Genomic DNA, 42,334 nt, shown 5'->3' with positions numbered 1-42,334 from the left:
AAACGAAAAGGCCCAGCCGCACGGTCGTGTAGCTGGGCCTTTTCAAGGCGCTCGCGACTCAGAACGGAATGTCGTCGTCGAAGCTGTCGTAGTCCGGGGCCGGCTGCTGGGCGGCCGGTTGCGGCGCCGGACGCGGCGCGGCCTGCTGCGGAGCCGGGCGCGACTGCTGCTGGCGCGGGGCGTAGTCGCCGCCGCCTTCGTTGTTGCCGCCGCGGCTGCCGAGCAGCTGCAGAGTGCCGTTCATGTCGACCACGATCTCGGTGGTGTAGCGCTTGACGCCGTCCTTCTCCCACTCGCGGGTCTGCAGGCGGCCTTCCACATAGCACTGCGAGCCCTTGCGCAGGTACTCGCCGGCGATCTCGGCCAGCTTGCCGAAGAACACCACGCGGTGCCATTCGGTGCGGTCCTGCTGCTGGCCGGTCTGCTTGTCCTTCCAGCTGTCGGTGGTGGCCAGGGTGATGTTGGTCACCGCGTTGCCGTTGGGCAGATAACGGGTTTCCGGGTCGCCGCCGACGTTGCCGATCAGAATGACTTTGTTAACCCCACGGGCCATTTCGTTCTCCTAAGCTGAATGCGTCCCCGCGGCCTCTTCGAGCACTCGCTCGAGCAACGCGCGGTCCAGTTGTTGGGTATCCACTTTGATGTACAACGCGGCCTCCTCGGCCACCACGACGGCGTCGCTGACACCGGGTATCGCAAGGAGGCGCCCCACCAGCGCGCCATCGGCGACGGCTTCGGCCGCGAGGGGCCGGCGCAGGCTGGTCACATAAGGCGGCTCGCGCATAGTAGCAGCTGCCAGCAACCAGAAAACCCCCAGCACCGCACAGCCGACGAACACCAGGGCGAGCCCGCCGTGCTGGTACAGCCAGCCGCCGAGGATGCCGCCCACGGCGGCGCCGAGGAACTGGCTGGTGGAGTAAACGCCCATCGCCGTGCCCTTGCCACCGGCCGGCGCCACCTTGCTCACCAGCGAGGGCAGCGAGGCCTCCAGCAGGTTGAAGGCGGTGAAGAACAGGATGAAGCCCAGCACCAGCGCCGTGAGGCTATGGCCGAAGCCCCAGAAGTACAGTTCGCAGAGCACCAGCGCCGCCACCGCGCCGCACAGCACCCGCTTCATCCGGCGTTTCTTCTCGCCATAGATGATGAACGGCACCATGCCGAAGAAGCCGACCAGCAGGGCGCTGAGGTAGACCCACCAGTGCTCTTCCTTGGGCAGGCCGCCCTGGTCCACCAGCGCCAGCGGCAGCACCACGAAGCTGGCCATGAGGATCGCGTGCAGCACGCCGATGCCCAGGTTCAGGCGCAGCAGCTCGCCGTTGCGCAGGGTCGGCAGCAGCGCCTGGCGCGCCACCCCGGATTCGCGGTGCTGCAGGGCGCTGGAGGCGCGCGGCACGAAGACGGCGATGATCAGCATGCCCACCAGTGCCATACCGGCGGTGGCCCAGAACAGCCCGGACAGGCCGAAAGCACGGGTCAGCAGCGGCCCGATCACCATGGCCACGGCGAACGACAGGCCGATGCTCATGCCGATCATGGCCATGGCCTTGGTCCGGTGCTGCTCGCGGGTCAGGTCCGACAGCAGCGCCATCACCGCCGCCGAGATGGCCCCGGCGCCCTGCAGCACGCGGCCGGCGATCACGCCCCAGATGGAGTCGGCGTTGGCCGCCACCACGGCACCGGCGGCGAACACCAGCAGGCCGAGGTAGATCACCGGCAGGCGGCCGATGCGGTCGGAGATCACGCCGAAGGGAATCTGCAACACAGCCTGGGTCAGACCGTAGGCGCCGATGGCCAGGCCGATCAGCGCCGGGGTCGCGCCGGCCAGATCGGTGCCGTAGGTGGCCAGCACCGGCAGGACCATGAACATGCCCAGCATGCGGAAGGCGAACACCAGCGCCAGGCCACCGGCGGCGCGCGTTTCCCTGGCGCTCATGCGTTCGCTGTGCGGATCGTGCATGGAAAAACCCTGAACAAAGAGGCCGGCGATTCTATCAGTCATGACAGGGCCTGTAGACGTTTTGTCGGCATGCGGAGTCCGTACAGAACGCCGCACCGGGGGCCGCATTTTCGACACCTCGGCGCTTTGCCGCGTGGCAGGGCGCGGCCGTATACTGCTTCGTTTCCGCCCGCCACCTGCGAGGCTGCAGTAGGGAGCCTCTAAAAGCGTTGGCGAGGCCGCCAGCGCAAGGCAAAAGCAGGCGAAACGTAGCGCAGCGGAGTAACAGCCATAGGCTGGCCCGCAGGGCGAACGTAGTGAGTCAGAAGCGCAGTTTACGAGTAGTAAATGAGCATTCTGAGCGTGCTTTTAACGCAGCGATGGCAACGCAGGTAGCTTTTAGAGGTTCCCTAAGTGGACAAGATTCTGATTCGTGGCGCCCGTACCCATAACCTGAAAAACATCGACCTGACCCTGCCGCGCGACAAGCTGATCGTGATCACCGGTTTGTCCGGCTCGGGCAAGTCGTCGCTGGCCTTCGACACCCTCTACGCCGAGGGCCAGCGCCGCTACGTCGAATCCCTGTCGGCCTACGCCCGGCAGTTCCTGTCGATGATGGAGAAGCCCGACGTCGACACCATCGAAGGCCTGTCGCCGGCCATCTCCATCGAGCAGAAGTCGACCTCGCACAACCCGCGCTCGACCGTCGGCACCATCACCGAGATCTACGACTACCTGCGCCTGCTCTACGCCCGCGTCGGCATCCCGCGCTGCCCGGACCACGACGTGCCACTGGAGGCGCAGACCGTCAGCCAGATGGTCGACCAGGTGCTGGCCCTGCCCGAGGGCCGCAAGCTGATGCTGCTGGCCCCGGTGATCCGCGAGCGCAAGGGCGAGCACCTGGCGGTGTTCGACGAGCTGCGCGCCCAGGGCTTCGTCCGCGCCCGGGTCAACGGCAAGCTCTACGAACTGGATGAGCTGCCCAAGCTGGACAAGCAGAAGAAGCACTCCATCGACGTGGTGGTGGACCGCTTCAAGGTACGCGAGGACCTGCAGCAGCGCCTGGCCGAATCCTTCGAGACCGCCATCAACCTGGCCGACGGCATCGCCCTGGTCGCGCCCATGGACGATGAAGTCGGCGACGAGATCATCTTCTCCGCGCGCTTCGCCTGCCCGCATTGCGGCCACTCGATCAGCGAGCTGGAACCCAAGCTGTTCTCCTTCAACAACCCGGCCGGCGCCTGCCCGACCTGCGATGGCCTGGGCGTGAAGCAGTTCTTCGACGCCAAGCGCCTGGTCAACGGCGAGCTGACCCTGGCCGAGGGCGCCATCCGTGGCTGGGACCGGCGCAACGTCTACTACTTCCAGATGCTCGGCTCGCTGGCCGCGCACTACGGTTTCAGCCTGGAAGAGCCGTTCGACGACCTGGCCGCCGAACACCAAAAGGTCATCCTGTTCGGCAGCGGCAAGGAAAACGTCGACTTCAAATACCTCAACGACCGCGGCGACATCGTCAAGCGCTCGCACCCGTTCGAGGGCATCATCCCCAACCTGGAACGACGCTACCGCGAGACCGAATCGGCCACCGTGCGCGAGGAGCTGGCCAAGTTCCTCAGCACCCAGCCCTGCCCGGACTGCCGCGGCACCCGCCTGCGCCGCGAGTCGCGCCACGTGTGGGTGGGCGACCGTACCCTGCCGGCCGTGACCGGGCTGCCGGTCGGCGATGCCTGCGACTACTTCGGCGGCATGCACCTGACCGGCCGCCGTGGCGAGATCGCCGAGAAGATCCTCAAGGAAATCCGCGAGCGCCTGCAGTTCCTGGTCAATGTCGGCCTCGACTACCTGACCCTGGACCGCAGCGCCGACACCCTGTCCGGTGGCGAGGCCCAGCGCATCCGCCTGGCCAGCCAGATCGGCGCCGGCCTGGTGGGCGTCATGTACATCCTCGACGAGCCGAGCATCGGCCTGCACCAGCGCGACAACGAGCGCCTGCTCGGCACCCTCACCCACCTGCGCAACCTGGGCAACACGGTGATCGTGGTCGAGCACGACGAGGACGCCATCCGCCTGGCCGACTACGTGGTCGACATCGGCCCCGGCGCCGGCGTGCACGGTGGCCGCGTGGTCGCCGAGGGCACCCCGGACGAGGTGATGAACCACCCCGACTCGCTCACCGGCAAGTACCTCTCCGGCCGCGAGAAGATCCGCTATCCGGCGAAGCGCACCGCCCGCGACAAGAAGAAGTCGCTGAAGCTCAAGGGCGCCCGCGGCAACAACCTGCGCAACGTCGATCTGGAGATTCCGGTCGGCCTGCTCACCTGCGTCACCGGCGTGTCCGGCTCGGGCAAGTCGACGCTGATCAACAACACCCTGTTCCCGCTGGCCGCCACCGCGCTGAACGGCGCCACCACCCTGGAGGCCGCCGCCCACGACTCGTTCGACGGCCTGCAGCACCTGGACAAGGTGGTCGACATCGACCAGAGCCCGATCGGCCGCACGCCACGCTCGAATCCCGCGACCTACACCGGCCTGTTCACCCCGATCCGCGAACTGTTCGCCGGCGTGCCGGAGTCGCGCTCGCGCGGCTATGGCCCGGGGCGCTTCAGCTTCAACGTCAAGGGCGGCCGCTGCGAAGCCTGCCAGGGCGACGGCGTCATCAAGGTGGAAATGCACTTCCTGCCGGACATCTACGTGCCGTGCGACGTGTGCAAGGGCAAGCGCTACAACCGCGAGACCCTGGAGGTGAAGTACAAGGGCAAGAGCATCACCGAGGTGCTCGACATGACCATCGAGGAGGCCCGCGAGTTCTTCGATGCCGTGCCGGCCCTGGCGCGCAAGCTGCAGACCCTGGTCGACGTGGGCCTGTCCTACATCAAGCTGGGCCAGAGTGCGACCACGCTGTCGGGCGGCGAGGCCCAGCGGGTCAAGCTCTCCCGCGAGCTGTCCAAGCGCGACACCGGCAAGACCCTGTACATCCTCGACGAGCCGACCACCGGCCTGCACTTCGCCGATATCCAGCAACTGCTCGACGTGCTGCACCGCCTGCGCGACCACGGCAACACCGTGGTGGTGATCGAGCACAACCTGGACGTGATCAAGACCGCCGACTGGCTGGTCGATCTCGGCCCCGAGGGCGGCTCCAAGGGCGGCATGATCATCGCCACCGGCACGCCCGAGGAGGTCGCGGCGAACAAGGCGTCGCACACGGGCCACTTCCTCAAGCCGCTGCTGGAACGCGATCACGCCTGAAACGAAAAAGCCCCGCGATTGCGGGGCTTTTTCTGGCTACGGGCCTCAGGCCGCCAGATCGAAACGATCCAGGTTCATCACCTTGGTCCAGGCGGCGATGAAGTCCTCGAGGAACTTCGCTTCGCCAGCCGGGCCGGCATACACCTCGGCCACCGCGCGCAGCACCGAGTTGGAGCCGAACACCAGATCGACGCGCGATCCGATCCACTTCACTTCGCCGGTCTGCCGATCACGACCTTCGAACACCTGGCGATCCTCCGACACCGGCTTCCACGCCGTGCCCATGTCGAGCAGGTGGGTGAGGAAGTCGTTGCTCAGGCTACCGGGACGCGAGGTGAACACCCCGGTCTGCTCGCCACCGACGTTGATGTTGATCGCCCGCAGGCCGCCGAGCAGTACCGTCAGCTCCGGTGCGGTCAGGGTCAGCAGTTGCGCCTTGTCGATCAGCAGCGCTTCGGCCGGTATCCGGTAACGGCCCTTGAGGAAGTTGCGGAAGCCGTCGGCGATGGGTTCGAGCACGGCCATGGCCTCGACGTCGGTCTGCTCCTGGGAAGCATCCATCCGCCCCGGGGCGAAGGGCACGCTCAGCTCATGGCCTGCGCTCTTCGCCGCCTGCTCGATGCCCGCCGAACCGGCCAGCACGATCAGGTCGGCCAGCGAGATTTTCTTGCCACCCGCCTGCGCCACGTTGAACTCGCCCTGGATGCCTTCCAGCACCTGCAGCACCCTGGCCAGCTGCTCCGGCTGGTTGGCGGCCCAGTCCTTCTGCGGTGCCAGGCGGATGCGCGCACCGTTGGCGCCACCGCGCTTGTCCGAGCCGCGGAAGGTCGAGGCCGAAGCCCAGGCGGTGCCTACCAGTTCGGACACCGACAGGCCGGAGGCCAGCACCTTGGTCTTGAGCGCCGCGACGTCCTGCTCGTCGACCAGGGCATGATCGACCACCGGGATCGGGTCCTGCCAGATCAGCTCCTCGGCCGGGACTTCCGGGCCCAGGTAGCGGGAGCGCGGGCCCATGTCGCGGTGGGTGAGCTTGAACCAAGCGCGGGCGAAGGCGTCGGCGAACTGGTCGGGGTTCTCCATGAAGCGACGGGAGATCTTCTCGTAGGCCGGGTCGAAGCGCAGCGACAGGTCGGTGGTCAGCATGGCCGGGGCGTGGCGCTTCGCGCCGTCGTGCGCATCCGGAACCGTGCCCTCGCCCATGCCGTGCTTGGGCTTCCACTGGTGCGCGCCGGCCGGGCTCTTGGTCAACTCCCACTCGTAGCCGAACAGGTTCCAGAAGAAGTTGTTGCTCCACTTGGTCGGCGTGGTGGTCCAGGTCACTTCCAGGCCGCTGGTGATGGTGTCGCCACCCTTACCGCTGCCGAACGCGTTGCTCCAGCCCAGGCCCTGCTGTTCCAGGTCGGCAGCTTCCGGCTCGGCGCCCACATTGTCGGCCGGGCCGGCACCGTGGGTCTTGCCAAAGGTGTGGCCGCCGGCGATCAGGGCCACGGTTTCCTCGTCGTTCATCGCCATGCGCGCGAAGGTCTCGCGGATGTCGTGCGCAGCGGCGATGGGGTCGGGATTGCCCTCCGGGCCTTCTGGGTTCACGTAGATCAGGCCCATCTGCACGGCGGCCAGCGGGTCTTCGAGGTTACGGCCCTGGCTGTCGGTACGATCCTGTTCGTTGCCGTGCAACGCGGGCTCGGCCACCAGGGTGCCTTCGCCGCCCTTGCCGTAGCGTGCGTCGCCACCCAGCCAGGTGGTCTCGGTGCCCCAGTAGAGGTCCTGATCCGGCTCCCAGGTGTCTTCGCGGCCGCCAGCGAAGCCGAAGGTCTTGAAGCCCATCGACTCCAGGGCGACGTTACCGGTGAGGATCAGCAGGTCGGCCCAGGAGATGCTCTGGCCGTACTTCTGCTTGATCGGCCACAGCAGGCGGCGCGCCTTGTCCAGGCTGACGTTGTCCGGCCAGCTGTTGAGCGGGGCGAAGCGCTGCTGGCCACGGCCGGCGCCACCACGGCCGTCACCGGTACGGTAGGTGCCGGCGCTATGCCAGGCCATGCGGATGAACAGCGGGCCGTAGTGGCCGAAGTCGGCGGGCCACCAGTCCTGGGAGTCGGTCATCAGGGCCTTGAGGTCCTGCTTCAGCGCATCCAGGTCGAGGCTGCCGAAGGCCTTGGCGTAATCGAATGTTTCCCCCAGCGGGTTGGACTTCGACGAATGCTGGCTCAGCAGGTCCACGCGCAGCTGGTTCGGCCACCAGTCGCGATTCGCCGTACCGCCACCGGCGGTGTGTTTGGGGGTGGTGTCGCCCGAGAACGGGCACTTGCCTTCGCTCTTCTGCTCCATTTTTTCTTCTCCTCATCAGCCTTCGATCGGCTGGCCTCGTGGCCAGTGATGGGAAAAGTCTAGAAGAGAGCAGTCGATCCAACCAATTTATTGGGTCGAACAGATCGATAGCTGAAAACTTTCATGTAGCAACAAAAAACCGGGCGCCAGGCCCGGTTTCTTGTACAGCAGAAACAGCTTATTCAGCAGCTTCTACGGCTTCGCCAGCGACCTGACGGTCAACCAGCTCGACGTACGCCATAGGGGCGTTGTCGCCAGCGCGGAAGCCGCACTTCAGGATGCGCAGGTAGCCGCCCTGACGGGTGGCGTAGCGCTTGCCCAGATCGTTGAACAGCTTGCCGACGATGGCTTTCGAACGGGTACGGTCGAAGGCCAGACGACGGTTGGCGACGCTGTCTACCTTGGCCAGGGTGATCAGCGGCTCGGCAACGCGGCGCAGTTCCTTGGCTTTCGGCAGGGTGGTCTTGATCAGTTCGTGTTCGAACAGCGACACCGCCATGTTCTGGAACATGGCCTTGCGGTGGGCGCTGGTGCGGCTCAGGTGACGGCCACTTTTACGATGACGCATGATTGAAATTCCTTACCAAACTTTCGGTTCGGTGATTACGGACGATCAGGCAGTAGCCTTGTCGTCCTTCTTCAGACTTGCCGGCGGCCAGTTGTCGAGGCGCATACCGAGGGACAGACCACGGGAGGCCAGAACGTCCTTGATCTCGGTCAGGGACTTCTTGCCCAGGTTCGGCGTCTTGAGCAGCTCTACTTCGGTGCGCTGGATCAGATCACCGATGTAGTAGATGTTCTCCGCCTTCAGGCAGTTGGCCGAACGTACGGTCAGCTCGAGGTCGTCGACCGGACGCAGGAGGATCGGATCGATCTCGTCTTCCTGCTCGACCACTACCGGCTCACTGTCGCCCTTCAGATCAACGAAGGCCGCCAGCTGGTGCTGGAGGATGGTCGCGGCACGACGGATGGCCTCTTCAGGGTCCAGGGTGCCGTTGGTTTCCAGGTCGATGACCAGCTTGTCCAGGTTGGTACGCTGCTCGACACGGGCGTTTTCCACCACGTAGGCAACACGACGGACCGGGCTGAACGAGGAGTCCAGTTGCAGACGACCGATGCTACGGCTTTCGTCTTCATCGCTCTGACGGGCGTCAGCCGGCTCGTAGCCACGGCCACGACGCACGGTGAGTTTCATGTTCAGAGCGCCGTTGTCCGCCAGGTTGGCGATTACGTGATCGCCATTGACGATCTCGACGTCGTGATCCAGCTGGATATCGGCAGCAGTGACCACACCCGAGCCCTTCTTGGCCAGAGTCAGGGTGACTTCGTCACGACCGTGCAGCTTGATGGCCAGGCCTTTCAGGTTGAGCAGGATCTCGATCACATCTTCCTGCACACCTTCGATGGCGGAGTACTCGTGGAGTACGCCGTCGATCTCGGCCTCGACTACTGCACAGCCAGGCATGGAGGACAACAGGATGCGACGCAGCGCGTTGCCCAGGGTATGGCCAAAACCACGCTCGAGGGGCTCGAGGGTGATCTTGGCGCGGGTCGAACTGACCGCCTGAACGTCGATATGACGGGGGGTCAGGAACTCATTTACCGAAATCTGCATGGATGCACCTATTTTCTAGCCCTTACTTGGAGTAGAGCTCGACAATCAGGCTTTCGTTGATGTCGGAGGACAGATCGCCGCGAACCGGAACGCTTTTGAACACGCCGGATTTCTTCTCAGCATCTACTTCAACCCACTCAACGCGACCACGCTGGGCGCACAGGTCGAGAGCCTGAGCAACGCGCAGCTGGTTCTTGGCCTTTTCGCGAACCGCAACCACGTCACCAGCCTTGATCTGGTAGGACGGGACGTTCACGGTCGAACCGTTCACGGTGATGGCTTTGTGCGATACCAGCTGGCGGGATTCGGCGCGAGTGGCACCAAAGCCCATGCGGTAAACCACGTTGTCCAGGCGGCACTCCAGCAGTTGCAGCAGGTTCTCGCCGGTAGCGCCCTTGCGACGGGCAGCTTCCTTGTAGTAACCACTGAACTGACGCTCCAGCACGCCGTAGATGCGGCGGACTTTCTGCTTCTCGCGCAGCTGGGTACCGTAATCGGACTGACGGCCACGGCGAGCGCCGTGCTGGCCGGGAGCCGCTTCGATGTTGCACTTGGATTCGAGCGCGCGCGCACCACTCTTCAGGAAGAGATCGGTGCCTTCACGACGAGACAGTTTGCACTTGGGACCAATGTAACGAGCCATTCTTCACTGTCTCCTATTACACGCGACGCTTCTTCGGCGGACGGCACCCGTTGTGCGGGATAGGCGTCACGTCGGTGATGCTGGCGATTTTGTAGCCGCAGGCGTTCAGAGCACGCACAGCGGATTCGCGACCCGGACCCGGGCCCTTGACGTTCACGTCGAGGTTCTTCAGGCCGTATTCCAGAGCAGCCTGACCGGCACGCTCGGCAGCCACCTGGGCAGCGAACGGGGTGCTCTTACGGGAACCGCGGAAACCGGAACCACCGGAGGTAGCCCAGGACAGGGCGTTGCCCTGACGGTCGGTGATGGTCACGATGGTGTTATTGAAAGACGCGTGGATATGGGCGATCCCATCAACCACTGTCTTTTTGACTTTCTTACGAGTACGAGCAGCTGGCTTAGCCATGACTTATATCCTGTCGATTCGCGGGCGCAATTACTTGCGGATCGGCTTACGCGGGCCCTTGCGGGTGCGCGCGTTGGTCTTGGTGCGCTGACCGCGGACCGGCAGGCCACGGCGATGACGCAGACCGCGGTAGCAGCCCAGGTCCATCAGACGCTTGATCTTCATGTTGACTTCACGACGCAGGTCACCTTCAGTGGTGAGCTTCGCGACTTCGCCACGCAGTTGCTCGATCTGCTCGTCAGAGAGATCCTTGATCTTTGCCGCCGGATTGACACCGGTGGTCGCGCAGATTTTCTGCGCAGTGGTGCGACCAACACCGTAGATGTAGGTCAGCGAGATAACAGTGTGCTTGTTATCCGGAATGTTGACGCCTGCAATACGGGCCATTCAGTGGAACTCCAATTGACAGCTACCCACGCCCTGGAAGCCAAGAAATAGGGCGCGCGATATTAGCGCTGTAATAACAAAGAATCAACCCGGCAGCGCACTAGCTGCCGGGCTCATTACGCGTGACTCACACTCAGCCTTGGCGCTGCTTGTGACGCGGCTCCGCGCTGCAGATCACGCGCACGACGCCGTCGCGACGGATGACCTTGCAGTTGCGGCACAGCTTCTTGACCGATGCACGAACTTTCATCAGTAACTCCTAGAACCTTACGGAAACCATGTCAGCGGAGCATTCCGCCGCCATAGCCCTTCAGGTTGGCTTTCTTCATCAGGGACTCGTACTGGTGAGACACGAGGTGGGATTGCACTTGGGCCATAAAGTCCATGACAACCACGACCACGATCAGCAACGAGGTCCCGCCAAGGTAGAACGGTACGTTGGCTGCCACCTGCAGGAACTGCGGGAGGAGGCAAACGGCCGTCATGTACAGAGCACCGAACATGGTCAAGCGGGTCAGCACGCCATCGATATAGCGCGCGGATTGCTCGCCCGGACGGATGCCCGGAATAAAGGCACCGGACTTCTTCAGGTTTTCCGCTACGTCTTTCGGGTTGAACATCAGCGCCGTGTAGAAGAAGCAGAAGAAGATGATCCCTGCACTAAACAGCAGAATGTTCAACGGCTGGCCGGGAGCGATCGCCTGCGAGATGTCCTGCAGCCAGCCCAGACCGTCGGACTGGCCGAACCAGGTTCCCAGCGAGGCCGGGAACAGCAGGATGCTGCTGGCGAAGATGGCCGGGATCACGCCCGCCATGTTCACCTTCAGCGGCAGGTGGCTGGTCTGCGCAGCGAAGACCTTGCGGCCCTGCTGACGCTTGGCGTAGTGCACCGCGATGCGACGCTGGCCACGCTCGATGAACACCACGAAACCGATGATCGCTACCGCCAGCAGACCGATGGCGATCAGGGCGAAGATGTTGATATCGCCCTGACGAGCAGACTCGAAGGACTGCCCGATCGCCGACGGCAAGCCGGCCACGATGCCCGCAAAGATCAGCATCGAGATACCGTTGCCGACACCCCGCTCGGTGATCTGTTCGCCCAGCCACATCATGAACATGGCGCCGGCCACGAAGGTCGTCACCGCCACGAAGTGGAAGCCGAAATCACCCGAGAATGCGACGCCCTGGCTGGCCAGGCCGACGGACATGCCGACAGCCTGGACGATCGCCAGGACGAGAGTGCCGTAGCGGGTGTACTGGCTGATCTTGCGACGGCCAGCTTCCCCTTCCTTCTTCAACTGCTCCAGCTGCGGGCTGACGGCGGTCATCAGCTGCATGATGATCGATGCCGAGATGTACGGCATGATCCCCAGCGCAAAGATGCTCATCCGCTCCAGCGCGCCGCCGGAAAACATGTTGAACAGGCTAAGAATGGTCCCCTCGTTCTGTCGGAACAGGTCGGCCAGCCGGTCAGGGTTGATTCCGGGCACCGGAATGTGCGCGCCGATCCGATAGACGATGATCGCCAGGAACAGGAAACGCAGTCGAGCCCAGAGCTCGGACAACCCGCCATTGCTTAGCGCGGAGAGAGCACCTTGCTTAGCCATTTAGTCCTCGAACTTACCGCCAGCTGCTTCGATGGCCGCACGCGCACCCTTGGTGGCGGCGATACCTTTCAGGGTGACCGCGCGACCAACCTCGCCGGACAGCATGACTTTCACACGCTGCACGTTCTGGTTGATGACGTTGGCATCCTTCAGCGACTGCAGGGATACGACGTCGCCTTCCACCTTGGCCAGCTCGGAGGTACGCACTTCGGCGCGATCCATGGCTTTCAGGGAAACGAAGCCGAACTTCGGCAGACGACGGTGCAGCGGCTGCTGGCCACCCTCGAAGCCCGGAGCGATGGAGCCACCGGTACGGGAGGTCTGACCTTTGTGGCCGCGGCCACCGGTCTTGCCCAGGCCGCTACCGATGCCACGGCCCGGACGGTGCTTCTCGCGACGGGCACCCGGCGCGGAACGCAGATCGTTCAGTTGCATGGATTAACCCTCTACACGCAGCAGGTAGTAAGCCTTGTTGATCATGCCGCGGTTTTCAGGAGTGTCCTGAACTTCCACGGAGTGACCAATGCGGCGCAGGCCCAGGCCCTTGACGCAAGCTTTGTGGTTGGCCAGACGGCCGTTGGTGCTCTTGATCAGAGTGACTTTGACGGTAGCCATGATCAGAGGATCTCCTCGACGCTCTTGCCACGCTTGGCAGCCACGGATTCCGGCGACTGCATGGCCTTCAGACCCTTGAAGGTGGCGTACACCACGTTCACCGGGTTGGTGGAGCCATAGCACTTGGCCAGAACGTTCTGCACGCCAGCCACTTCCAGCACGGCACGCATGGCGCCGCCGGCGATGATGCCGGTACCTTCGGAAGCCGGCTGCATGAACACGTGGGACGCGCCATGGACGGACTTCATCGGGTATTGCAGGGTGGTGCCGTTCAGGTCGACCTGAATCATGTTGCGGCGTGCAGCTTCCATCGCCTTCTGGATGGCGGCCGGCACTTCGCGGGACTTGCCGCGGCCGAAACCGACGCGACCTTTACCATCACCCACCACGGTCAGCGCGGTGAAGGTGAAGATACGGCCACCCTTTACGGTCTTGGCAACGCGGTTAACCTGGACCAGCTTCTCGATGTAGCCTTCGCCCTGGGCATCGTCGCCGCGATTGTCGCGATCGCGCTTTTGCTCGTGATTTGCCATAACTTAGAACTCCAGCCCGCCTTCACGAGCAGCATCAGCCAGCGCTTTCACACGGCCGTGGTACTTGAAGCCAGAACGGTCGAACGCCACCTGGGTGACGCCAGCGGCTTTCGCGCGCTCGGCAACCAGCTGACCGACTTTCTTGGCCGCGTCGACGTTGCCGGTGGCGCCGTCACGCAGTTCTTTGTCCAGGGTCGAGGCGCTGGCCAGAACCTTGGCGCCGTCGGCCGAAATGACCTGGGCGTAGATGTGCTGGGAAGAGCGGTACACGCTGAGGCGTACGGTTTCCAGCTCGCGCATTTTCAGGCGTGCCTTGCGAGCGCGACGCAGACGAGTTTCTTTCTTTTCGCTCATTTGCTATGCCCTACTTCTTCTTAGCTTCTTTGCGACGTACGACTTCGTCGGAGTAACGCACACCTTTGCCTTTGTACGGCTCAGGACGACGGAAGTCGCGGATCTCCGCAGCCACCTGACCGACCAACTGCTTGTCGATGCCCTTGATCAGGATATCGGTCTGGCTGGGGGTTTCGGCGGTAACGCCCTGCGGCAGTTCGTAGTCGATCGGATGGGAGAAGCCCAGCGCGAGGTTCAGCACCTGGCCCTTGGCCTGGGCCTTGTAGCCCACACCGACCAGCTGCAGCTTGCGCTCGAAGCCTTGGCTCACGCCAATGACCATGTTGTTGACCAGTGCACGGGTGGTACCGGCCATGGCACGGTTCTGCTGATCGCCATTGCGGGCGGCAAAACGCAGCTCACCGGCGTCCTGGATGACTTCCACGGACGAGTGCACGTTCAGTTCGAGGGAGCCCTTGGCACCCTTGATCGAAAGCTGTTGGCCTGCGAGTTTGACCTCGACACCAGCCGGCAGCTTGACGGGGTTCTTAGCAACGCGAGACATGCTTATCCCCCCTTAGAACACGGTGCAGAGCACTTCACCGCCGACACCGGCAGCGCGTGCAGCGCGATCAGTCATCACACCTTTGTTGGTGGAGACGATGGAAACGCCCAGACCGCCGCGAACTTTCGGCAGCTGATCAACAGGCTTGTACTGGCGCAGGCCAGGACGGCTGATGCGTTTCACTTCCTCGATGACCGGACGGCCTTCGAAGTACTTCAGCTCGATGGACAGCTGCGGCTTGGCGTCGCTGCTGACCTGGTATCCCGCGATGTAACCTTCATTCTTCAGAACGTTGGCTACTGCCACCTTCAGCTTGGAAGACGGCATGCTTACTACCGACTTTTCAGCCATCTGGGCATTACGGATACGAGTTAGCATGTCCGCTAACGGGTCCTGCATACTCATGGGCTAGATGCTCCTGATACAAAAAGAACAGCCTTTCGGCTGGAACCATCCTCGAGCTCGGCAAATGCCAGGCTCAGGAGAGCCGGACATTCTAGAGATCGATCAAAAATGAATCAAGCCCCAAAAGGGGCTTGAGCGATAAAACAAAGCCGGCGCTAGGCCGGCTTCGCTTTTTCTTACCAGCTGGCTTTCACCAGACCCGGTACATCACCACGCATCGCAGCTTCGCGCAGCTTGTTACGGCCGAGGCCGAACTTGCGGTACACGCCGTGCGGACGGCCGGTGATGCGGCAACGGTTACGCAGGCGGCTGGCGCTGGCGTCACGCGGTTGCTTTTGCAGGGCGATCTGGGCTTCCCAACGCTGCTCCGGAGTGGAGTTCGGGTTGGCGATGACAGCTTTCAGCTCGGCACGCTTCTTGGCGTACTTGGCTACCGTTTGCTGACGCTTCAGCTCACGGTTCTTCATGCTCATTTTGGCCATGATCCAAACTCCAATCAGTTGCGGAACGGGAAGTTGAAGGCGCGCAGCAGAGCGCGACCTTCATCGTCCGTACGGGCAGTGGTGGTCAGGGTGATGTCCAGACCACGCAGCGCATCGATCTTGTCGTAATCGATTTCCGGGAAGATGATCTGCTCTTTGACACCCATGCTGTAGTTGCCACGACCATCGAAGGACTTGGCATTCAGGCCGCGGAAGTCACGCACGCGCGGCAGGGAGATGGAGAGCAGGCGATCCAGGAACTCGTACATACGATCGCGACGCAGAGTCACCTTGACACCGATCGGCCAGCCTTCACGAACCTTGAAGCCAGCAATGGACTTGCGGGCGAAGGTCACGACGGGCTTTTGACCAGTGATCTTTTCCAGGTCGGCAACGGCGTTCTCGATGATCTTCTTGTCACCGATCGCTTCGCCAAGACCCATGTTCAGGGTGATTTTGGTAACGCGCGGAACTTCCATCACGTTGGCCAGCTGCAGTTCTTCCTTCAGCTTGGGCGCGATTTCCTTCCGGTAAATCTCTTTCAGTCGTGCCATGGTGTTTTACCTATGATTCTCAAGCGCCAACCGGCTTTTGGGTGGACTTGAAGACACGAATTTTCTTGCCGTCTTCGACTTTGAAGCCAACGCGGTCAGCCTTGTTGGTTTCACCGTTGAAGATGGCGACGTTGGAAACGTGCAGCGGCGCCTCTTTCTCGACGATACCGCCCTGAACACCAGCCATCGGGTTCGGTTTGGTATGACGCTTGACGAGGTTGATGCCGCCGACGATCAGACGATCGTCAGCCAGCACTTTCAGCACCTTGCCACGCTTGCCCTTGTCTTTGCCGGCGATGACGATGATCTCGTCGTCACGACGAATCTTTTGCATGACGGCTTCTCCTTACAGCACTTCGGGGGCGAGCGAGACGATCTTCATGAACTTCTCGGAACGCAGTTCACGAGTCACCGGCCCGAAGATACGGGTGCCGATCGGCTCTTGCTTGTTGTTCAGCAGAACAGCAGCGTTGCCGTCGAAGCGGATGATCGAGCCATCGGCACGGCGAACGCCGTGACGGGTACGGACCACGACAGCGGTCATTACCTGGCCTTTCTTCACCTTGCCGCGCGGAATCGCTTCCTTCACGGTGACCTTGATGATGTCGCCGATACCGGCGTAACGACGGTGCGAACCACCAAGGACCTTGATGCACATAACGCGACGAGCACCGCTGTTGTCAGCGACGTCGAGCATGGATTGAGTCTGAATCATATCTTTCTCCGACCCTTAGTCCTTAGACTTCCACGGCACGTTCGACGACTTCCACCAGGGCCCAGGACTTGGTCTTGGCCAGCGGACGGGTCTCACGGATGGTGACCTTGTCGCCGATCTTGCACTGGTTGGTTTCGTCGTGGGCGTGCAGCTTGGTCGAACGCTTCACGTACTTACCGTAGATCGGGTGCTTGACGCGGCGCTCGATCAGAACGGTGATGGTCTTGTCCATTTTGTCGCTGACGACGCGGCCAGTCAGCGTGCGGACGGTTTTCTCAGCTTCAGCCATGATCACTTACCTGCCTGCTGGTTGAGCACAGTCTTCACGCGAGCGATGTCGCGCTTCACTTGCGAGAGCAGGTGAGACTGCCCCAACTGACCAGTTGCCTTCTGCATGCGCAGATTGAACTGGTCGCGCAGCAGACCGAGCAGTTGCTCGTTCAGCTGCTGAACCGATTTTTCACGGAGTTCTTTCGCTTTCATCACATCACCGTCCGCTTAACAAAGGAGGTGGCGAGGGGCAGCTTTGCAGCAGCCAGGGCGAAAGCCTCACGCGCCAGCTCTTCCGGAACACCTTCGATCTCGTACAGCACCTTGCCCGGCTGGATCTGAGCTACCCAGTACTCGACGCCACCCTTACCTTTACCCATCCGCACTTCGAGGGGCTTTTTGGTAACTGGCTTGTCCGGGAACACACGGATCCAGATCTTGCCGCCACGCTTCACGTGACGAGTCAGGGCACGACGGGCCGATTCGATCTGACGAGCAGTCAGGCGACCACGGGAAACAGCTTTCAGGGCGAATTCGCCGAAGCTGACCTTGCTACCGCGATGAGCCAGACCACGGTTGTGGCCGGTCATCTGCTTGCGGAATTTTGTACGCTTGGGTTGCAACATGTTGCGTACTCCTTACTTAGCAGCTTTCTTGCGAGGCGCCGGGGCGACAGGCTTCAGCTCTTCTTGGCGGCCACCGATGACCTCGCCCTTGAAGATCCAAACCTTCACACCGATCACACCGTAGGTGGTGTGCGCTTCGTAGGTGGCGTAATCGATATCGGCACGCAGGGTGTGCAGGGGCACACGACCTTCGCGGTACCACTCGGTACGGGCGATTTCCGCGCCACCGAGACGACCACTCACCTGGATCTTGATGCCCTTGGCACCAATACGCATGGCGTTCTGTACGGCGCGCTTCATGGCGCGACGGAACATGACGCGGCGTTCCAGCTGCTGAGCAACGCTCTGAGCTACCAGCATACCGTCGAGCTCCGGCTTGCGGATCTCTTCGATGTTGATGTGCACCGGCACACCCATTTGCTTGGTCAGGTCCTGACGCAGCTTCTCAACATCTTCACCTTTCTTGCCGATCACGATGCCGGGACGAGCGGTGTGGATGGTGATGCGTGCGGTTTGAGCCGGGCGAGCGATGTCGATACGGCTTACGGACGCGCTTTTTAGTTTGTCTTGGAGGTACTCACGCACCTTCAGGTCGGCAAACAGATAATCAGCGTATTGACGCTTGTCTGCGTACCAGACGGAGGTGTGCTCCTTGACGATTCCCAGGCGGATGCCAACGGGATGTACTTTCTGACCCATCTGATCGACTCCGTTACTTGTCCGCAACCTTGACAGTGATATGGCAAGACCGCTTGACGATGCGATCAGCACGGCCTTTGGCACGCGGCATGATGCGCTTAAGCGAACGCCCCTCGTTGACGAAAACGGTGCTGACCTTCAGGTCATCAACGTCTGCGCCTTCGTTGTGCTCGGCGTTGGCAACGGCCGACTCCAGCACTTTCTTGATGATCTCGGCGGCTTTCTTCGAGCTGAAAGCCAGCAGGTTGAGCGCTTCGCCCACCTTCTTCCCGCGGATCTGGTCGGCGACCAAGCGGGCTTTCTGGGCGGAGATTCGAGCGCCCGACAGCTTAGCGGCTACTTCCATCGTTCCTTACCCCTTAACGCTTGGCTTTCTTGTCCGCAGCGTGCCCACGATAAGTGCGGGTACCAGCGAACTCGCCGAGTTTGTGGCCGACCATGTCTTCGTTCACGAGGACCGGGACATGTTGACGACCGTTATGCACAGCGATGGTCAGACCGACCATCTGCGGCAGAATGATGGAGCGACGCGACCAGGTTTTAACCGGCTTGCGATCGTTCTTTTCCACCGCCACTTCGATCTTCTTCAGTAGGTGAAGATCGATAAAAGGACCTTTTTTCAGAGAACGCGGCACTGTCGTATCCCTCTAATTACTTACGGCGGCGGACGATCATGTTGTCGGTACGCTTGTTCGCACGAGTCTTGGCACCCTTGGTCGGGAAGCCCCACGGCGAAACAGGGTGACGACCACCGGAGGTACGACCCTCACCACCACCATGCGGGTGATCGACCGGGTTCATGGCAACACCACGAACGGTCGGGCGAACGCCGCGCCAACGCTTGGCACCGGCTTTACCCAGGGAACGCAGGCTGTGCTCGGAGTTGGAAACCTCACCCAGAGTCGCACGGCACTCAGAGAGAACCTTGCGCATCTCGCCGGAGCGCAGACGCAGGGTGACGTAGGCACCTTCACGAGCTACCAGCTGGGCGGAAGCACCAGCGGAGCGAACCAGCTGAGCGCCTTTACCCGGCTTCAGTTCGATCGCATGAATGGTCGAACCGACAGGGATGTTGCGCAGCGGCAGGCTGTTACCGGCCTTGATCGGAGCAGCGGCACCGGATACCAGTTGATCGCCAGCGCTCACGCCTTTCGGCGCGATGATGTAGCGACGCTCACCGTCGGCGTATTTCAGCAGAGCGATGTGGGCGGTACGGTTCGGATCGTATTCCACGCGCTCGACGACGGCAGGGATGCCATCCTTGTTGCGGCGGAAGTCGACCAGACGGTAGTGCTGCTTGTGGCCACCGCCGATGTGGCGAGTGGTGATACGACCGTTGTTGTTACGGCCGCCAGTTTTCGACTTCTTCTCGAGCAGCGGAGCATGAGGAGCGCCTTTGTGCAGCTCCTGATTGACCACTTTGACCACGAAACGGCGGCCAGCGGAAGTCGGTTTGCATTTAACGATTGCCATGATGCGCCCCTACCTTACTCAGCACTGCTGGTGAAATCGAGATCTTGGCCCGCCTGGAGGGAGACATACGCCTTCTTCCAGTCGTTACGCTTGCCCAGGCCGCGAGCGGTACGCTTAGTCTTGCCCTGTACGTTGACAGTGCGGACAGTGTCTACCTTCACGCTGAACAGGCTTTCGACGGCCTTCTTGATTTCCAGCTTGGTTGCATCAACGGCAACCTTGAAAACGAATTGGCTCGAACCATCTGCCAGCACGGAGGCCTTCTCGGAGATGTGCGGGCCAACCAGCACTTTGAATACGCGTTCCTGGTTCATGCCAGCAGCTCCTCGAATTTCTTCACGGCCGACACGGTAACCAGCACTTTGTCGAAGGCGATCAGGCTGACCGGATCGGAGCCTTGAACGTCGCGAACATCAACGTGCGGCAGGTTGCGCGCAGCCAGGTACAGGTTCTGGTCGACGGCTTCGGTGACGATCAGCACATCGGACAGACCCATGCCATCCAGCTTGCCCAGCAGAGCCTTGGTCTTCGGGGCGTCGACGGCGAAGTCTTCGACCACGACCAGGCGATCCTGACGAACCAGCTCGGAGAGGATGGAGCGCAGAGCAGCGCGGTACATCTTCTTGTTCAGCTTTTGGCTGTGATCTTGCGGCTTAGCAGCGAAGGTCACGCCACCGCCACGCCAGATCGGGCCAACGCTGGAACCGGAACGAGCACGACCGGTGCCCTTCTGACGCCACGGTTTTTTGCCACCACCGGTGACTTCAGCACGAGTCTTCTGAGCACGGGAGCCCTGACGACCGCCAGCCATGTAGGCGACGACAGCCTGGTGAACCAGTGTCTCGTTGAACTCGCTGCCGAAAGTGCGCTCGCTGACTTCGATAGCCTGAGCGCCATTTACATTCAGTTGCATCTCAGCTTCCCCTATTAACCGCGAGCTTTGACAGCCGGACGTACCAGCACGTCGCCACCGGGAGCGCCCGGAACGGCACCCTTGACCAGCAGCAGATTACGCTCGGCGTCGACACGGACCACTTCCAGGGACTGCACGGTCACGCGCTCAGCGCCAAGGTGACCGGACATTTTCTTGCCCTTGAAGACACGACCAGGAGTCTGGCACTGGCCGATGGAGCCCGGAGCACGGTGGGAAACGGAGTTACCGTGGGTATTGTCCTGACCGCGGAAGTTCCAGCGCTTGATGGTACCGGCGTAGCCTTTACCCTTGGACTCACCGGTGACATCCACCAGTTGGCCAGCCTGGAACAGTTCGGCAGTGATCTGATCGCCAGCCTGGTAATCGCCTTCTTCCAGGCGGAATTCCCAGACGCCACGACCAGCAGCGACATTAGCCTTGGCGAAGTGACCAGCCTGAGCCTTGGTCACGCGGGAAGCACGACGCTCGCCCACGGTTACCTGCACAGCGCGGTAGCCATCGCTTTCTTCGGATTTGAACTGGGTGACGCGATTCGGCTCGATCTCGATGACCGTGACCGGAATGGAGACACCTTCTTCGGTGAAAATGCGGGTCATGCCGCACTTACGACCGACTACACCAATAGTCATGTTGTAAACCTCATGAGTGTACGGGGCTTTCACCCGCTATGGCCGCCCATTTCAGAGCGTTACACGACTAAAACCGCCAGGTTTTAGCCGAGGCTGATCTGCACTTCCACGCCTGCCGCAAGGTCGAGCTTCATCAGCGCGTCGACGGTTTTATCCGTCGGCTGGACGATGTCCAGAACACGCTTGTGGGTACGAATTTCGTACTGATCGCGCGCGTCTTTGTTGACGTGCGGGGAGATCAGAACGGTGTACCGCTCTTTGCGAGTAGGCAGAGGAATAGGACCACGCACCTGAGCACCAGTACGTTTCGCGGTTTCCACGATTTCCTGGGTGGATTGATCGATCAGGCGATGGTCAAAAGCCTTCAACCGAATACGGATTTGTTGGTTTTGCATTTTGACCTCAGACTCTATCTCTGCTTTCCCCAACGGACGGACTACGCCCGTTAAAAGGAGGCGTGATTGTACGGATGCCCCCTGGGGGTGTCAACTTTTAACCAATCAAAGAAAAAGGGCCCCGAAGGGCCCTTTTCCTCAACAGCCGTCGATTACTCGATGACTTTGGCAACCACGCCGGCGCCAACGGTACGGCCGCCTTCGCGAATCGCGAAACGCAGACCGTCGTCCATGGCGATCGGCTTGATCAGGGTGACAACCATCTTGATGTTGTCGCCCGGCATTACCATCTCGACGCCTTCCGGCAGTTCGCACGAACCGGTCACGTCAGTGGTACGGAAGTAGAACTGCGGACGGTAGCCCTTGAAGAACGGGGTGTGACGACCACCTTCTTCCTTGGACAGCACGTACACTTCGGCTTCGAACTTGGTGTGCGGCTTGATGGTGCCCGGCTTGGCCAGAACCTGACCACGCTCGACTTCATCACGCTTGGTGCCGCGCAGCAGCACGCCGCAGTTCTCGCCAGCACGACCTTCGTCGAGCAGCTTGCGGAACATCTCAACGCCGGTGCAGGTGGTCTTGGTGGTAGCACGCAGACCAACGATCTCGATTTCTTCCTGGATACGGACGATACCGCGCTCGACACGACCGGTTACCACGGTGCCGCGACCGGAGATCGAGAACACGTCTTCGATCGGCATCAGGAACGGCATGTCGATGGCACGTACCGGCTCCGGAATGTAGGAGTCCAGGGTCTCGACCAGTTTCTTGACGGCGGTAGTACCCATTTCGTTGGTGTCTTCGCCGTTCAGAGCCATCAGCGCGGAGCCGATGATGATCGGAGTGTCGTCACCCGGGAAATCGTAGGTGCTCAGCAGGTCGCGAACTTCCATCTCGACCAGCTCCAGCAGCTCGGCGTCGTCGACCATGTCGGCCTTGTTCAGGAACACGACGATGTAGGGAACGCCTACCTGACGGGACAGCAGGATGTGCTCGCGGGTTTGCGGCATCGGGCCGTCGGCGGCCGAGCAAACCAGGATAGCGCCATCCATCTGGGCAGCACCGGTGATCATGTTCTTCACATAGTCGGCGTGACCCGGGCAGTCAACGTGCGCGTAGTGGCGAATGTTGGAGTCGTACTCCACGTGCGCGGTGTTGATGGTGATACCACGAGCTTTCTCTTCCGGAGCGGAGTCGATCTTGTCGAAGTCGACACGAGCGGAACCGAATACTTCGGAGCAGACGCGAGTCAGAGCAGCGGTCAGAGTGGTCTTACCGTGGTCAACGTGACCGATGGTGCCAACGTTGACGTGCGGTTTGTTACGTTCAAATTTTTCCTTGGCCACGACAGTAAACCTCTTACTTAAAGGGCGGGATTAGCCTTGTTTTTTAACCAGCGCTTCGACGATGTTCGACGGAGCTTCGGCGTACTTGGAGAATTCCATGGAGTAGCTTGCACGACCCTGGGACATGGAACGGACGTCGGTCGCATAACCGAACATCTCGCCCAGCGGAACTTCGGCACGGATTACCTTACCGGAAACCGAATCTTCCATACCCTGGATCAGACCGCGACGACGGTTCAGGTCGCCCATCACGTCACCCATGTAGTCCTCGGGTGTCACCACCTCGACCTTCATGATCGGCTCAAGCACCTTACCACCGCCCTTCTGGGCCAGTTGCTTGGTCGCCATGGAAGCAGCGATCTTGAACGCCATCTCGTTGGAGTCGACGTCGTGGTAGGAACCATCGAACACGGTCGCCTTCAGGCCGATCAGCGGATAGCCGGCGACGACGCCGTTCTTCATCTGCTCTTCGATACCCTTCTGGATCGCCGGGATGTATTCCTTCGGAACCACACCACCCACGACTTCGTTGGTGAACACCAGACCTTCGGTGATGTTGCCCTTGTCGTCCACGTCCGGAGTCGAGAAGCGAATCCAGCAGTGACCGAACTGACCGCGACCACCGGACTGACGAACGAACTTGCCTTCGATCTCGACATTGTCCTTGGTGATGGTTTCACGGTAGGAAACCTGCGGCTTGCCGATGTTGGCCTCGACGTTGAACTCGCGCTTCATGCGGTCAACGAGGATGTCCAGGTGCAGCTCACCCATACCGGAGATGATGGTCTGACCGGTCTCTTCGTCGGTCTTGACGCGGAACGACGGGTCTTCCTGGGCCAGCTTGCCCAGTGCGATACCCATCTTCTCCTGGTCGGCCTTGGTCTTCGGCTCTACCGCTACCGAGATGACCGGCTCCGGGAAGTCCATGCGCTCGAGGATGATCGGCTTGTCCGGATCGCACAGGGTTTCACCGGTGGTGACGTCCTTCATGCCGATCAGGGCCGCGATGTCGCCAGCGCGCACTTCCTTGATCTCTTCACGCTGGTTGGCGTGCATCTGCACCATACGACCAACGCGCTCTTTCTTGCCCTTCACGGAGTTGATGACCGATTGGCCAGACTCCAGAACGCCCGAGTAGACGCGCACGAAGGTCAGAGTACCGACGAACGGGTCGGTAGCGATCTTGAACGCCAGCGCCGAGAACGGCGCGCTGTCGTCGGCATGACGCTCGTCTTTCGGAGCCTCGTCGCCGTCGTCGACGTGATCCGGGTGGATACCCTGGATCGCAGCGATTTCGGTCGGCGCCGGCAGGAAGTCGATCACGGCGTCGAGAACCAGGGGCACGCCCTTGTTCTTGAACGAGGAGCCGCAGACAGCCGGGACGATTTCGCTGGCCAGGGTGCGCAGACGCAGACCGGCCTTGATGTCCTCGACGGAGAGGTCGCCCTCTTCGAGGTACTTGTTCATCAGCTCTTCGTTGGCCTCGGCAGCCGCCTCGACCATGTTGTTGCGCCACTCGTTGGCCAGGTCGACCAGCTCGGCAGGAATCTCTTCCTCACGATAGCTGGTGCCCTTGTCGTCTTCGTTCCAGTAGATAGCCTTCATCTTGATCAGGTCGACCTGACCTTCGAAGTTATCTTCAGCGCCGATGGCGATCTGGATCGGAACCGGGGTGTGACCCAGACGGTTCTTGATCTGACCGACGACGCGCAGGAAGTTGGCACCGGCACGGTCCATCTTGTTCACGTAGACGATACGCGGAACGCCGTACTTGTTGGCCTGACGCCATACGGTTTCGGACTGCGGCTCAACGCCGGAAGTGCCGCAGAACACCACGACAGCGCCGTCGAGTACGCGCAGCGAACGCTCTACTTCGATGGTGAAGTCCACGTGACCGGGGGTGTCGATGACGTTGACGCGGTACTTGTCATACTGACCGCGCGAGCCTTCCCAGAAGGTGGTGATCGCAGCGGAAGTGATGGTGATACCACGCTCCTGCTCCTGCACCATCCAGTCGGTGGTAGCAGCGCCGTCGTGCACCTCACCCATCTTGTGGCTGAGACCCGTGTAGAACAGGATCCGCTCGGTAGTGGTGGTCTTGCCCGCGTCAACGTGAGCGCAGATACCAATGTTCCGGTAGCGGTTAATGGGAGTAGTACGAGCCATAAAGCCCTCGCAAAAGAATGGATGCCGTAATTAGAAGCGGTAGTGCGAGAACGCTTTGTTGGCCTCGGCCATACGGTGCACGTCTTCACGCTTCTTGACGGCAGCGCCTTTGCCATCGAAGGCATCCAGCAGCTCACCAGCCAGGCGCAGAGCCATGGACTTCTCACCACGCTTGCGCGCGCTTTCCACCAGCCAGCGCATGGCCAGGGCATTACGACGGGACGGACGAACTTCGACCGGAACCTGGTAGGTAGCACCGCCTACACGGCGGGACTTGACTTCGACCAGCGGAGCGATGGCGTCGAGAGCTTTCTCGAAGATCTCCAGGGGATCGCTGTTCTTGCGGGTTTTGACGGTTTCCAGGGCACCGTAAACGATGCGCTCGGCGACTGCCTTCTTGCCGCTTTCCATCACGTGGTTCATGAATTTGGCGAGAATCAGGCTTCCGTATTTCGGATCGTCCAGAATCTCACGCTTGGCTGCTACACGACGTCTTGGCATTGATAAGCCCTCAAACGGTCTTCAGGTTAGCCCGGGACCATAACCAATCGGTTACGCCCGACCTTACTCTTATCGACTCAATAAATAGAAAAATGGCGAACCGAATTACTTCGGACGCTTGGTACCGTACTTGGAACGACCCTGCTTACGGTCTTTGACACCGGTGGTGTCCAGCGAACCGCGAACGGTGTGGTAGCGCACACCCGGAAGGTCTTTTACACGACCGCCACGGATCAGCACGACGCTGTGCTCTTGCAGGTTGTGACCTTCACCACCGATGTAGGAGGTGACTTCGAAACCGTTGGTCAGACGAACACGGCACACTTTACGCAGTGCGGAGTTCGGTTTCTTCGGCGTGGTGGTGTACACACGGGTGCACACGCCACGGCGCTGCGGGCAGTTCTGCAGCGCAGGCACGTCGCTCTTCTCGACGAGGCGCTTGCGCGGCTGGCGTACCAGCTGGTTGATAGTTGCCATCTATAAGCTCCACTGTTGTCTTTCGACGCTATTGCCCTAAAGCAAAATGGCAGAGCTAGTCGCCCTGCCAAATTTAGGGGTGCATGAGTCTAAAGAGACTCACTCCCCCAGTCAAGACGAGGCCCCGGGCGATTGCTCGCCCGGGGACCCCATCCGATCAGTTGCCGCTGGAGTTCAGCGCTTCGGTCAGAGCCGCTTCGACCTCGCTCGCGCTCACACGCTGAGGCTTGTCGGCTTCACGACGACGCTTGCGCTCGCTGTGGTAGGCCAGGCCGGTACCGGCCGGGATCAGACGACCCACAACGACGTTCTCCTTCAGGCCGCGCAGGTAGTCGCGCTTGCCGGTCACGGCCGCTTCGGTCAGCACGCGGGTGGTTTCCTGGAAGGAAGCCGCGGAGATGAACGATTCGGTGGACAGCGAGGCCTTGGTGATACCCAGCAGAACGCGCTCGAACTTGGCGATGAACTTGTCGTCGCCCGCCAGCACTTCGTTCTCGCTCAGGACGTGGGTCAGTTCCATCTGGTCGCCCTTGATGAAGCTGGAGTCGCCGGACTCGCTGATCTCGACCTTGCGCAGCATCTGCCGCAGGATGGTCTCGATGTGCTTGTCGTTGATCTTCACGCCCTGCAGACGGTAAACGTCCTGGATCTCGTTGACGATGTACTTGGCCAGCGCGCTGACGCCCAGCAGACGCAGGATGTCGTGCGGATCGCTCGGGCCGTCGGAGATGACTTCGCCGCGGTTCACTTGTTCGCCCTCGAAGACGTTCAGGTGACGCCACTTCGGAATCAGCTCCTCGTACGGATCGCTGCCATCGGTCGGGGTGATGACCAGGCGGCGCTTGCCCTTGGTCTCCTTGCCGAAGGCGATGGTGCCGCTGATTTCCGCCAGGATCGAAGCCTCTTTCGGACGACGGGCCTCGAACAGGTCGGCAACGCGCGGCAGACCACCGGTGATGTCGCGGGTCTTCGAGGTTTCCTGCGGGATACGCGCGATCACGTCACCCACACCGACCTGGGCACCGTCGTTGACGTTGACCAGGGCGTTGGCGGGCAGGAAGTACTGGGCCGGTACGTCGGTACCCGGCAGCAGCAGTTCCTTGCCGTTGGCGTCGACCAGCTTCACGGCCGGACGAATGTCCTTGCCGGCAGCCGGACGGTCCTTCGGATCCATCACCTCGATGTTGGTCAGACCGGTCAGTTCGTCGGTCTGGCGCTTGACGGTGATGCCCTCCTCCATGCCGACGAAGGTCACGGTACCCTTCATCTCGGTCACGATCGGGTGGGTGTGCGGGTCCCACTTGGCGACGATGGCGCCAGCGTCGACCTTGTCGCCTTCCTTCACGGAAATCACGGCGCCGTACGGCAGCTTGTAGCGCTCGCGCTCGCGACCGAACTCGTCGGCCACGGCCAGCTCGCCGGAACGGGACACAGCCACCAGGTTGCCGTCGACACGCTCGACGTGCTTGAGGTTGTGCAGACGGATCGCACCGCCGTTCTTCACCTGGACGTTGTCGGCGGCCGAGGTCCGGCTCGCCGCACCACCGATGTGGAACGTACGCATGGTCAGCTGGGTACCCGGCTCACCGATGGACTGGGCGGCGATGACGCCGACCGCTTCACCGATGTTCACCTGGTGACCACGGGCCAGATCGCGGCCGTAGCACTTGGCGCAGATGCCGTAGCGGGTTTCGCAGGTGATCGGCGAGCGCACGATCACTTCGTCGATGCTGTTGCGCTCGATGAACTCGACCCACTTCTCGTCGACCAGGGTACCGGCCGGCACGATGATCTCGTCGCTGCCCGGCTTCGGCACATCCTTGGCGATGACACGGCCGAGCACGCGCTCACCGAGCGGCTCGACCACGTCGCCGCCTTCGATGTGCGGAGTCATCAGCAGACCGTGCTCGGTGCCGCAATCGACCTCGGTCACTACCAGATCCTGGGCCACGTCGACCAGACGACGGGTCAGGTAACCGGAGTTCGCGGTCTTCAGTGCGGTATCCGCCAGACCTTTACGAGCACCGTGAGTGGAGATGAAGTACTGGAGTACGTTCAGGCCTTCACGGAAGTTCGCGGTGATCGGGGTCTCGATGATCGAGCCGTCCGGCTTGGCCATCAGGCCACGCATACCGGCCAGCTGACGGATCTGGGCGGCGCTACCACGGGCACCGGAGTCCGCCATCATGTACATGGAGTTGAACGACTCCTGATCGACGGTCTTGCCTTCGCGGTCGACCACCTTCTCTTTCGAGAGGTTGGCCATCATCGCCTTGGACACTTCGTCGTTGGCCTTCGACCAGAGGTCGATCACCTTGTTGTACTTCTCGCCCTGGGTGACCAGGCCGGAGGCGTACTGCGATTCGATTTCCTTCACTTCCTCGGTGGCGGCGTCGATGATGCGCGCCTTCTCGTCCGGGATGACGAAGTCGTTCACACCGATCGACACACCGGAGATGGTCGAGTAGGCGAAACCGGTGTACATCAGCTGGTCGGCGAAGATCACGGTGTCCTTCAGACCCACGGTGCGGTAGCACTGGTTGATCAGCTTGGAGATCGCCTTCTTCTTCATCGACTGGTTGACCACGTCATAGGACAGGCCGGCCGGCACGATCTGGAACAGCAGGGCACGGCCGACGGTGGTGTCGACGATGCGGGTGTTCTTGAGCAGGCTGCCGTCCTTCTGCTTGACGGTCTCGTTGATGCGCACCTTGACCTTGGCGTGCAGGGAGGCCTCGCCGGCGCGGAACACCCGGTCGACTTCCTGCAGGTCGGCGAAGACGCGGCCTTCGCCCTTGGCGTTGATGGCTTCACGGGTCATGTAGTACAGACCCAGTACCACGTCCTGCGACGGCACGATGATCGGCTCGCCGTTGGCGGGCGACAGCACATTGTTGGTGGACATCATCAGCGCGCGCGCTTCCAGCTGGGCCTCGAGGGTCAGCGGAACGTGCACGGCCATCTGGTCACCGTCGAAGTCGGCGTTGTACGCGGCGCAGACCAGCGGGTGCAGCTGGATGGCTTTACCTTCGATCAGAACCGGTTCGAACGCCTGGATGCCCAGACGGTGCAGGGTCGGTGCGCGGTTGAGCAGCACGGGATGTTCGCGGATGACCTCGGCGAGAACGTCCCAGACCTCGGGCAGTTCGCGCTCGACCATCTTCTTGGCCGCCTTGATGGTGGTGGCCATGCCGCGGGCTTCGAGCTTGCCGAAGATGAACGGTTTGAACAGCTCGAGGGCCATCTTCTTCGGCAGACCGCACTGGTGCAGGCGCAGGGTCGGGCCCACGGTGATCACGGAACGACCGGAGTAGTCCACGCGCTTACCGAGCAGGTTCTGACGGAAGCGACCTTGCTTACCTTTGATCATGTCGGCCAGGGACTTCAGCGGACGCTTGTTCGAGCCGGTGATGGCGCGACCGCGACGGCCGTTGTCGAGCAGGGCGTCGACCGCTTCCTGCAGCATGCGCTTTTCGTTGCGCACGATGATGTCCGGCGCGGCCAGGTCGAGCAGGCGCTTCAGACGGTTGTTACGGTTGATCACGCGGCGATACAGATCGTTCAGATCCGAGGTCGCGAAGCGGCCGCCATCCAGCGGAACCAGCGGACGCAGGTCCGGCGGCAGTACCGGCAGAACGGTCAGGACCATCCACTCCGGGTGGTTGCCGGAGTCCTTGAAGGCTTCCATCAGCTTCAGACGCTTGGACAGCTTCTTGATCTTGGTCTCGGAGTTGGTCTGCGGAATCTCTTCGCGCAGGCGGCCGATCTCATGATCCAGGTCGATGGCGTTGAGCAGCTCGCGAACGGCCTCGGCGCCCATGCGCGCGTCGAAGTCGTCACCGAACTCTTCGAGGGCTTCGAAGTACTGCTCGTCGTTCAGCAGCTGGCCCTTCTCCAGGGTGGTCATGCCCGGATCGATCACCACGTAGCTCTCGAAATAGAGCACGCGCTCGATGTCACGCAGGGTCATGTCCAGCAGCAGGCCGATACGGGACGGCAGGGACTTTAGGAACCAGATGTGGGCGACCGGCGAAGCCAGTTCGATGTGCGCCATGCGCTCACGACGGACCTTGGCCAGGGCCACTTCCACGCCGCACTTCTCGCAGATCACGCCGCGGTGCTTGAGGCGCTTGTACTTGCCGCACAGGCACTCGTAGTCCTTGACCGGGCCAAAGATCTTGGCGCAGAACAGGCCGTCACGCTCGGGCTTGAAGGTACGGTAGTTGATGGTTTCCGGTTTTTTCACTTCACCGAAAGACCAGGAACGGATCATCTCAGGCGAAGCCAGACCGATACGGATCGCATCGAACTCTTCAACCTGACCCTGGTTTTTCAACAAATTCAGCAAGTCTTTCAAGGCCTTTCCTCCTCACGGACCTGCTGCGGCCGACGGTGCGGCCGCAGCAAGGCGTGTTATTCGGTTTCCAGTTCGATGTCGATACCGAGCGAGCGGATCTCTTTGATCAACACGTTGAAGGACTCGGGCATGCCGGCCTCCATGCGGTGATCGCCGTCCACGATGTTCTTGTACATCTTGGTCCGGCCGTTCACGTCGTCCGACTTCACGGTCAGCATTTCCTGCAGGGTGTAGGCAGCGCCATAGGCTTCCAGCGCCCAGACCTCCATCTCACCGAAGCGCTGACCACCGAACTGTGCCTTACCACCCAGCGGCTGCTGGGTAACCAGGCTGTAGGAACCGGTGGAACGTGCGTGCATCTTGTCGTCGACCAGGTGGTTCAGCTTGAGCATGTACATGTAGCCGACGGTGGTCGGACGCTCGAACTGGTTACCGGTACGGCCGTCGGTCAGGCGCATCTGGCCGCTTTCCGGCAGATCGGCCAGCTTCAGCATGGCCTTGATCTCGGTTTCCTTGGCGCCGTCGAACACGGCGGTAGCCATCGGCACGCCGCCTTTCAGGTTCTTCGCCAGCTCGAGGATCTCGGTGTCCGAGAACTCGTTCAGGCTTTCCTGGCGACCACCGATCTCGTTGTAGATCTCGTTGAGGAACTTGCGCAGTTCGGCGATCTTGCGCTGCTCTTCGAGCATGCGGTTGATCTTCTCGCCCAGGCCCTTGGCCGCCAGGCCCAGGTGGGTTTCGAGGATCTGACCGACGTTCATACGCGACGGTACGCCCAGCGGGTTGAGGACGATATCCACCGGAGTGCCATTGGCATCGTGTGGCATGTCTTCGACCGGCATGATCACCGAGACCACACCCTTGTTACCGTGGCGGCCGGCCATCTTGTCGCCCGGCTGAATACGACGCTTGATGGCGAGGTAGACCTTGACGATCTTCAGTACGCCCGGCGCCAGGTCGTCGCCCTGCTGCAGCTTGCGCTTCTTGTCTTCGAACTTGTCGTCCAGCAGCTGGCGACGGTCGCTGATGTAGGCCTGGGCCTTCTCCAGCTGCTCGTTGAGAGCATCGTCGGCCATGCGCAGTTTGAACCACTGACCGCGCTCCAGACCGTCGAGGTAGGCGTCATCAATGACAGCGCCTTTCTTCAGGCCAGCACCGCCTTCGGCCTTGGCACCCACCAGGGCGGAACGCAGACGCTCGAAGGTGGCGCCTTCGACGATGCGGAACTCTTCGTTCAGGTCCTTGCGGATCTCGTCGAGCTGCTGCTTCTCGATGGCCAGGGCACGGCTGTCGCGCTCGACGCCGTCACGGGTGAAGACCTGTACGTCGATGACGGTACCCTTGGTGCCGGTCGGCACGCGCAGGGAGGTGTCTTTAACGTCGGACGCCTTCTCACCGAAGATCGCACGCAGCAGCTTCTCTTCCGGAGTCAGCTGGGTCTCGCCCTTCGGGGTAACCTTGCCGACCAGAATGTCGCCAGCCAGCACTTCGGCGCCGACGTAGACGATACCGGCTTCGTCCAGCTTGTTCAGCGCGGCCTCACCCACGTTCGGGATGTCCGCGGTGATTTCCTCTGGGCCAAGCTTGGTGTCACGGGCCACACAGGTCAGTTCCTGGATGTGGATCGTGGTGAAGCGGTCTTCCTGGACCACGCGCTCGGACAGGCAGATGGAGTCTTCGAAGTTGAAGCCGTTCCACGGCATGAACGCGACGCGCATGTTCTGACCCAGCGCCAGCTCACCCATGTCGGTGGACGGACCGTCGGCCATGATGTCGCCGCGCGAAACCTTGTCACCCTTGCTCACCAGCGGACGCTGGTTGATGCAGGTGTTCTGGTTGGAGCGGGTGTACTTGGTCAGGTTGTAGATGTCGACACCGGCTTCACCGGTTTCGACTTCATCGTCGGCTACGCGGACCACGATACGGCTGGCATCGACGGAGTCGATCACGCCGCCACGGCGAGCCACGACGCAGACACCGGAGTCACGGGCGACGTTGCGCTCCATGCCGGTACCGACCAGCGGCTTGTCGGCGCGCAGGGTCGGCACGGCCTGACGCTGCATGTTCGAACCCATGAGTGCGCGGTTGGCGTCGTCGTGCTCGAGGAACGGAATCAGCGAGGCAGCGACGGAAACGACCTGCTTCGGCGACACGTCCATCAGGGTGACGTCTTCCGGCGCCTTGACGGTGAACTCGTTCAGGTGACGCACGGCCACCAGTTCATCAACCAGCTGGCCTTTGGCGTTCATGGTCGCCGAAGCCTGGGCGATCACGTGATCGGCCTCTTCGATGGCGGACAGGAACACGATCTCGTCGGTGACCTTGGTGTCCTTCACCACGCGGTACGGGCTTTCCAGGAAGCCGTACTGGTTGGTGCGGGCATAGGCGGCCAGAGAGTTGATCAGACCGATGTTCGGACCTTCAGGAGTCTCGATCGGGCACACGCGGCCATAGTGGGTCGGGTGTACGTCGCGGACTTCGAAGCCGGCGCGCTCACGGGTCAGACCGCCCGGGCCGAGTGCGGAGACGCGGCGCTTGTGGGTGATCTCGGAGAGCGGGTTGTTCTGGTCCATGAACTGGGAAAGCTGGCTGGAACCGAAGAACTCCTTCACCGCCGCCGCGACCGGCTTGGCGTTGATCAGGTCCTGCGGCATCAGGCCTTCGCTTTCGGCCATGGACAAACGTTCTTTGACCGCGCGCTCGACGCGGACCAGACCGACGCGGAACTGATTCTCGGCCATCTCGCCGACGCAACGGACGCGGCGGTTACCCAGGTGGTCGATGTCGTCGACGATGCCCTTGCCGTTACGAATGTCGACCAGGGTCTTCAGCACGTCGACGATGTCTTCTTTCGACAGAACGCCAGAGCCTTCGATCTCGGTGCGACCGATACGACGGTTGAACTTCATGCGGCCGACGGCGGACAGGTCGTAACGCTCGGCGCTGAAGAACAGGTTGTTGAACAGGGTCTCGGCGGCATCCTTGGTTGGCGGCTCGCCAGGACGCATCATGCGGTAGATCTCGACCAGGGCTTCCAGCTGGTTGCCGGTGGAGTCGATCTTCAGCGTGTCGGAGATGAACGGACCGCAGTCGATGTCGTTGGTGTACAGGGTCTCGATGCGGACGACCTGGGCCTTGACGATCTTCGCCAGCAGGTCGGTGGTCAGCTCGGAGTTGCACTCGGCAACGATCTCGCCGGTGGCCGGATGAACGATGGCCTTGGCGGTGGTGCGACCCAGCAGGTAGTCGAGCGGCACTTCCAGCTCTTTGATGCCGGCCTTGTCGATCTGGTTGATGTGGCGCGCGGTGATACGGCGGCCCTGCTCGACGATGACCTTGCCCTTCTCGTCCTTGATGTCGAACGCGGCGATCTCGCCACGCAGACGCTGCGGCACCAGTTCCAGGTTCAGGGTCTCGCCCTTCACGTGGTAGACGTTGGTGTCATAGAAGGCGTCCAGCACTTCCTCGGTGCTGTAGCCCAGGGCGCGCAGCAGGACGGAAGCCGGCAGCTTGCGGCGACGGTCGATACGGACGAACACGGCGTCCTTCGGATCGAACTCGAAGTCCAGCCAGGAGCCGCGGTAGGGAATGATGCGAGCGGAGTACAGCAGCTTGCCGGAGCTGTGGGTCTTGCCACGGTCGTGGTCGAAGAACACGCCCGGGGAGCGGTGCAGCTGGGAAACGATCACACGCTCGGTACCGTTGATGATGAAGGTACCGTTCTCGGTCATGAGCGGAATTTCGCCCATGTACACTTCTTGCTCTTTGATGTCCTTGATCGCTTTGTTCGACGATTCTTTGTCGAAGATGATCAGACGGACTTTGACCCGCAGCGGCACGGCGAAGGTCACGCCACGCAGCACGCACTCCTTGACGTCGAACGCAGGCTCGCCCAGGCGATAGCCGACGTACTCCAGAGCGGCGTTGCCGGAGTAGCTGATGATCGGGAATACGGACTTGAAGGCCGCATGCAGGCCAACGTCGCGGAACTGCTCCTTGCTTGCTCCCGCCTGCAGGAATTCGCGGTACGAATCCAACTGGATGGCCAGGAGATACGGCACATCCATCACGTCCGGCAACTTGCTAAAGTCCTTGCGGATACGTTTTTTCTCAGTGTATGAGTAAGCCATCAGCGTTCCCCAGCTTGGTCACCTGCTTGTTTGGCCTCTGCCGACGGCAAGGGCCAGAAAATCGTGCAAACCCTGTGGTTTGCGCCGCCCTCGGGCGGGGTTTTCACGCCATGGACAGTGACCTTCCGGCCCGCTGCCCATAACGGAAAAAGGCCGGTGGCATCAGCCACCAGCCATCAGCCTTTCGCTCAACGCTCGGGCTGTAGACGCAAGGTCGTCGCTTACTTGAGCTCGACTTTGGCGCCAGCTTCTTCCAGGGCCTTCTTGGCAGCTTCGGCTTCTTCTTTCGAAGCGCCTTCCTTGACCGGAGCCGGAGCGCCGTCAACCACTGCCTTGGCTTCTTTCAGACCCAGACCGGTCAGTTCGCGAACGACCTTGATCACGTTCACTTTCTTGTCGCCGGCTTCGGTCAGCATGATGGTGAACTCGGTCTGCTCTTCGGCAGCGGCAGCGGCCGGGCCAGCAGCAGCGACGGTAGCGGCAGCAGCGGTAACGCCGAAGGTTTCTTCCATCGCCTTGATCAGCTCGACGATTTCCACAACGGATTTCTGGCCGATCGCTTCGATGATTTGCTCGTTAGTCAGAGACATGACTATGAATTCCTGTATTGGGGTGACAGCCTACGCAGCCATCAAATTAAACATGTGATTTCGAAAGTACCTACGCCGCCTCAGGCAGCAGCAGCTTCTTTCTGGTCGCGAATAGCTGCCAGGGTGCGAGCGAGCTTGCTGGTGGCGCCTTGAATAACGCTCATCAGCTGCGCGATGCCCTCGTCACGGGTCGGCAGAGTTGCCAGTACGTCGATCTGGTTTGCTGCGAGGAACTTGCCCTCGAACGCAGCTGCCTTGATCTCGAACTTGTCCTGACCCTTGGCAAAATCCTTGAAGATACGGGCGGCAGCGCCCGGATGTTCGTTGGAGAAAGCGATGAGGGTCGGGCCTTTGAACACGTCGCTGAGCACGTCGAACTGAGTGCCTTCAACGGCGCGCTTGAGCAGGGTGTTACGCACGACTTTCACGTACACACCAGCTTCGCGGGCCTCTTTACGGAGTCCGGTCATTGCGCCGACGGTCACGCCACGGGCATCAGCCACGACAGCGGACAGACCGGCTTTGGCAGCCTCGTTGACTTCAGCGACGATGGCCTTCTTGTCTTCGAGTTTAATTGCCACGGGTTTACTCCTGGATTTACCGTTTCGTCAGGCCGGAGCCCGACGTCGTTTTGGTGTCTGATTCGGTACGAATCGGGAGCACCATCTGCGTAGGTTCAGGAGATCGCTCTCCAGGGTTTAAGGCTTGCGCCACCTACGGTCTTGGATAGCCCCCGCCAGGCAGGGACCCCAATCTTTCGAGACCGGCGGACGAGTCCGCCGGCCATGTCACTTACGCTTCCAGAGAAGCCTGATCGATCACCAGACCCGGACCCATGGTGGTGCTCAGGGTCACGCGCTTGACGTAGATACCTTTGGAGGTCGACGGCTTCAGGCGCTTCAGGTCAGCCAGCAGGGCTTCCACGTTCTGCTTCAGCGCGGCGGCTTCGAAGCCGATCTTGCCAACGGAGGTGTGGATGATGCCGTTCTTGTCGGTACGGAAACGTACCTGACCGGCCTTGGCGTTCTTCACGGCGGTAGCCACGTCCGGAGTCACGGTGCCGACTTTCGGGTTCGGCATCAGGCCGCGCGGGCCCAGTACCTGGCCCAGCTGGCCGACGACACGCATGGCATCCGGGGAGGCGATGACCACGTCGTAGTTCAGGTCGCCGGCTTTCATTTCGGCAGCCAGGTCGTCCATACCGACCTTGTCGGCACCGGCAGCCAGAGCGGCTTCGGCGCCCGGGCCCTGGGTGAACACGGCAACGCGGACGGTCTTGCCAGTGCCGTTCGGCAGCACGGTGGCGCCACGCACGACCTGGTCGGATTTACGCGGGTCGACACCCAGGTTCACGGAGACGTCGAAGGACTCGGTGAACTTGACGGTGGACAGCTCGGCCAGCAGCTTGGCGGCCTCTTCGAAGTTGTAGGCCTTGCCGGCTTCTACTTTCTCGGCGATAGCCTTCTGGCGCTTGGTCAGCTTAGCCATTACACACCCTCCACGTTGAGGCCCATGCTACGCGCGGAGCCGGCGATGGTACGCACGGCCGCATCCAGGTCAGCTGCGGTCAGATCGGCCTGCTTGGTCTTGGCGATCTCTTCCAGCTGAGCACGGGTAACAGTGCCCACTTTGACGGTGTTCGGACGAGCGGAACCGCTGGTCAGGCCAGCGGCCTTCTTCAGCAGCACCGAAGCCGGGGTGCTTTTGGTTTCAAAGGTGAAGCTGCGGTCGCTGTAGACGGTGATGATCACGGGAGTCGGCAGACCGGGCTCCATGCCCTGGGTCTTGGCGTTGAACGCCTTGCAGAATTCCATGATGTTCACGCCGTGCTGGCCCAGAGCGGGACCGACGGGCGGCGACGGGTTGGCCTGGCCGGCCTTCACTTGCAGCTTGATGTAAGCCTGAATCTTCTTAGCCATGAGCTACTCCAATATCGGGTCAGACGCCTCAACGAGGCTCCCCGGTTAATACGCATTTATCCCAATGACGACAAAACCCCGCAGCCATTGGCTGCGGGGTACGGGATGCATTGTCCAGTTATGCCTTCTCGACCTGACTGAACTCCAGCTCCACCGGCGTGGAGCGACCGAAAATGAGCACCGCGACCTGGATCCGGCTCTTTTCGTAGTTAACTTCTTCGACGACGCCATTGAAGTCGGCGAACGGCCCGTCGATGACACGAACGGTCTCGCCCGGCTCGAACAGGGTCTTCGGCTTCGGCTTGTCGCCGCTGTCGGCAACGCGACGCAGGATGGCATCAGCCTCTTTCTCGGTGATCGGCGCCGGCTTGTCGGCGGTACCACCAATGAAGCCCATGACGCGCGGCGTATCCTTGATCAAGTGCCAGGTCGCTTCGTTCATTTCCATCTGGACCAGCACGTAGCCGGGGAAGAACTTGCGCTCGCTCTTGCGCTTCTGGCCGTTACGCATTTCCACCACTTCCTCGGTGGGAACCAGAATCTCGCCGAACTCGTCTTCCATGCCAGCCAGCTTGACGCGCTCGACCAGAGAGCGCATGACATGCTTCTCGTAGCCCGAGTAAGCATGCACGACGTACCAACGCTTAGCCACGGGACACCCTTAACCGACAATCAACGAAACAAGCCAACCCAACAGGCTATCCAAGCCCCAAAGGACCAGCGACATGACCAGCACCACGGCCACCACGATCAACGTGGTCTGGGTGGTCTCCTGACGAGTCGGCCATACGACCTTGCGAATCTCGATGCGCGCTTCTTTTGCCAGAGCAAAGAACGCCTGACCTTTCGCGGTCTGCAACGCGACAAAACCGACCGCAACAGCCAGAGCCAGCAGAGCCAGCACGCGATACAGGAGCGGTTCAGCCGAGAAATACTGATTGCCGACAACACCCGCGACGACCAGAGCGGCAGCAATGAGCCACTTCAGCGCATCAAAGCGGGAGTTCTGAGCTTCAGCTTTGGCATTCATGAGAAAACCCTGTCGAAAGAAACGCCAGATCCACTTCTAATCAGGAATCTGGCAGGCCAGGAGGGAATCGAACCCCCAACCTGCGGTTTTGGAGACCGCCGCTCTGCCAATTGAGCTACTGGCCTAAATCGAAGTAAGGCCGACCATTATGCCGGCCTTACCGAGATAGATCAATCGATTACTCGATGACCTTGGCAACTACACCGGCGCCAACGGTACGGCCGCCTTCGCGAATCGCGAAACGCAGACCGTCGTCCATGGCGATCGGCTTGATCAGGGTGACAACCATCTTGATGTTGTCGCCCGGCATTACCATCTCGACGCCTTCCGGCAGTTCGCACGAACCGGTCACGTCAGTGGTACGGAAGTAGAACTGCGGACGGTAGCCCTTGAAGAACGGGGTGTGACGACCACCTTCTTCCTTGGACAGCACGTACACTTCGGCTTCGAACTTGGTGTGCGGCTTGATGGTGCCCGGCTTGGCCAGAACCTGACCACGCTCGACTTCATCACGCTTGGTGCCGCGCAGCAGCACGCCGCAGTTCTCGCCAGCACGACCTTCGTCGAGCAGCTTGCGGAACATTTCAACGCCGGTGCAGGTGGTCTTGGTGGTAGCACGCAGACCAACGATCTCGATTTCTTCCTGGATACGGACGATACCGCGCTCGACACGACCGGTTACCACGGTACCGCGACCGGAGATCGAGAACACGTCTTCGATCGGCATCAGGAACGGCATGTCGATGGCACGCACCGGCTCCGGAATGTAGGAGTCCAGGGTCTCGACCAGCTTCTTGACGGCGGTGGTACCCATTTCGTTGGTGTCTTCGCCGTTCAGAGCCATCAGCGCGGAGCCGATGATGATCGGAGTGTCGTCACCCGGGAAATCGTAGGTGCTCAGCAGGTCGCGAACTTCCATCTCGACCAGTTCCAGCAGCTCGGCGTCGTCAACCATGTCAGCCTTGTTCAGGAACACGACGATGTAGGGAACGCCCACCTGACGGGACAGCAGGATGTGCTCGCGGGTTTGCGGCATCGGACCATCAGCGGCCGAGCAAACCAGGATCGCGCCGTCCATCTGGGCAGCACCGGTGATCATGTTCTTCACATAGTCGGCGTGACCCGGGCAGTCAACGTGCGCGTAGTGGCGAATGTTGGAGTCGTACTCCACGTGCGCGGTGTTGATGGTGATACCACGAGCCTTCTCTTCCGGAGCGGAGTCGATCTTGTCGAAGTCGACACGAGCGGAACCGAATACTTCGGAGCAGACGCGAGTCAGAGCAGCGGTCAGAGTGGTCTTACCGTGGTCAACGTGACCGATGGTGCCAACGTTGACGTGCGGTTTGTTACGTTCAAATTTTTCCTTAGCCATCTGACCCGTCTCCGAACAAGGAATTGAGAACTGACACTGCCATTAAAACAAAGGCAGATATCTGCATATCTGCCTTTGTCGAAGTGGAGCTCATGAGCGGATTCGAACCGCTGACCTCACCCTTACCAAGGGTGTGCTCTACCAGCTGAGCTACATGAGCGAAACACTTTGCACAAACAGCAAACTTGGAGCGGGCAGCGGGAATCGAACCCGCATCATCAGCTTGGAAGGCTGAGGTTCTACCACTAAACTATGCCCGCGGAGCTTGCGGCTCACGCTTGATCTGGTGGAGGGGGAAGGATTCGAACCTTCGAAGTCTATGACGTCAGATTTACAGTCTGATCCCTTTGGCCGCTCGGGAACCCCTCCAAAGTGGGCGGCATTTTAACTACTGCCACCTAGCTGTCAAGCAATTTCTCAATAAAAACTTGAGGTTAGCTATTTCCAACAGCCACTCTGCGAAGACTCCCCCGCAAAGCGGGCGCTATTCTATGCAAACTACTGGGTAGATGCAACGCTTTCGCACGGCATTATTTGATGCTGTAGATCCTTGAAGTCGGAAGCCAGTTGCTGCAGAGCATCGTCGGCCAGACGGCGACTCTCGGGCGCGATGCGCACCCAGAAGCTGCGCTGGGCGCGAGGCAGCTCGCGCAACATCGGCTCGTAGCCGGCGTCACGCAGGCGCTGCATCACGCTTTCGGCAGAGTCGTTACGGGGAAAGATCCCAAGGGAAATGCCATTGGCCAGGTCCCCTTGGGTAATGATGTAGCTGTCGATCTTGCGAGCCTGCAGCTCTTTCAGCTGTCGCAACGAAGCCTGTCGCGAAGCAAGCGGCGCGAGGTAGACCCAGTAGTCGAGCCCCGCCGCCGCATCCACCGAGCGCACCTCTGTCTCTATATCCAGGGCGATAAGGCGCTGCTCGACCTGGCGAGCTGCGCCCTCCTGCTGGAAACTGCCGAGAAACAGACAGGTTTCATCGCCCGCGACAGCCGACGGCCTCGCAAGCTCCGGCCTGACCATGGCCCGATCCGATGCGTCCAGCAAGCGAATGCCCTGCTGAGCCCCCCGGTACATCTCCATTGGCTCAACCGCCTTGGCACGCAACGGCGCCTGCTGCTGATGCCACACGTAATAGAAAAGGTTCAGAACCAACAGAAGAAGAAAGAACCAGCGCATGCTCACTCCCCAGGTAGCGGACAGGCCTCGGCCAGACCGACGAATACGAGATCGGAGACCAGCTGAGCCTGCGGAAGCACTTCGTGAACCAGGCCGGCATCACCGCCCGTAAGAAAGATGGTGAATGTCTCGCCCAGTCGCTCGCGCGCCAGCTCCAGCTGGGTGAGCACGAAGCCCCGCAACATCAAGGTGCAACCGCGCTCCACCGCTTCAGCCGTGGAGCGGCCGGGATCGAGACTGAGCTGAGCCTGTTCGGCAGCGGTGTCGTCGTAACGGATGCGACGGGTATGAGTGCGCAACTGGCTGCGCATCAGCGGCAGCCCGGGGCAAATATATCCGCCCAAATGGCGCCCAGCCTGGTCGACCAGGTCGGATGTCACCGCCGTACCGAGATCTAGCACCAGGCAGGCGCCACGGGCCAACTGATAGGCGCCGACAACCGCCAGCCAGCGATCCAGCCCCAGGCGCTCGTAGTCCTGGTAGCCATTGCTGACACCCGAGAGGACTTGCTGCGGAGACGCATACTGCATCGCCAGACCGAACTCGGACTCGAGTGCGGCAATGAGTGCCGTGGTTTCAGCATCACTGCGCACACTGACCAAGCGACCACCACGCAACGACAGCTCGCTCAAACCGCGAAGCGCCTGCAATAGCGCCTCGTCGGACTCCACCACGCCGCCGAACAGGCTGCGCCAGGGCATATCTCCGAGCACCCGCCACTTGATCAGGCTATTGCCACAGTCCAGTTCAAGAATCATCACGCAACCTCAGGCTAATCTCACCGCCACTGAACTGCCGCTCCTCTCCCTCCACCTCCAGGCGCAGAGCACCGGCGCGGTCGACACCCAGCACCTTGCCATCGATGCGCTGCGCGCCTGCCTGCAGGCTAACCGGTCGCTCCTGCCAAAGATGTGCAGCCTGCCATTCGGCCTGCAGCGAGGCGAATCCCCCCGTAGCGTGCAGAGCCAGGTAATGGCGTAACCAGCGCCCAAGACTCAATGCAACCGCAGTACGATCCTGCAGTCGCCCAGTCTGCTCGCGCAGCGAGGTCCAGGGCTGGTCGATCGCGATCGAGCCACCCGGCAGCATATTCACGTTCACGCCGATCCCTATGACCACCTGGCAGTCGTCCGAAGGATCCCCCGCCAGCTCCAGGAGAATACCGGCGATCTTGCGTCCTCCGACCAGCAGATCATTGGGCCACTTCAGCCCACTCCCCGTGCAACCGGCCTCCTCCAGGGTACGCAACACCGCAAGGCCCACCGTCAGACTCAGACCTTCCAGAGGGAAACTACCGCCCTCCAGGCGCAGCCCAAGGCTGTAGTAGAGATTAGAGGCACAGGGACTGACCCAGGAACGCCCTCGCCTTCCACGGCCGCCGTCCTGCTTTTCCGCCACAATCAGCAACGGCGCAGGATCGTTGGCAGCTAGGCGGCGCAGCACCTCGGCATTGGTGGAGTCGATCGATTCGAAGCAGACGAAGGCCCAACCGGCGTCGCAGCAGTCATCTTCCAGACGCGCACAGTCGAGCAGAGAGATTGGCGCCTGCAGACGGTAGCCACGACCACGGACCCGATGGATAACCAGACCTAGCTCGGACTCGAGCGACTGCAGGCGCTTCCACACCGCGGCACGGCTGACCCCCAGCACAGAGCCAATCGCCTCGCCGGAGTGGTACTCGCCATCCTGCAGTAGCCGCAGCACATCACGCATCGAAGTAAGGCCCAAGCAAAGAGGCAGGCATCATAACGATGCAACTCGCTACTGCCTAGAAAGTTGGCACCACTGATTTGCCGCCAACACGCAGAGAAATAAGCATTTTCCCGGTCCCATAAAAGCCCAAACCCCCACCCGATTGCTCGGATGGGGGT

At 61.3% G+C, this 42,334-nt stretch carries 48 protein-coding genes and 4 tRNA genes; 1 reads left to right on the top strand and 51 read right to left on the bottom strand.

Annotated features, from left to right (window positions below):
- Nucleotides 1–58 precede the first annotated feature (58 nt).
- Nucleotides 59–553, bottom strand: a complete 495-nt coding sequence (locus N7640_RS22670; protein ID WP_220811380.1) for a single-stranded DNA-binding protein — start codon at nt 551–553, stop codon at nt 59–61.
- A 9-nt stretch (nt 554–562) separates the two neighbouring features.
- Complete coding sequence (locus N7640_RS22665) at nt 563–1,957, bottom strand: MFS transporter (protein WP_279904254.1); 1,395 nt, start codon at nt 1,955–1,957, stop codon at nt 563–565.
- Nucleotides 1,958–2,350: 393 nt separating this feature from the next.
- On the opposite strand from N7640_RS22665, the gene uvrA reads away from it, so the two are divergent.
- On the top strand, nt 2,351–5,185 hold the full coding sequence (gene uvrA / locus N7640_RS22660) for an excinuclease ABC subunit UvrA (protein ID WP_279904255.1): 2,835 nt from the start codon (nt 2,351–2,353) through the stop codon (nt 5,183–5,185).
- Nucleotides 5,186–5,230: 45 nt separating this feature from the next.
- Here uvrA and katG read toward each other — a convergent pair whose 3' ends face one another.
- From katG to birA, 49 genes are all read right to left on the bottom strand, one after another.
- Nucleotides 5,231–7,510 carry a catalase/peroxidase HPI gene (katG, locus tag N7640_RS22655; protein WP_279904256.1) on the bottom strand — a complete coding sequence of 760 codons (2,280 nt, stop codon included), beginning with the start codon at nt 7,508–7,510 and terminating at the stop codon, nt 5,231–5,233.
- A 178-nt stretch (nt 7,511–7,688) separates the two neighbouring features.
- On the bottom strand, nt 7,689–8,078 hold the full coding sequence (gene rplQ / locus N7640_RS22650) for a 50S ribosomal protein L17 (protein WP_021702687.1): 390 nt from the start codon (nt 8,076–8,078) through the stop codon (nt 7,689–7,691).
- Nucleotides 8,079–8,123: 45 nt separating this feature from the next.
- Nucleotides 8,124–9,125, bottom strand: a complete 1,002-nt coding sequence (rpoA, locus tag N7640_RS22645; protein ID WP_043310325.1) for a DNA-directed RNA polymerase subunit alpha — start codon at nt 9,123–9,125, stop codon at nt 8,124–8,126.
- A gap of 22 nt (nt 9,126–9,147) precedes the next feature.
- Nucleotides 9,148–9,768 (bottom strand): 30S ribosomal protein S4, encoded by a 621-nt coding sequence (rpsD, locus tag N7640_RS22640; RefSeq protein ID WP_220811376.1) that lies wholly within the window; start codon nt 9,766–9,768, stop codon nt 9,148–9,150.
- A gap of 16 nt (nt 9,769–9,784) precedes the next feature.
- A complete protein-coding gene (gene rpsK / locus N7640_RS22635) occupies nt 9,785–10,174 on the bottom strand; it encodes a 30S ribosomal protein S11 (RefSeq protein ID WP_021702690.1) in 390 nt (129 codons plus the stop codon).
- 30 nt (nt 10,175–10,204) lie between these two features.
- Nucleotides 10,205–10,561, bottom strand: a complete 357-nt coding sequence (rpsM, locus tag N7640_RS22630) for a 30S ribosomal protein S13 (protein ID WP_220811375.1) — start codon at nt 10,559–10,561, stop codon at nt 10,205–10,207.
- Between the two features lie 133 nt (nt 10,562–10,694).
- Nucleotides 10,695–10,811 (bottom strand): 50S ribosomal protein L36, encoded by a 117-nt coding sequence (gene rpmJ, locus N7640_RS22625; protein ID WP_043217073.1) that lies wholly within the window; start codon nt 10,809–10,811, stop codon nt 10,695–10,697.
- A 31-nt stretch (nt 10,812–10,842) separates the two neighbouring features.
- Nucleotides 10,843–12,171: a preprotein translocase subunit SecY gene (gene secY / locus N7640_RS22620; RefSeq protein WP_220811374.1), complete on the bottom strand. Its 1,329-nt coding sequence runs from the start codon at nt 12,169–12,171 to the stop codon at nt 10,843–10,845.
- Complete coding sequence (rplO, locus tag N7640_RS22615; protein ID WP_220811373.1) at nt 12,172–12,606, bottom strand: 50S ribosomal protein L15; 435 nt, start codon at nt 12,604–12,606, stop codon at nt 12,172–12,174. It abuts the gene before it with no gap.
- 3 nt (nt 12,607–12,609) lie between these two features.
- Nucleotides 12,610–12,786, bottom strand: a complete 177-nt coding sequence (gene rpmD, locus N7640_RS22610; protein WP_021702694.1) for a 50S ribosomal protein L30 — start codon at nt 12,784–12,786, stop codon at nt 12,610–12,612.
- 2 nt (nt 12,787–12,788) lie between these two features.
- Nucleotides 12,789–13,319: a 30S ribosomal protein S5 gene (gene rpsE / locus N7640_RS22605; protein WP_076426758.1), complete on the bottom strand. Its 531-nt coding sequence runs from the start codon at nt 13,317–13,319 to the stop codon at nt 12,789–12,791.
- A 3-nt stretch (nt 13,320–13,322) separates the two neighbouring features.
- Nucleotides 13,323–13,673 carry a 50S ribosomal protein L18 gene (gene rplR / locus N7640_RS22600; protein WP_021702696.1) on the bottom strand — a complete coding sequence of 117 codons (351 nt, stop codon included), beginning with the start codon at nt 13,671–13,673 and terminating at the stop codon, nt 13,323–13,325.
- Between the two features lie 10 nt (nt 13,674–13,683).
- On the bottom strand, nt 13,684–14,217 hold the full coding sequence (gene rplF / locus N7640_RS22595) for a 50S ribosomal protein L6 (protein WP_137975148.1): 534 nt from the start codon (nt 14,215–14,217) through the stop codon (nt 13,684–13,686).
- Nucleotides 14,218–14,229: 12 nt separating this feature from the next.
- Nucleotides 14,230–14,622 carry a 30S ribosomal protein S8 gene (gene rpsH / locus N7640_RS22590; protein ID WP_220811372.1) on the bottom strand — a complete coding sequence of 131 codons (393 nt, stop codon included), beginning with the start codon at nt 14,620–14,622 and terminating at the stop codon, nt 14,230–14,232.
- Between the two features lie 176 nt (nt 14,623–14,798).
- Nucleotides 14,799–15,104: a 30S ribosomal protein S14 gene (rpsN, locus tag N7640_RS22585; protein WP_220811371.1), complete on the bottom strand. Its 306-nt coding sequence runs from the start codon at nt 15,102–15,104 to the stop codon at nt 14,799–14,801.
- A 14-nt stretch (nt 15,105–15,118) separates the two neighbouring features.
- Nucleotides 15,119–15,658, bottom strand: coding sequence for a 50S ribosomal protein L5 (gene rplE, locus N7640_RS22580; RefSeq protein WP_110683341.1), 540 nt, complete (start codon nt 15,656–15,658; stop codon nt 15,119–15,121).
- Nucleotides 15,659–15,677: 19 nt separating this feature from the next.
- The gene (rplX, locus tag N7640_RS22575) at nt 15,678–15,992 is read right to left on the bottom strand and encodes a 50S ribosomal protein L24 (protein ID WP_021702701.1); all 315 of its coding nucleotides are present in this window, start codon (nt 15,990–15,992) and stop codon (nt 15,678–15,680) included.
- Between the two features lie 12 nt (nt 15,993–16,004).
- Nucleotides 16,005–16,373: a 50S ribosomal protein L14 gene (gene rplN / locus N7640_RS22570; RefSeq protein WP_003243907.1), complete on the bottom strand. Its 369-nt coding sequence runs from the start codon at nt 16,371–16,373 to the stop codon at nt 16,005–16,007.
- A 22-nt stretch (nt 16,374–16,395) separates the two neighbouring features.
- A complete protein-coding gene (gene rpsQ, locus N7640_RS22565; RefSeq protein ID WP_187807876.1) occupies nt 16,396–16,662 on the bottom strand; it encodes a 30S ribosomal protein S17 in 267 nt (88 codons plus the stop codon).
- Between the two features lie 2 nt (nt 16,663–16,664).
- Complete coding sequence (gene rpmC / locus N7640_RS22560) at nt 16,665–16,856, bottom strand: 50S ribosomal protein L29 (RefSeq protein ID WP_021702703.1); 192 nt, start codon at nt 16,854–16,856, stop codon at nt 16,665–16,667.
- Nucleotides 16,856–17,269 (bottom strand): 50S ribosomal protein L16, encoded by a 414-nt coding sequence (gene rplP, locus N7640_RS22555; RefSeq protein ID WP_043310310.1) that lies wholly within the window; start codon nt 17,267–17,269, stop codon nt 16,856–16,858. The genes rpmC and rplP overlap by 1 nt, the downstream gene beginning before the upstream one ends.
- 12 nt (nt 17,270–17,281) lie before the next feature.
- Nucleotides 17,282–17,968, bottom strand: a complete 687-nt coding sequence (rpsC, locus tag N7640_RS22550; protein WP_220811370.1) for a 30S ribosomal protein S3 — start codon at nt 17,966–17,968, stop codon at nt 17,282–17,284.
- Nucleotides 17,969–17,981: 13 nt separating this feature from the next.
- Complete coding sequence (gene rplV, locus N7640_RS22545) at nt 17,982–18,314, bottom strand: 50S ribosomal protein L22 (RefSeq protein ID WP_003210077.1); 333 nt, start codon at nt 18,312–18,314, stop codon at nt 17,982–17,984.
- 13 nt (nt 18,315–18,327) lie between these two features.
- Nucleotides 18,328–18,603: a 30S ribosomal protein S19 gene (rpsS, locus tag N7640_RS22540; protein WP_003448728.1), complete on the bottom strand. Its 276-nt coding sequence runs from the start codon at nt 18,601–18,603 to the stop codon at nt 18,328–18,330.
- 16 nt (nt 18,604–18,619) lie between these two features.
- Nucleotides 18,620–19,441, bottom strand: a complete 822-nt coding sequence (gene rplB / locus N7640_RS22535; RefSeq protein ID WP_220811369.1) for a 50S ribosomal protein L2 — start codon at nt 19,439–19,441, stop codon at nt 18,620–18,622.
- Nucleotides 19,442–19,455: 14 nt separating this feature from the next.
- Entirely contained in the window at nt 19,456–19,755 is a 300-nt protein-coding gene (gene rplW / locus N7640_RS22530; protein ID WP_220811368.1) for a 50S ribosomal protein L23, read from the bottom strand.
- A complete protein-coding gene (rplD, locus tag N7640_RS22525; protein ID WP_279904258.1) occupies nt 19,752–20,354 on the bottom strand; it encodes a 50S ribosomal protein L4 in 603 nt (200 codons plus the stop codon). Before rplD ends, rplW begins: the two co-directional genes overlap by 4 nt.
- Nucleotides 20,355–20,368: 14 nt before the next feature.
- Complete coding sequence (gene rplC / locus N7640_RS22520; protein WP_279904259.1) at nt 20,369–21,004, bottom strand: 50S ribosomal protein L3; 636 nt, start codon at nt 21,002–21,004, stop codon at nt 20,369–20,371.
- Nucleotides 21,005–21,087: 83 nt separating this feature from the next.
- Nucleotides 21,088–21,399, bottom strand: a complete 312-nt coding sequence (rpsJ, locus tag N7640_RS22515) for a 30S ribosomal protein S10 (RefSeq protein WP_003243886.1) — start codon at nt 21,397–21,399, stop codon at nt 21,088–21,090.
- Nucleotides 21,400–21,551: 152 nt separating this feature from the next.
- Complete coding sequence (gene tuf, locus N7640_RS22510) at nt 21,552–22,745, bottom strand: elongation factor Tu (RefSeq protein WP_262880179.1); 1,194 nt, start codon at nt 22,743–22,745, stop codon at nt 21,552–21,554.
- Nucleotides 22,746–22,775: 30 nt separating this feature from the next.
- Nucleotides 22,776–24,911: an elongation factor G gene (fusA, locus tag N7640_RS22505; protein WP_279904260.1), complete on the bottom strand. Its 2,136-nt coding sequence runs from the start codon at nt 24,909–24,911 to the stop codon at nt 22,776–22,778.
- Between the two features lie 30 nt (nt 24,912–24,941).
- On the bottom strand, nt 24,942–25,412 hold the full coding sequence (gene rpsG, locus N7640_RS22500) for a 30S ribosomal protein S7 (RefSeq protein WP_220815291.1): 471 nt from the start codon (nt 25,410–25,412) through the stop codon (nt 24,942–24,944).
- A gap of 105 nt (nt 25,413–25,517) precedes the next feature.
- The gene (rpsL, locus tag N7640_RS22495; RefSeq protein WP_110683332.1) at nt 25,518–25,889 is read right to left on the bottom strand and encodes a 30S ribosomal protein S12; all 372 of its coding nucleotides are present in this window, start codon (nt 25,887–25,889) and stop codon (nt 25,518–25,520) included.
- Between the two features lie 157 nt (nt 25,890–26,046).
- Entirely contained in the window at nt 26,047–30,246 is a 4,200-nt protein-coding gene (gene rpoC / locus N7640_RS22490; protein ID WP_279904261.1) for a DNA-directed RNA polymerase subunit beta', read from the bottom strand.
- 56 nt (nt 30,247–30,302) lie between these two features.
- Nucleotides 30,303–34,376, bottom strand: coding sequence for a DNA-directed RNA polymerase subunit beta (rpoB, locus tag N7640_RS22485; RefSeq protein ID WP_279904262.1), 4,074 nt, complete (start codon nt 34,374–34,376; stop codon nt 30,303–30,305).
- A gap of 221 nt (nt 34,377–34,597) precedes the next feature.
- A complete protein-coding gene (rplL, locus tag N7640_RS22480) occupies nt 34,598–34,966 on the bottom strand; it encodes a 50S ribosomal protein L7/L12 (protein ID WP_220815294.1) in 369 nt (122 codons plus the stop codon).
- An 80-nt stretch (nt 34,967–35,046) separates the two neighbouring features.
- Nucleotides 35,047–35,547 (bottom strand): 50S ribosomal protein L10, encoded by a 501-nt coding sequence (gene rplJ / locus N7640_RS22475; RefSeq protein ID WP_220815295.1) that lies wholly within the window; start codon nt 35,545–35,547, stop codon nt 35,047–35,049.
- Nucleotides 35,548–35,758: 211 nt separating this feature from the next.
- Nucleotides 35,759–36,454: a 50S ribosomal protein L1 gene (gene rplA, locus N7640_RS22470; RefSeq protein ID WP_279904263.1), complete on the bottom strand. Its 696-nt coding sequence runs from the start codon at nt 36,452–36,454 to the stop codon at nt 35,759–35,761.
- Nucleotides 36,454–36,885 carry a 50S ribosomal protein L11 gene (rplK, locus tag N7640_RS22465; protein WP_004373444.1) on the bottom strand — a complete coding sequence of 144 codons (432 nt, stop codon included), beginning with the start codon at nt 36,883–36,885 and terminating at the stop codon, nt 36,454–36,456. Before rplK ends, rplA begins: the two co-directional genes overlap by 1 nt.
- Nucleotides 36,886–37,003: 118 nt before the next feature.
- Nucleotides 37,004–37,537, bottom strand: a complete 534-nt coding sequence (gene nusG / locus N7640_RS22460; RefSeq protein WP_220815297.1) for a transcription termination/antitermination protein NusG — start codon at nt 37,535–37,537, stop codon at nt 37,004–37,006.
- 9 nt (nt 37,538–37,546) lie between these two features.
- Entirely contained in the window at nt 37,547–37,915 is a 369-nt protein-coding gene (secE, locus tag N7640_RS22455) for a preprotein translocase subunit SecE (protein ID WP_279904265.1), read from the bottom strand.
- A gap of 49 nt (nt 37,916–37,964) precedes the next feature.
- Nucleotides 37,965–38,040, bottom strand: a tRNA-Trp gene (locus N7640_RS22450).
- A gap of 53 nt (nt 38,041–38,093) precedes the next feature.
- Entirely contained in the window at nt 38,094–39,287 is a 1,194-nt protein-coding gene (gene tuf, locus N7640_RS22445; RefSeq protein ID WP_262880179.1) for an elongation factor Tu, read from the bottom strand.
- Between the two features lie 84 nt (nt 39,288–39,371).
- Nucleotides 39,372–39,447: transfer RNA gene (locus tag N7640_RS22440), tRNA-Thr, on the bottom strand.
- A 26-nt stretch (nt 39,448–39,473) separates the two neighbouring features.
- Nucleotides 39,474–39,547, bottom strand: a tRNA-Gly gene (locus N7640_RS22435).
- Between the two features lie 24 nt (nt 39,548–39,571).
- Nucleotides 39,572–39,656 (bottom strand) — tRNA-Tyr (locus N7640_RS22430).
- Nucleotides 39,657–39,785: 129 nt separating this feature from the next.
- Nucleotides 39,786–40,463, bottom strand: coding sequence for an SPOR domain-containing protein (locus N7640_RS22425; protein ID WP_279904266.1), 678 nt, complete (start codon nt 40,461–40,463; stop codon nt 39,786–39,788).
- A 2-nt stretch (nt 40,464–40,465) separates the two neighbouring features.
- Nucleotides 40,466–41,221, bottom strand: a complete 756-nt coding sequence (locus N7640_RS22420; RefSeq protein ID WP_279904267.1) for a pantothenate kinase — start codon at nt 41,219–41,221, stop codon at nt 40,466–40,468.
- Nucleotides 41,211–42,176 (bottom strand): bifunctional biotin--[acetyl-CoA-carboxylase] ligase/biotin operon repressor BirA, encoded by a 966-nt coding sequence (birA, locus tag N7640_RS22415; RefSeq protein WP_279904268.1) that lies wholly within the window; start codon nt 42,174–42,176, stop codon nt 41,211–41,213. The genes N7640_RS22420 and birA overlap by 11 nt, the downstream gene beginning before the upstream one ends.
- Nucleotides 42,177–42,334: the final 158 nt, after the last annotated feature.

The organism is Pseudomonas sp. GD04015 (assembly GCF_029837675.1).
GTDB classification, from domain to species: Bacteria; Pseudomonadota; Gammaproteobacteria; order Pseudomonadales; family Pseudomonadaceae; genus Aquipseudomonas; species Aquipseudomonas paralcaligenes.
Note: the sequence above shows the minus strand (reverse complement) of the source record. Positions and strands in the feature narration are given on the sequence as shown.

Bases quoted from the DNA above. Each gene is read 5' to 3' on its own strand.
- rplP (WP_043310310.1), bottom strand. From the start codon at position 17,269: ATGTTGCAACCCAAGCGTACAAAATTCCGCAAGCAGATGACCGGCCAC.
- tuf (WP_262880179.1), bottom strand. From the start codon at position 39,287: ATGGCTAAGGAAAAATTTGAACGTAACAAACCGCACGTCAACGTTGGC.
- rpmC (WP_021702703.1), bottom strand. From the start codon at position 16,856: ATGAAAGCGAAAGAACTCCGTGAAAAATCGGTTCAGCAGCTGAACGAG.
- rplR (WP_021702696.1), bottom strand. From the start codon at position 13,673: ATGAGCGAAAAGAAAGAAACTCGTCTGCGTCGCGCTCGCAAGGCACGC.
- rpsG (WP_220815291.1), bottom strand. From the start codon at position 25,412: ATGCCAAGACGTCGTGTAGCAGCCAAGCGTGAGATTCTGGACGATCCG.
- rpsM (WP_220811375.1), bottom strand. From the start codon at position 10,561: ATGGCCCGTATTGCAGGCGTCAACATTCCGGATAACAAGCACACTGTT.
- rplV (WP_003210077.1), bottom strand. From the start codon at position 18,314: ATGGAAGTAGCCGCTAAGCTGTCGGGCGCTCGAATCTCCGCCCAGAAA.
- birA (WP_279904268.1), bottom strand. From the start codon at position 42,176: ATGCGTGATGTGCTGCGGCTACTGCAGGATGGCGAGTACCACTCCGGC.
- katG (WP_279904256.1), bottom strand. From the start codon at position 7,510: ATGGAGCAGAAGAGCGAAGGCAAGTGCCCGTTCTCGGGCGACACCACC.
- rplW (WP_220811368.1), bottom strand. From the start codon at position 19,755: ATGAACCAGGAACGCGTATTCAAAGTGCTGGTTGGCCCGCACATCTCC.
- rplX (WP_021702701.1), bottom strand. From the start codon at position 15,992: ATGCAAAAGATTCGTCGTGACGACGAGATCATCGTCATCGCCGGCAAA.
- rpsD (WP_220811376.1), bottom strand. From the start codon at position 9,768: ATGGCTCGTTACATTGGTCCCAAGTGCAAACTGTCTCGTCGTGAAGGC.
- rpsN (WP_220811371.1), bottom strand. From the start codon at position 15,104: ATGGCCAAAATGAGCATGAAGAACCGTGAGCTGAAGCGTCAGCAAACG.
- N7640_RS22670 (WP_220811380.1), bottom strand. From the start codon at position 553: ATGGCCCGTGGGGTTAACAAAGTCATTCTGATCGGCAACGTCGGCGGC.
- secE (WP_279904265.1), bottom strand. From the start codon at position 37,915: ATGAATGCCAAAGCTGAAGCTCAGAACTCCCGCTTTGATGCGCTGAAG.
- rpoB (WP_279904262.1), bottom strand. From the start codon at position 34,376: ATGGCTTACTCATACACTGAGAAAAAACGTATCCGCAAGGACTTTAGC.
- rpsL (WP_110683332.1), bottom strand. From the start codon at position 25,889: ATGGCAACTATCAACCAGCTGGTACGCCAGCCGCGCAAGCGCCTCGTC.
- N7640_RS22665 (WP_279904254.1), bottom strand. From the start codon at position 1,957: ATGCACGATCCGCACAGCGAACGCATGAGCGCCAGGGAAACGCGCGCC.
- fusA (WP_279904260.1), bottom strand. From the start codon at position 24,911: ATGGCTCGTACTACTCCCATTAACCGCTACCGGAACATTGGTATCTGC.
- rpmD (WP_021702694.1), bottom strand. From the start codon at position 12,786: ATGGCTACCGTCAAAGTCACTCTGATCAAGAGCACCAACGGCCGTCTG.
- rplL (WP_220815294.1), bottom strand. From the start codon at position 34,966: ATGTCTCTGACTAACGAGCAAATCATCGAAGCGATCGGCCAGAAATCC.
- rplB (WP_220811369.1), bottom strand. From the start codon at position 19,441: ATGGCAATCGTTAAATGCAAACCGACTTCCGCTGGCCGCCGTTTCGTG.
- N7640_RS22420 (WP_279904267.1), bottom strand. From the start codon at position 41,221: ATGATTCTTGAACTGGACTGTGGCAATAGCCTGATCAAGTGGCGGGTG.
- rpmJ (WP_043217073.1), bottom strand. From the start codon at position 10,811: ATGAAAGTTCGTGCATCGGTCAAGAAGCTGTGCCGCAACTGCAAGGTC.
- rpoA (WP_043310325.1), bottom strand. From the start codon at position 9,125: ATGCAGATTTCGGTAAATGAGTTCCTGACCCCCCGTCATATCGACGTT.
- rpsK (WP_021702690.1), bottom strand. From the start codon at position 10,174: ATGGCTAAGCCAGCTGCTCGTACTCGTAAGAAAGTCAAAAAGACAGTG.
- secY (WP_220811374.1), bottom strand. From the start codon at position 12,171: ATGGCTAAGCAAGGTGCTCTCTCCGCGCTAAGCAATGGCGGGTTGTCC.
- rplE (WP_110683341.1), bottom strand. From the start codon at position 15,658: ATGGCACGACTGAAAGAGATTTACCGGAAGGAAATCGCGCCCAAGCTG.
- rplN (WP_003243907.1), bottom strand. From the start codon at position 16,373: ATGATTCAGACTCAATCCATGCTCGACGTCGCTGACAACAGCGGTGCT.
- rplA (WP_279904263.1), bottom strand. From the start codon at position 36,454: ATGGCTAAGCTGACCAAGCGCCAGAAGGCTATCGCCGAGAAAGTAGAA.
- rplD (WP_279904258.1), bottom strand. From the start codon at position 20,354: ATGCAACTGAATGTAAATGGCGCTCAGGCTATCGAAGTCAGCGAGCGC.
- rpsE (WP_076426758.1), bottom strand. From the start codon at position 13,319: ATGGCAAATCACGAGCAAAAGCGCGATCGCGACAATCGCGGCGACGAT.
- N7640_RS22425 (WP_279904266.1), bottom strand. From the start codon at position 40,463: ATGCGCTGGTTCTTTCTTCTTCTGTTGGTTCTGAACCTTTTCTATTAC.
- rplF (WP_137975148.1), bottom strand. From the start codon at position 14,217: ATGTCTCGCGTTGCTAAGAACCCCGTCAAGCTGCCGGCTGGTGTCGAG.
- rplK (WP_004373444.1), bottom strand. From the start codon at position 36,885: ATGGCTAAGAAGATTCAGGCTTACATCAAGCTGCAAGTGAAGGCCGGC.
- rpsC (WP_220811370.1), bottom strand. From the start codon at position 17,968: ATGGGTCAGAAAGTACATCCCGTTGGCATCCGCCTGGGAATCGTCAAG.
- rpsH (WP_220811372.1), bottom strand. From the start codon at position 14,622: ATGAGTATGCAGGACCCGTTAGCGGACATGCTAACTCGTATCCGTAAT.
- rplO (WP_220811373.1), bottom strand. From the start codon at position 12,606: ATGCAACTGAACGATCTGCGTTCCGCGCCGGGTGCCCGTCGCGAGAAG.
- rplC (WP_279904259.1), bottom strand. From the start codon at position 21,004: ATGACTATTGGTGTAGTCGGTCGTAAGTGCGGCATGACCCGCATTTTC.
- rpsQ (WP_187807876.1), bottom strand. From the start codon at position 16,662: ATGGCTGAAGCTGAGAAAACCGTCCGCACGCTGACTGGCCGCGTCGTC.
- rplQ (WP_021702687.1), bottom strand. From the start codon at position 8,078: ATGCGTCATCGTAAAAGTGGCCGTCACCTGAGCCGCACCAGCGCCCAC.
- rpsJ (WP_003243886.1), bottom strand. From the start codon at position 21,399: ATGCAAAACCAACAAATCCGTATTCGGTTGAAGGCTTTTGACCATCGC.